Source organism: uncultured Tateyamaria sp., from assembly GCF_947503045.1.
In the GTDB taxonomy this organism is placed as follows: Bacteria; Pseudomonadota; Alphaproteobacteria; order Rhodobacterales; family Rhodobacteraceae; genus Tateyamaria.
Genome location: NZ_CANNCF010000002.1, coordinates 808,356 through 864,091, shown reverse-complemented (window position 1 = coordinate 864,091; position 55,736 = coordinate 808,356). Strand labels below are relative to the sequence as shown.

Here is a 55,736-nt window from a genome sequence, read left to right as displayed (position 1 = left end):
AGCCCTACGCGTGATCCATGCAGGAGAAATAGAATGGCCACCCTCGCCGTAACTGACGCAACATTTGACGCCGAAGTCAAAAATTCCGAAGTCCCCGTCGTGGTGGATTTCTGGGCTGAATGGTGCGGCCCCTGTAAACAGATCGGTCCCGCGCTCGAAGAGTTGTCGACCGAGATGGAAGGCAAAGTCAAAATCGTAAAGGTCGACGTGGATTCCAACCCGAATTCACCGGCTCAGATGGGTGTGCGCGGCATTCCTGCGCTGTTCATCTTCAAGGACGGTCAGGTCGTGTCGAACATGGCCGGCGCCAAACCCAAGGCCGCCCTGCAAAGCTGGATCGAAGAATCCATCTAAACCCAAACGCGGTTACAGAATTCGAAACGGCCTCCTGTTTGCAGGGGGCCGTTTTCAGTTGAGGGCAAAGGCTGTGCGCGCGAGCGCCTCGATCCTGTCCATGCGGGCCGCTTGCCGCCAACTGCGCCGCGTCTTGTTGGGCGGAATCAGGCGCCAATCGTTGAGCAGTTGGACGAATGGCAGAAATCGCACCGCCGGGTCGTCACGTTCGACAAGCCGATAGCCGTCAAAGAACGCATCGAGGGTCGCGTCGGACAGCAGCCTGCCCTCTGACACATCCTCGCCGGGTTGAAACAACTCTGCATAGTCCATCAGAAGACGCGCGATATCGAAACCAACAGGCGCGGTCGAAGCTGGCTTGAAATCAAGACCTGTTTCGCCTTCGGGGCCCAGCAGCAGGTTGCGCAGGTTGAAATCACCGTGTTTTGCGGCGGACGTGGTTTGCTGATCCATCGCGGCCGCAGCCTTGTCCGGCATTTGTTCACAACACGCGACAAACATTTTCGGCAGGGCCACGCGCAGTGTCCCGGCCCGCACCGCGTCGCGCATTCTCGCGGCATGGCGCAGCATAAATTTCGGCTGATAGGTCCGCTCTTCAAGCGGGCCGGACCCGTGAAATGCGCCCAACCATGCTCCGGCGCGGCGCAGCATCTTGTCATGGGGTTTTCCCGCGAGCAGATGATCGTTCAGCGTTTTTCCCGCCGCTTCGGCCATGACAACAATTCGGCCATCATCGGACGCAAACAGAACCTCGGGGGCGTGTGAGCTATTGCTCCCAGCCAGCCGCTCAAAAGCATCTCGTTGCGCGGCGATCGCCGCGGACAGGTCCGCATCATCCGGCGCGGCAAACACCTGTTTCAGGATCAACGGTCGCGGACCCTTCAAACGCACCACGATGTGGCTGCGCGCAGGTTCATCCTTTTGCCAGATCAGCTTGGCCCGGTAGGCCGCCGTATCCAGCCCAAGGTCGGGCGCAATCTCTGCCCATGCCGCCTGCGCCTGTTTCAGACGTGGATCCGTGCCCATCAGTTTCATGCCCGACACACAACCACATTGCCTGCACGGATTGAAGCTGTCGCAGTTAGGTCGCATATAGGCCCGAACAGGCAAGGAGACGCGACATGGCCAATTCCGAATTCCCCGGCTGGCACGGCACCACGATCATCGGCGTGAAAAAGGGTGGCGAGGTTGTGGTTGCGGGCGACGGGCAGGTGTCCCTTGGCCAGACCGTAATCAAGGGGACCGCGCGCAAGGTGCGCAGGCTCAGCCCAAGCGGGTTTGACGTTGTGGCTGGCTTTGCCGGATCGACGGCGGATGCCTTTACACTTTTGGAGCGCCTTGAAACCAAGCTCGAGGCGACGCCGGGCCAGTTGGCGCGCGCAAGTGTCGAGCTGGCCAAGGACTGGCGCACCGACAAGTACCTGCAAAAACTCGAGGCGATGCTGATCGTGACGGATGGCACCGACATGTTTGTCATCACCGGGGCGGGCGACGTGCTGGAACCCGAACATAACGTCGCGGCGATCGGGTCAGGCGGAAACTATGCGCTGGCCGCCGCACGCGGGCTGATCGACAGCGACCGCGACGCCGAAACCGTGGCACGCGATGCCATGGCGATTGCGTCTGACATCTGCGTCTACACAAACGGCAACCTGACCGTCGAGACGATCAAAGGAACACCCAAATGACTGACCTGACCCCACGCGAAATCGTCTCGGAACTGGATCGGTTCATCATCGGGCAGGCGGACGCCAAGCGGGCGGTGGCCGTGGCGCTGCGCAACCGTTGGCGGCGCAAGCAGTTGGGTGACGACCTGCGGGACGAGGTCTATCCCAAGAATATCCTGATGATCGGGCCCACCGGCGTCGGCAAGACCGAGATCAGCCGCCGTCTGGCCAAACTCGCGCGCGCGCCCTTCCTCAAGGTCGAGGCGACCAAATTCACCGAGGTCGGCTATGTCGGGCGGGATGTGGAGCAGATCATTCGCGATCTGGTCGACGCCGCGATTGCCCAGACCCGTGATCTGATGCGCGAGGATGTCGCGACCAAGGCCAAGCAAGCCGCCGAAGACCGGGTGATCACCGCCATCGCAGGCACCGATGCGCGCGACGGCACGCGCGAGATGTTTCGCAAGAAACTGCGCTCGGGCGAGCTCGACAGCACGGTCATCGAACTGGATGTCGCCGACACGTCAAACCCGTTTCCCATGATGGACATCCCCGGCCAGCCGGGCGCGGGGGCGGGCATGATGAACCTTGGCGATCTGTTTGGCAAAGCCATGGGCGGACGCACCACACGCAAGAAACTGACCGTCGCGGCCAGCTATGATGTGCTGATCGGCGAAGAGGCGGACAAGCTGCTGGATGACGAAACTGTCACTAAATCCGCGCTGGAAGCGGTGCAGGAAAACGGGATCGTTTTCCTTGACGAGATCGACAAGGTCTGTGCCCGCTCGGACGCGCGCGGCGGTGATGTGAGCCGCGAAGGTGTACAGCGCGATTTGCTGCCCCTGATCGAAGGGACAACCGTCAGCACCAAACATGGCCCCGTCAAAACCGACCATATCCTGTTCATTGCATCCGGCGCGTTCCACATCGCCAAACCGTCTGACCTGCTGCCCGAACTGCAGGGCCGCCTGCCGATCCGGGTTGAGCTGCGCCCCCTGACCGAAGACGATTTCGTGCGCATTCTCGAGGAAACCGACAACGCGCTGACCCTGCAATATTCCGCCCTGATGGCGACCGAACAGGTGACGGTGACTTTCGAACCCGAAGGCATCCGCGCCCTCGCGCGCATCGCAGCCGAGGTGAACCAGACGGTCGAAAATATCGGCGCGCGGCGGCTCTATACCGTGATGGAGCGGGTGTTCGAAGAGTTGTCCTTTACCGCGCCGGACCGGGGCGGTGAGGAAATCGTGGTCAATTCCGCCTTTGTGGAGCAGCATTTGGGCGAGCTGTCGCGCTCGACCGATCTAAGTCGCTATGTGCTGTAGTCGTGCGGCCTGATCTGGGCTAAGACCGGGTCAGGGACAGGCAGGACAAAGACCATGCGGTGGGTGACAGTTGCGTTGATGATGCTTCTTGCCGCGTGCAATGACCGCACCGCTGCGCCCGTGGTGCCCGATGCGCTGAATTTTGGTCTGAACGTGCCCGTCTTTATGGGGACGACGCGGGCGACAAACGATGCGGGTGAGTTTGGCATCGAACGCGCGACCAAATTGCGCCTACTGAAAACCACGGTCTCTATCCCGCCAAATCGTGAATTGGGCAGCGTGTCGGACGGCTATGACCGCCCCAAACCCGACCGCGATTTCGCCATCGCGGAACTGCAGCAATTTGACGAACCGGCCGGGTTCACCCGGAGCCTGCGCGCCGAGATTGACGCCAGATCGACGGACCGGCGCGAAGTCACCGTGTTTGTACACGGGTTCAACAACAGCTTTGCCGATTCCGCGTTCCGCATGGCGCAACTGGGCCATGACCTCGAAATTCCGGGTGCCCATGTCAGCTATGCCTGGCCAAGCCGCGCGAATCCTTTGGGCTATGAGTATGACCGGGACAGCGCACTGTTTGCCCGCGATGGACTGGCCGATCTGTTGCGCACTGTGCGCAGCGCAGGGCAACCGGACGTGATCGTCGTGGCGCATTCCATGGGCAGCGCACTGGTGATGGAAACGTTTCGCCAGCTTGAAATCGCGCAACCCGGATGGGTCGGCGCGAATATTCGCGGTGTGATCCTGATGTCCCCGGACATCAACGTCGATGTCTTTCGCAGCCAGTTCCGCCAGATCAGGGATGTGCCTGACCCGTTTGTCGTGATCGTGTCGCGCAAGGATGCGGTGCTGCGTCTGTCCTCGCGCTTGCGTGGTCAGAAAACCCAGCTCGGCAACATCGACAATGCCGAAGAGGTTGCCGACCTGCCAATCAATGTGGTGGACGTGACCGCGTTTTCTGACCGCAAGTCCGGCAACCATTTCGTGGCTGGCAGTTCGCCGGCCCTAATTCAACTGCTGCGCCGGTCCTCGGACCTGGATCGCGAGTTTTTGCGGGGCAGCAGCGGGGCCGTTGTCCTGTTGCCGGGCCAGCGCCGGGTCATCACCGGTCCAGTCAGCCGACCCATTGATCTTGCCGAAGAAAGCACCGGGCTGTGACGGCGCGCGCGCTGCCGACAGGTCTGCTTTCCTTTATCAGTGAAAACCGGAATTGGCTGTCCGCCGGGGCGCTGCTGTCGCTTTTGTCCTCTTTCGGGCAGACCTATTTCATCTCGCTCTTTGCCGCTGAAATTCAGGCAGATTTTGGGCTCAGCCACGGTGGGTGGGGCGGTATCTATTCGCTGGGGACAATGGCCTCGGCAGCGGTGATGATCTGGGCGGGCAGCCTGACAGACATGTTCCGCGCGCGCACTTTGGGCGTTCTTGTGCTGGGCAGTCTCGCGCTCGCATGTCTGGCAATGGCGTGGAACCCGTATGTGGCGCTGCTGCCGGTCGTGATCTTTGCACTGCGGCTGATGGGGCAGGGGATGTGCAGCCATATCGCCGTTGTATCGATGGCCCGCTGGTTCGTGGCGACGCGGGGGAGGGCGCTGTCCATCGCATCGCTTGGATTCGCTGCCGGTGAGGCGCTTTTGCCGCTGATCTTTGTGGCCCTGCTTGGCGTGTTTCACTGGCGCTCACTTTGGGTGGTCGCCGCCTGCATCGCCCTTGTGGGCATACCTATCCTCATGACGCAGCTGCGCACCGAACGCACGCCGCAATCCATGGCGGATGAAAACCAAAGCATTGGCATGGACGACGTGCACTGGTCGCGTCGCTCCGCGCTGCGCCATCCGTTGTTCTGGTTCATGGTGCCTGCCATTCTGGGGCCCTCCGCGTTCAACACCGCCTTCTTTTTTCATCAGGTGTACTTTGCCGAGCTGAAAGGCTGGACGCACCTGTCGCTGGTCACTCTGTTTCCGCTTTATACATCCGTCGCCATCGGGGCGATGGTGGTGTCAGGTATCGCGCTGGACAGGTTCGGAACCGCACGACTGATCCCACTTTATCAGTTACCCATGGTCATCGCCTTTGGCGTATTCGCCTTTGCCACCTCTCTGGGGCACGCCGCCATCGGCTTTGTCTTTCTCGCGCTGACGACAGGCGCCAATTCGACCCTACCCAACGCGTTTTGGGCCGAATTCTACGGCACGCGGTTCATCGGATCGATCAAGGCGATGGCCACAGCGGTGATGGTTTTGGGGTCTGCCATCGGGCCGGGGATCACGGGGCTCTTGATCGATCTACAGGTTGATCTGACCACGCAATATCTCGGTGTGGCCGTCTATTTCCTGTTTTCCAGCCTGTGCATGTGGATTGGCATCCGGCGCTATCGCGGTGCGCTACCGCAACTTGCGTAAGTAGACGTAATACGCTCCACCGCCACCGTGACGCAGATGGGCCTGCGTGACCTGCAATACAGCCGAAGACAGTGGCGGCATCGACAACCATTGCGGGACCTGATGGCGCAACACGCCAAAGCGCACCGGGATCGGCCCGCCATCATCGCGCTGTTTGCCCTTGCCCGTGACAACCAGAACCAGCCGTTTGCCCTGTGCCTGCGCGCTCAGGATATATCGTGTCAGGGCAGGGTGCGCGCGTTCCAGCGTCATGCCGTGCAGGTCCAGCTTGCCTTCGGGGCGCAACTTGCCCCGCTTCATTTGGTCAAAGGCCTTGCGATCCATCTGAACGGGCTGCGCCCCCACCTGTTCGGCGATGGTTGGGGACAGATGCGCGGTTGCTGTCGGACGCGCGGGCTGAATCGTCAGAGACTTTGGCACCGCCTCAAACGTCGCCTTCTTGCGCGGCTGCACAGGCGGAGTTGTCACGAAATCCTGCGGGCGCAGTGGTTTTTCCGGGTGCAGCCGTTCCGCGTTGGACACGACCTTGCGCCACAGCTCTTCCTCATCCGGGCGCAATTTGCGGCGTTTCATATGGCGCTTTCGGGCAGCAGGGCATAGGCGCGCTGGATCGGCATCAGCACCATCAGGCGGCCCGGATCGCGCAATTGCCCGGCGGCCCGCCCAGCGCGATCACCGGTGCCAAAGAAGACGTCAGCCCGCTGGGCGCCCTTGATCGCCGACCCGGTATCTTGCGCCACCATCAAACGACGCAGCGGATTGCGACCATCCTTTTCAATCCAGACCGGCGCGCCCAGGGGGACAAAGGCCGGGTCAATCGCCACGGTGCGCATGGTGGTGATCGACCGGTTCATCGCACCAAGCGGGCCAAGCTCCGCAGGCACTTCACTGACTTCGCGAAAAAACACGTAAGAGGGATTGTGAAATAGCAGTTCGGCCCCGGCGGCAGGGTTCCGTTTCACCCAGTTCTTGATCACATCGGCGCTGACCTGATGGGCGGCATAGGTACCACGCCGCACCAACTCTTTGCCGACAGACCGGTATTCATGCCCGTTTGATCCGGAATAGCCGACGCGGATGGTCCGCCCATTGTCTAGGTTGATGCGGCCCGAGCCCTGGATCTGCAGGAAAAACAATTCAACCGAGTCATCGACCCAGGCAATTTCCAGACCACGACCAGCCATGACCCCGCCCTGCAAAATCTCGCGACGTGTATGCCATGGCCGCGACACGCGGGCCTCGGGCGGCATCGCATAGACAGGAAACCGATAACGTCCACTGCGACGTTTGGAGCCATCAAGCTCGGGTTCGAAATACCCGGTGAACAGGCCGGGCGCACCGTCCTCGATCAGAACGGGGCGAAAGAAAAGTTCAAAGAAGGCCTTTGCATCCGGAATCTCAGAGGCGACTGCGCACAAGGACCGCCAGTCGGGGTCGTTCATGTCACGACACGTGCTGCGGAACACGTTCAGAGCAGCGGCGTGATCATCCTCGGCCCAGCCATCAAGGGCCGTGTAATCCAGAACGGTATATCGGATGTCTGCGGCTGCCGCACTCATCGTGAACGCAACCGCACAGAGAAATCCGACACAGTGCCGGATTACGCGTCTGTAGAGACCAACAGCCAATTTGGGTCGTCAGCCCCCATGGTTCGTGCAAAGGACCATGTGTCTTTTTGCCGTTTCACCTCGGTCGGGCTGCCTTCGACGATGTCGCCGCCTTCGTCGCGGACGGTCGATGTCAGCTCCGCCACAAAGCGGATGTTCAGTTCGGCCTCATTGGTTTCTTCGTTGAAAGTGGCGTCCATCAGTTTCAGCTCTCGCACACCGATAAACTCGGCCTCGATGGTCAGGCCCTGATCTTCGCGGGCGGCGACACCGTCGACAAAGGATTCGTAAACTTCTTCGGACAGGAAGGGCTGAATATCGGACAATTCGCCCGTCTCGTACCCCATCACGATCATCTCGTAAGCGCCGCGCGCACCTTGCAGGAAATCGGCGACGTTGAACGACGGCTCAACCCTCTTCATACCAGCGAGCGCCTTGGCTGCATCGCTGTCTTCGTCGACATGGTCGGTGATATCCAGATCGGGGCCACCTTCGATCACTTCAAGATCGGGACGCCCCAGACGATCATTCACGGGTTTCGGAACAGGGGGCTGTTCAAAGCCTTCGCGTGTTCCCAGGACGTTTTTCAGACGCAGGATCAAAAAGACGGCTATGCCGGCAAGCACAAGCAGCTGGATCAACGGAGAGTTCATTCATACCTCGTTAAGCGGGGTCGGGTGGCAACCACCACGTCTGGTCACTATGTAGGGGTCCAGTGGAGCCAAGTCCACTGCAAGGCCCCAGTGGGCTGGTGAAAGGATGTCGCAGATGTGGTTATTTATAGCATTTCTTACCGTCCCGTTGATCGAAATCGGTTTGTTCATCCAAATCGGCGGCGCAATCGGACTGTGGTGGACGCTGTTGATCGTCATCATAACTGCTGTCATCGGCACGGTTTTGGTGCGCGCGCAGGGGGTTCAGGCCCTTGGGCAGGTCAAATCCTCGTTCAATGAAATGCGCGACCCAAGCGAGGCATTGGCCCATGGCGCGATGATCCTGTTTTCCGGCGCATTGTTGCTGACCCCGGGTTTTTTCACCGATGCGGTTGGATTCGCACTGCTGGTGCCGGGCGTTCGGCTGGCTGTTTTCAAATGGGCCCGCGCCCGGATCAACGTCACCACGTTCAGCACACACCCGCAACATCCACCACAATCTGATGTCATCGAAGGCGAATATGCCGAGGTTGAGCCAGAAAGTGGTGATCAGGGCCGCCCCTCGGGCTGGACGAAGCATTGAGGCCAAGCGGCCAAGCTGCTACCAGACACGCAAATCAATTTGCCCGCGGGAGAGTACCAATGGCCGAAGAAGAAAAAGAAGCACAACCAGCCCAGCCAGTTCAGCCGCAAATGCGGGTTCTGGGCCAGTTCGTACGTGACATGTCGTTCGAGAATATCGTCGCCCAAAAGGGTGCCTCGCCCGATGTGCAGCCAGACGTTCAGGTCCAGGTGAACCTCGACGCGAAAAAGCGCTCGCAGGATCACCAGTTCGAAGTGGCAATCAAGCTCAAGATCACATCCAAGGCCAAAGAGGGCGACACCGTTCTGTTCGTGCTTGAGATTGACTATGTCGGCCTGTTCCACATCGAAAACGTGCCCGAAGACCAGATGCACCCATTCCTGCTGATCGAGTGCCCGCGCATGATCTTCCCGTTCCTGCGCCGCGTGGTCAGCGACATCACCCGCGACGGTGGCTTCCCGCCGCTGAACCTCGAAAACATCGATTTCATCTCGCTTTATCGCAATGAAATTGCGCGTCGTCAGAATCAGGCAGCGCCCGCCGACGCCTGATCGATCTGCACTCCTGAAGTCACGCCCGGCGCACCCCGCGTCGGGAGTTTCAGTTTGACCACATCGCTTTTTCGCCAAGGCCCGCGACAAAACTCGCATGGGCCTCTTTTTCCGCATCGCTCAACCGCGATGGCAGGGGCGACGGTCGGGGTGGCGGTGTCCAGTTGGTGACTCCACCCGATTTGTCGTTTTGTCCCGCGCTGGTCGACAACCCGAAATCCGGTTGCCGCCCCCCGATCAGTTCCAGATAGACCTCGGCCAGAATTTCACTGTCCAGCAACGCGCCGTGCAGCGTCCGCGCAGAATTGTCGATGCCAAAGCGGCGGCACAGCGCATCCAAAGACGCAGGCGAACCCGGGAATTTCCGACGCGCAATGTCGAGCGTGTCGACAGCCCTGTCATAGGGCAGCAACGGCAGACCCATCCATTTCAGCTCGGCATTCAGGAACTTCATGTCGAAGGCCGCGTTGTGGATCACCAGCTTGGCGTCCCCGACAAAATCCAGAAACTTTTGCCCAATCTCCGCAAATTTCGGTTTGCCGCGCAGGAAATCGTCGCCCAGTCCATGCACCTGAAACGCCTCGTCCGGCATGGTCCGTTCGGGGTCGATATATTCGTGAAAGACGTTTTCGGTCGGCATATGCCGGATCAGCTCAATCGCGCCGATCTCGACGATGCGATCTCCGCTTTCGGGGTCGAACCCTGTGGTTTCCGTGTCGAGGACGATTTCACGCATTCTCAATCCGCTTTCTGATCTGCTCGATCACATGATGAACCTGGGCTTGGGCATGTTCAACCGTATCCGTTTCGATCACGAAATCCGCGCGGGCACATTTCTCAGCGCTCGGCATCTGCTTGGCCTTGATCGCCTGAAATTGCTCTTTGGTCATCGTGCCGCGCTCCATCACGCGGGCCTCTTGTATGTCGTCCGCGACATGCACCACAGCAACCGCATCCATACCTTTGTCTCCGCCGGTTTCGAACAGCAGAGGAATATCGAATACGATGATATCCGCGCGCGCGGCATCAATGAACGCCTGCCGATCCGCAGCCACCAGCGGGTGGACAATGGCCTCGATCCGCTTCAGCGCTGTTGGGTCGGCCGAGATGATCTCGCGCAAGACGGCGCGCGACACTTTACCATCCACCACCGCATCGGGAAACGCATCTGCCATCGGACCGACCGCAGCACCGCCGGAACCATACAGCCGATGCACCGCCGCATCCGCATCCCATAGGGCGCATCCCGCCGCGACAAACATCTGGGCGGTCGTGGATTTCCCCATCCCGATGGAACCGGTCAGCCCAAGACGAAACGTCATCTGAGGGCCGCCGCGCGTGTCAGGCTGTCCACCTCGGGGCGCTGACCAAACCAACGCTCAAACGCGGGAACCGCCTGATGCAACAACATGCCCAGACCATCCACCGTAACGCAGCCCGCAGCCTCGGCAGCGGCGAGCAAGTCAGTTTTTAACGGTGTGTAGACAAGGTCCGTCACCACCGATCCGCGGCGCAAGCCATCCAGTGGCACCCGCATCGCGGCCTTGCCAATCATGCCAAGCGAGGTCGTGTTCACGACCAGTGCGGATTCCTCAAGGATATTGCCCGCTTGCACCCAGTCCACGATTGTCAGGCGCTTACCAAAATCATCTGCCAGCTTTTCCGCACGCACACGAGTGCGGTTGGTTAGCAAAATCTCGGGCACGCCTGCATCCAGCAACGAGGCGATTACCGCCCGCGCCGCACCACCCGCGCCCAACACTGCTGCGGGGCCAGAGGTCGGATTCCAATTCGGCGCGCCCGATTTCAGGTTTTCGATGAACCCGTACCCATCCGTGTTGTCAGCGTGTATCTTGCCGTCCTTACGAAAGATCAGCGTATTTGCGGCCCCGATCAGCGTGGCGCGGTCGGTCACCAGGTCGGCAATCTCCAGCACGGCTTCCTTATGGGGGATGGTGATGTTCACACCCACAAACCCGGCCTTGGGCAACGCCTGCAAAACTTGCTTGAGGTCGTGGGTCGCCACATCCATCGGGATGTAGTCACCCGGAATGCCATAGGTCTTGAGCCAGTGGCGATGCAGCTGCGGCGACTTGGAATGCGAAATAGGAGAGCCGATAACGCCGGCCAATGGAATTTTGCCCACCATCTTGGTTCCGTCCACTATCCTTCGATCACGCCGCGCAATGTGAGAAATGCCAACAGTTCCAACAGCGGCACACCAAGAACGTGGAAATAATCGCCACTGATACTGTGGAAGAGCCGAACACCCTCACCCTCAAGCTGATATGCGCCAACTGAGTGGCGAATGTCATCCCAGTTTCTGGAAATATACGCGGCAAGGTACTCATCCGACACATCCCGCATCCGCAAACGAACCTGCCCGACATGGCGCCAGATCGGTTTGCCATCGGCATAGACAACAGCGGCTGACAACAAGATGTGTTGTTGCCCACGTAAGGCACGCAGTTGTTCCGTTGCATTCTCGGGGCTGGTTGGTTTGGACAGGATGGATTTGCCAAATGCCAGCACTTGATCACACCCAATCACCATCGCACCTGGGTGCTTGTCGGCGATCTTGCGGGCTTTCATCTCGGCCAGCGTATCGGCAATATCGCGGGGCGGGGCGTCTTCGGCCAGCAGGGCATCCTTGACCGCATCCTCATCAATGCGGGCCACTTCGACAGCAAAGTCCAGCCCGGCATTGCGCAAAAGCTGGGCCCTGATCTGCGAACCGGACGCAAGGATAAGAGATGTGTCCATGTGGATAACCTTGTGTGAAATATGCGTTTAAGATCGGGACGACATGTGTGGGATTCCGCGAGATTTGGAGACCGACCAAAAGTTGAGGCTGCCCGACCCTGTTAACCTTTCATTAACCCATAGAGGACAAGGAAAACCACCTCTCTGTGGGCAACATCGCTTATACATGTTTATCCACAAAACAGCGCAGGTGATGTGATAGGTAATATGTCCATAAGATATTGAAATTTCACGAATCATTGTGTTTACTCGAATGTTCGGATGAATCTTCGCCCGAATATCTACAGTGGGCATAACTGGCACCATATCTCGTTAATCCACAGGATTCCGGATCCCTACTTCATCATCATCTTCTTTTATTCTTTCTTTATTTATTTATAGGTGGGCCCCGGAACGAAGGGACGTGACATGATCGATCTGCTTGCCAGTCTGTATCCTTGGATCAAGGCATTTCATATCATGTCTGTCATCGCCTGGATGGCCGCCTTGTTCTATCTGCCTCGCCTCTATGTCTATCACGCAGAACAGGTCGGACTAAGTGGCGACACGCACGCGCTGTTCCAGACCATGGAATACAAATTGCTCAAAGTCATCATGACACCTGCGATGATTGCCACATGGGTGCTGGGCCTGTGCCTTGCGCTGATCCCGGGTGTGGTCGAATGGAGTGCCGTCTGGCCCTGGACCAAGCTGATTGGCATTCTGGCGATGTCCGGCTTTCACGGATGGCTCAGCGCGCAGCGACGTGCCTTTGCGGCCGGGGGACCGGTCAAGACCGGGCGGCAGTACCGGATGATGAACGAAGTGCCGACATTGCTGATGGTGCTGATCGTTCTGTCGGTGGTCGTGAAATTCTGACACCGTTGACTCGCGCCGCATGTGCGCCTATGTGCTTGCCTGCACCCCATTCGGGGACCGCACCAGCTTTTACATCCCTTACGGACGCGCCACGCCTTTGATCAGGCGGGCCATGAGTATTCCCATGACATCTGAAGAAACCACTGAAGTTCTGGCACTTGCCGATCTCAAGGCTCAAAGCCCCAAGGATCTTTTGGCAATGGCCGAAGAACTGGAAATCGAAAACGCCTCGACCATGCGTAAGGGCGAGATGATGTTCCAGATTCTGCGCGAACGTGCGGATGAAGGGTGGGAAGTCTACGGCGACGGCGTGCTTGAGGTACTTCAGGACGGGTTCGGGTTTCTGCGCTCGCCCGAGGCGAACTATCTGCCTGGCCCGGATGACATCTATGTCTCGCCCGACATGATCCGCCAGTATTCGCTGCGCACCGGTGACACGATCGACGGCATGATCAAGGCCCCCGACGACACCGAGCGCTATTTCGCGCTGACCAGCGTGACCAGCATCAACTTTGAAGAGCCGGAAAAGGCCAAGCACAAGATCGCCTTTGACAACCTCACGCCGCTTTACCCGGATGAGCGTCTGACAATGGAAACGGATGAGCCTGCGACCAAGGACCGTTCGGCCCGGATCATCGATCTGGTTTCGCCCATCGGCAAGGGCCAGCGGTCGCTGATCGTCGCGCCGCCACGGACCGGTAAAACCGTGCTGCTGCAGAACATCGCCTCCAGCATCGAAAAGAACCATCCGGAATGCTACCTGATCGTCCTGCTGATCGACGAACGGCCCGAAGAGGTCACGGACATGCAGCGCTCGGTCAAGGGCGAGGTGGTAAGCTCGACCTTTGATGAACCTGCGACACGCCACGTAGCTGTGTCCGAAATGGTGATCGAAAAAGCCAAGCGTTTGGTTGAGCATAAACGAGATGTTGTGATCTTGCTGGATTCAATAACAAGACTTGGTAGGGCATTCAACACAGTGGTGCCATCCTCGGGTAAAGTCCTGACCGGTGGTGTCGACGCCAACGCCTTGCAACGTCCCAAGCGCTTCTTTGGTGCAGCACGGAACATCGAGGAAGGTGGCTCGCTCACCATCATCGCCACGGCTCTGATTGACACGGGCAGCCGGATGGACGAGGTGATCTTTGAAGAATTCAAAGGCACCGGTAACTCTGAAATCGTGCTGGATCGCAAAATCGCGGACAAGCGCGTGTTCCCGGCCATCGACATTCTCAAATCCGGCACCCGGAAAGAAGAGCTGCTGGTCGACAAGATCGATCTCGCCAAAACCTTTGTGCTGCGCCGTATCCTGAACCCGATGGGCACCACAGATGCGATCGAGTTCCTGATCTCGAAACTCAAGCAGACCAAGACCAACGAAGAATTCTTTGACTCCATGAACACCTAACGCATCTGCGGAGGGCATTTCGAATGGATACGATCTTTGCCCTGGCAACGGCGCAGGGGCGTGCTGGCGTCGCTGTGATCCGGATATCCGGGCCACAGGCGTTCGTCTGTGCGACGGCCCTCTGTGGGAGCCTGCCGAACCCCCGGCAAGCTGGCGTGCGGGCGCTGCTGGACAGTGACGGAAGCCTTTTGGACCAGGCCTTGGTTTTGGCCTTCCAGGGGCCAAACAGCTTTACTGGCGAAGACGTGGTTGAGCTCCACCTCCATGGCAGCATCGCTGTGGTGAGCGCAGTTCTGCGGCGGTTGGGCGAAGGCGATGCGCGATTGGCCGAACCGGGGGAATTCACCCGACGTGCCCTGGAAAACGACAAGATGGACCTCGCCCAAGTCGAGGGGCTGGGTGATCTAATCGCATCAGAAACCGAAGGCCAGCGACGTCAGGCGCAACGCATCTTTGAAGGTGCGCTGGGCCAAAAGATCGAGGCGTGGCGCACCAACTTGATCCGCGCGGCGTCCCTGATTGAAGTCACCATCGATTTCGCGGATGAGGACGTGCCGGTTGATGTCACTCAAGAGGTGTCAGCGCTCCTGCTCTCCGTGCGCACGGATGTCGAAAATGAGCTGAATGGCTTTGCGGCCGCAGAACGCATTCGCACCGGCTTTGAAATTGCGATTATTGGTCCGCCAAATGCCGGAAAGTCTACTCTTCTCAATGCCTTAGCCAAGAGAGACGCGGCAATTACGTCCGAAAGGGCGGGAACAACCCGTGATGTGATCGAAGTGCGCATGGATCTCGATGGATACGCCGTCACACTCCTGGATACTGCAGGCTTGAGGGATGGCGCCGACGAGATTGAGGCCACTGGTATCGAACGCGCGGTGTCGCGCGCGAACGCGTCAGATCTGAGGATTTTTCTGATGGAGCCGGACGAGATCGTGCCGGTTGCCTCGCAGGACGACGACATCTTTGTCGCGCCGAAAGCCGATGCGCGAACGGATGATGTACCGGCAGTGTCAGGAAAGACCGGGCAGGGTATTCCAGAACTGATCACGTTGGTTTCCCGCGCGCTGTCCTCCAAAACACAAAGCGCCGGCCTCGCCACGCATGCGCGCCACCGCGACGCGATGCAGATGTCATTGACCGCGTTGGATGCTGCGGTCGAGTGGATTGGCCATGGACCGGACCATTATGATATCGCTGCCGAAGAGATCCGTAGCTCGATTCGATCCCTAGAGTCCTTGGTGGGTCGCATAGGGGTCGAGAATCTGCTGGATGAGATTTTTTCGAGCTTTTGCCTCGGGAAGTGATTGGAGTGTTTCACGTGAAACAATTTGATGTGGTTGTTGTCGGTGGGGGGCACGCAGGTTGTGAGGCGGCGCATGCTGCCGCGCGCTGCGGTGCCCAAACTGCGCTCGTCACAATGAAAAAGTCGGATATTGGCATCATGTCTTGCAATCCCGCCATTGGTGGGCTGGGCAAAGGGCACCTTGTCCGTGAAATCGACGCACTTGATGGCGTTATGGCAAAAGTTGCCGACGCGTCCGGGATTCAGTTCCGCCTGCTGAACCGTCGAAAGGGGCCAGCCGTACAAGGCCCGCGTGCACAATCGGATCGGCGCGTGTACCAGCGCGAAATGCTGCGCGTGATGGAAACCGCAGAAAGCCTGTCGATTGTCGAAGGTGAGGTGGTGGACTTCATCATGAACGGACAGGCGGCTTCGGGTGTCGTTCTGGCGGATGGGTCAGAAGTACGCTCGAAGACTGTCGTTCTGACGTCCGGCACATTCCTGAGGGGCCTCATTCACATCGGCGACGTGTCCTATGCTGGTGGACGGATGGGCGACAAGGAATCCTCGCTGCTCGCCAAGCGCATCGAGAGCTTCGATTTACCGCTCGGACGTTTAAAAACGGGGACACCGCCACGCCTTGACGGCCGCACTATAGCATGGGATCGACTGGAGCGACAGGATGGGGACGACGACCCAACGCTGTTTTCGTTTCTGTCCAAGTCACCACCGCTGAGGCAAGTTGCGTGCGGAATCACCCACACGAATTCGCAAACGCATGATATTATTCGCGAAAACCTTGAAAAGTCAGCGATGTACGGCGGTCACATTGATGGCACAGGCCCGCGCTACTGCCCCTCGATCGAAGACAAGATTGTACGGTTCGGGGACAAGGACTCGCATCAGATATTTCTCGAGCCAGAAGGTCTGGATGTCGACACGGTCTATCCGAACGGGGTGTCCACCTCTCTGCCTGAGGACGTTCAGGTCGCATACATACGGTCCATTGTGGGATTGGAAGACGCGGTGATCCTGCAGCCAGGCTATGCCATCGAATATGACTTTGTCGATCCGTGTGTTTTGGACGCAGGTTTGTCCCTGCGGTCCGTGCTCGGGCTATTTCTGGCAGGGCAGATCAACGGCACGACGGGATATGAAGAGGCCGCGGCGCAAGGGCTGGTTGCTGGGCTCAATGCAGCACGGGCAGCCAAGGGCGCGTCGCCGGTGCATTTCAGACGTGATCAAAGCTATATCAGCGTCATGATCGACGATCTGACGACCCGTGGGGTGACGGAGCCCTACAGGATGTTTACGTCGCGCGCAGAGTATCGCCTGTCTTTGCGTGCGGACAATGCAGATCAACGCCTGACACCCTTGGGGCTTGAGGTGGGGTGTGTTGGTGCGGACCGGACAAAGCATTTCCTAGACAAGATGGAAAAACTGGATGCCGGGCGTACCTTGATGAAGGCCGAGAGCTTTACGCCCAAGCAAATTTCGTCCGCCGGTATCAAGATCAACCAGGATGGGACCAAACGCACGCCGTTTCAGTTGCTTGCGTTCCCGGATGTGGCGCTTGAGGACGTCGTGCGCCTTGCGCCAGGGCTGGCTGAGTTGGACTCCGAGGTTGGTTTGCAGATTTCGCGGGAAGCACTCTATGCCAACTACATTGAGCGGCAAAAGCAGGACGTGGAAAGGCTCCGCAAAGACGAATCCTATGGGATTCCAGCGGATTTTTCCTATTCTGACGTCTCGGGGCTTTCGGCTGAGCTTACAGCGAAGCTGGAGCGTGTACGACCAGCTGACCTCGCGCAAGCTGCGCGGATTGATGGGATGACCCCAGCGGCTCTGGCGTTGTTGCTGGGGCGCATCCGCTATCTGGAAAAGAAACAAGCGTGATGCGCGTTCCCGAGTGGTACAGCCGCGATGTTTCACGTGAAACATTGGAAAAGCTGGACGGATATGCCGCGCTGCTGCGCAAATGGACGTCCAAAATCAATCTGATTTCAAAGGCTTCAGTCGACGACCTCGAAAATCGCCATATCTGGGATTCAGCGCAAGTATACATTGAAACGACGGAAAGCTGGCTGGATCTGGGTAGCGGAGGAGGGTTGCCGGGCGTTGTGGTTGCCATTCTGGCACAAGGTGACGGACATGATTTGCCCATGACCATGGTTGAAAGTGATCAGCGCAAGTCCACGTTTCTGAGGGCATGCACGCGAGAATTGGATGTTCCGTTCACCGTGATTGCCGAAAGAATCGAAAAATTGACGCCGCAATCCGCGAGTGTTGTCTCGGCGCGGGCCTTGGCCAACCTTGATACGCTTTTGGGATTGGCCAAGCCACATCTCAGCACAGAAGGACAGTGCGTTTTCATGAAAGGTGCGGCGTGGGCAGACGAACTTGTCGAGGCAGAGCGAAACTGGCGGTTTTCTTGTGAGGCCACACCCAGTAGAACAAATCCAGAGGCAGCAATTTTGCGGATAAAGGGAATCGAGCGTGTCTGAACTGTTTCAAGGAGCACGGCCGAAGATTATTTCTGTTGCCAACCAGAAAGGCGGCGTTGGCAAGACGACAACCACGATCAACCTTGCTGCGGCGCTGGTGGAGTTGAAATATCGTGTTCTGGTGATCGACCTCGACCCACAGGGTAACGCGTCCACCGGCCTGGGGATCGAGTTGGAAGATCGGGAGTTCACGACCTACGAGTTGCTGCTCGAAGATGTCGACCTCGACGAGGTCATTCTTGCGACGGATATTGAAAACCTGATGGTGGTGCCCGCAACCGTAGACCTCAGCTCGGCGGATATTGAGCTGATTTCCAATGAAAAGCGGAGTTTTTTGCTGCATGACGCCCTGCGCCAGCCGCAGATGGAGCGGTTTCAATTCGACTATATCCTGATCGACTGCCCGCCGTCGCTGAACCTGCTGACGGTGAATGCCATGATCGCGTCGCACTCGGTTCTTGTGCCGCTGCAAAGCGAGTTCTTTGCCCTTGAGGGATTGTCGCAACTTATGCTGACCATTCGCGAGGTGCGGCACACGGGAAACCCCGATCTTCGCATCGAGGGGGTGGTGATGACGATGCATGATGCGCGCAACAACCTGTCGCAACAGGTCGAGCAGGACGCGCGCGACAATCTGGGTGATCTGGTGTTCAAGACGCGCATTCCGCGCAATGTGCGGGTCAGCGAGGCGCCGTCTTTCGCCATGCCCGTTTTGTCATATGATACGACGTCAAAAGGGGCGATTGCATATCGCGACCTGGCGAAAGAGCTGGTCGGACATAATATGAAGGTGGGGGCGTAAGGCATGGTGGGTGAGAAAAAACGAGGGCTTGGGCGCGGATTGTCAGCCTTGATGGCGGACGTATCGGAGGCGGTGGATGACGATGCCGGTCAAGGGCGCGGTGATCAGCAAATCCCGATTGAGCAAATCCATCCGAACCCAAATCAGCCACGTAAGCAGTTTGACTCCGCGCCGCTCGACGATCTGGTTGCGTCGATCAAGGAAAAGGGTGTGCTACAGCCCTTGATCGTGCGCCCCTCTGGCGATGGGTACGAAATCGTTGCGGGCGAGCGACGTTGGCGCGCGGCGCAGCAGGCGCAACTGCATAGTCTGCCGGTGCTTGTCCGCGACTTTGACGATAGCGAAGTGCTTGAAGTCGCGATCATTGAAAATATCCAGCGCGCCGATCTGAACCCGATTGAAGAGGCGGCGGGCTATCGCCAATTGATGGAGCGGTTTGGCCATACGCAAGAAAAGATGGCCGAGGCCCTGGGCAAAAGCCGCAGTCACATCGCGAACCTGTTACGTTTGTTGAACCTGCCCGAGACGATTCAGAAATACATCTCGGATGGGTCACTGACGGCGGGTCACGCGCGCGCATTGATCACGGCGCGGGATCCTGAAGCGTTGGCGAAGAAGGTGATTGCCGGGGATTTGTCCGTGCGTGCGACTGAGGCGCTGGTCAAGAAGGCCAACGCACCTGTCGCTGTCTATCCGGAGTCGTTTGGCAAGAAGCCCGGTGCAGGGGAAAAGGACGCAGATACGCGCGCGCTTGAGGCGGACCTGTCTGCTGCCACGGGCGTCAAAGTAACGTTGACGCACAAGCCGGACGGAGAATCCGGTCAATTAACGTTGCAATATGACACGCTGGAGCAGTTGGATGACCTGTGCCGCAAACTGAGCGGCGGTTAATCTTCGAGCAGCTTTCGCAGCACGCCGTTTAGCAGGCTAAATCCTTGATTTGAAACGATTAAACTGTCATTTGACGCCTCAAGTAGGCCCATATTCACCAATTCGGTGATACGGGCGGGCTGCAAGGCCTTTCCTGACAGGTTTTCATAACGCGCCGGGTCGATACCCTCGCTGAGGCGCAGGCCCATCATCAGGAATTCCACGGCTTGATCGGTGCCTGACAGGCTCTCTTCCTTCTGGCGGTTTGTACCGTCCAACCACGCTGCCGGCATCCGCGCCTGTTCGGTCGCGATGCGGTTGCCGTCGATTGTGATGCGCCCATGCGCACCGGGGCCGATGCCGACATAATCGCCATAGCGCCAATAGATCTTGTTGTGCCGCGATTCGGAGCCGTATGTCGCGTGGTTGGATACTTCGTACCGCAGCATATTGTGATCTGCGCAGATATCCTGGGTAAGGGCGTACATGTCGGCGGACAGATCATCATCCGGCAGGCCATTCAGCTTGCCCAGCTTGTAGAGGTCGCCGAACACGGTCCCAACCTCAATGGTCAGCTGATAAAGCGAGATGTGGTCGAGCCCCAATTTCAGCGCTTGGGTCAACTCCGCCTCCCATGCGCTGAGAGATTGATCTTGCCGGCCGTACATCAGATCGAAACTGACCCTGTCGAAAGTGTTTCGGGCGATATCGAAGGCCGCCAAACCCTCGGCCGCGCTGTGCATCCGCCCGAGCTTGCGCAGGTCAGGGTCGTTCAGCGCCTGAATACCCATGGATACACGATTGACCCCGGCGGCGCGGAAATCGGCGAATTTGCCTGCCTCAACAGAAGTGGGGTTCGCCTCTAGCGTCACTTCGAGATCATTGGCCACGGGCCAGGTGCGATGGACCGTTTCCATGATGGCGCCGACGGTTGCGGGCTCCATCAAGCTGGGCGTGCCCCCGCCGAAAAAGACAGAGTGCAACACGCGGCCCGGGGTCCGCTGACCTGCGCGTTCGATTTCGGACACGAAGGCGCGTCGCCATGCGTCATGATCGACCGAGGCTGTGACGTGGCTGTTGAAATCGCAATAGGGGCATTTGGCAGCGCAGAATGGCCAGTGGAGGTACAGGCCGAATCCGCCTGCCTCCCAATCGTCAGCCAAAACAACCTGCGATCAGTTTGGCGAAACTGTCGGCGCGGTGGCTGATGGCGTTTTTCTCATCCGCTGGCATTTCCGCAAAGGTGCGGCTGTGCCCAACAGGCTGGAACATCGGATCATAGCCGTGGCCGAGCGCGCCGCGCACCGGCCAGACGAGAGTGCCATCGACGGTGCCAGCGAAAACTTCGTCATGCCCATCGGGCCAGGCAAGCACGAGGGTCGAGCAGAACCGCGCTGTCCAAGGTTGGGGCGCGTTGCGTTTGACCAGTTCGGACTGGGTGCGCGTCATGGCCATCATGAAATCGCGCCCGTTCGGAGTTTCCGCCCAATCGGCCGTATAGACACCGGGTTCGCCATCAAGGCCGTCGACTTCAATCCCGGAATCGTCCGCCAGCGCAGGCAGGCCGGTCGCCTTGACCGCGGCATGTGCTTTGATCCGGGCGTTGCCAACAAAAGTGTTTTCGGTTTCTTCGGGTTCCGGCAGGTCGAGCGCCGCAGCGCCCACCACCTCGACGCCAAACGGGGCAAAGAGCCGTTCCATCTCTTCGAGCTTGCCCGCGTTGTGGGTCGCGATCAGAATGCGCTTGCCGTCAAAGCCTCGTGTCATGCGACGGCGGCCAGTTGTGCGGCGGCCAATTCGCCCACACCCTTTTCGGCGAGATCCATCAGGTTGTTCATCTGGTCGCGCGAGAATGTGGAGCCTTCGGCGCTCATCTGGATTTCGATCAGTTGACCGTCGCCCATCATGATGAAGTTGCCGTCCACGCCAGCCTCGCTGTCTTCAGGGTAATCGAGGTCGAGCACGGGCTGGCCTGCATAGATGCCGCAGCTGACCGCGGCGACCGGAGAGATCAGCGGATTGCTGATCACATCGCCCGCCTTCATCAGCTTGTCCACGGCCAGACGCAGCGCGACCCAGCCGCCGGTGATCGAGGCGCAGCGGGTGCCGCCATCAGCCTGCAACACGTCGCAGTCGATGGTGATCTGGCGCTCACCCAGCGCAACCCGGTCCACACCGGCGCGCAGGGCCCGGCCAATCAGGCGCTGGATTTCAACAGTGCGCCCACCTTGTTTTCCACTTGCCGCTTCGCGTCGCATGCGGGTGTTGGTGGCGCGGGGCAGCATCCCGTATTCCGCTGTCACCCAGCCAAGCCCCGACCCTTTGATAAACGGCGGCACGCGCTCTTCGATCGTGGCGGTGCACAAGACATGCGTGTCCCCCATCTTGATGAGGGCGGACCCCTCGGCGTGTTTGGTGAAGCCCGTTTCGATTGAAACGGCACGCATTTCACTTAACTCTCGTCCAGAGGGGCGCATGGGATGTCCTTTTCGTTGCTGATCGGGGATAACGCTAGCCCCGGTGCAGTGGCAACCCCGATTGACCTTTGAATTGAGTGGACCTTAATAACAGTCGATGACAGAGACCCAGAAAATCCTTGATGACATGAATGATCGCTCGCGCGAGGTGTTCCGTCGCGTGGTCGAGGGGTATCTGGAATCCGGTGGTCCCGTCGGGTCGCGCACGCTGACCCGCGATTTCAGCGAAAAGGTCAGTGCAGCGACCATTCGCAACGTGATGCAGGACCTCGAGTTCATGGGTTTGCTGGGCAGTCCGCATATCAGCGCAGGCCGTGTGCCGACTCAGCAGGGGTTGCGGATGTTCGTGGATGGGCTGCTTGAGGTCGGGCTGCCGGACGAATCCGATCGCGAGAAAATTGATGCGACGCTGGGCACGAACGAAAAGGACGTGGCGAGCCTATTGGACCGTGTAGGCTCTGCTTTGTCAGGTGTGACCCATGGGGCGTCGCTGGTTCTGACCCCCAAGCGCGAGGCACCGATTAAGCATCTCGATTTTGTGCCGCTGGGCCCTGAACAGGCACTGGTTGTCATCGTGTTTGCCGATGGTCACGTGGAAAACCGCCTGTTTCAACCGCCACCCGGTCAAACGCAGTCGTCAATGCGCGAGGCGGCCAATTTCCTCAACGCGATGATCGAAGGGCATACGCTGAGCGAAGTGAAAAGCATCGTCACGCGCGAGATTGAAACGCGCAGACAAGAGATCGATGCGCTGTCTCAGGCGCTGGTTCAAAGCGGACTTGCCTCGTGGGAGGGTGCTGGCGATTCTCCGGAACGGCTGATCGTGCGGGGCCGGGCGAATCTGCTGGATGAAACGGCCGAGGCGGGGGATCTGGATCGCATCCGCAGCCTGTTTGACGACCTCGAACGCAAGCGCGATATCGCAGAGTTTCTTGACCTTACGCAGACCGGCGATGGTGTGCGCATTTTTATCGGCTCAGAGAACAAACTTTTCTCACTTTCGGGTTCCTCTTTGGTGGTTTCCCCATATATGAACGCGGATCGAAAGATTATCGGAGCGGTTGGGGTCATCGGGCCCACACGGCTGAACTATGGCCGGATCGTTCCGATTGTGGATTACACAGCCCAGCTGGTCGGGCGGATGCTGTCGGACCGCAGTGAAAGGTGACAAATGGCTGAGCCAAAGAACGATGATTTTCTGGACGATATCGAAGAGGCAGAAGAGGAAACCTTTGCCGACGAGATGTTGGAGATTGATGATGAAGCGCTGGAGCTGGACCAGTTGCGGGCCGAGCGCGATCAGCTGAAGGACCGGTTTATGCGGGCGCTGGCGGATGCCGAAAACGCGCGCAAACGGTCGGAAAAAGATCGCCGCGAGGCCGAGAACTATGGCGGGTCCAAGCTGGCCCGCGACATGCTGCCGGTTTACGACAACATGAAGCGTGCGCTTGAGGCAGTCACGGATGAACAACGTGAAGTGTCCGGCCCGGTGCTGGAAGGTGTCGAGCTGACGATGCGCGAGTTGCTGAACGTGTTCAAGAAACACGGGATCGAGGTGATCGCGCCCGAGGTCGGCGACGTGTTCGACCCGCAGCACCATCAGGCGATGTTCGAGGCCCCTGTGCCCGGCACCAAGGCGGGCGAGATTATTCAGGTCGCCGCCGAAGGATTCATGCTGCATGACCGGTTGCTGCGTCCCGCGCAGGTTGGCGTGTCATCGATGCCTGCCAGCTGACAGATTTGCATATTTGAAGAACAATGAAGACGCGGTCAGTCCCTGGCCGCGTCTTTCAGTTTATAGATCAGATCGAGTGCGTCGCGTGGGCTGAGATCGTCGGGATGAACGGCTTCGAGCAAGTCCAGCGCAGGTGATCGTTTGGGTTTTGCCGGGGGCGGCGCGGGTGTAGCTGCGAATAGCGGCAGGTCGTCGATCAGTGTTTTCTGGGTCGCGCCGCCTTCGCGTTCTCCGCTTTCCAGAGCGTCGAGCACAACGCGTGCACGGGCGATGACCGCGCTGGGCAATCCGGCAAGTTGCGCCACCTGCACACCGTAGGATCGATCCGCCGCGCCGCGCCGGACTTCGTGCAGGAAGACAACTTCGCCCTCCCATTCCTTGACTGCGACAGTGGCATTTTCCACGCCGTCGAGCTTGGACGCCAGCGCGGTCATCTCGTGGTAATGCGTTGCGAACAATGCGCGCGATCGGTTCACATCATGCAGGTGTTCCAGCGTTGCCCAAGCGATGGACAATCCGTCATAAGTCGCCGTACCCCGCCCGATCTCATCCAGAATGACCAGCGCGCGGTCATCTGCCTGATTGAGGATCGCGGCGGTTTCGACCATCTCGACCATGAAGGTCGACCGTCCGCGTGCCAGATCGTCTGATGCGCCCACGCGGCTGAAAATCTGGCTGACCAGTCCAATGTGGGCGCTTTGCGCAGGGACGAAGCTGCCCGATTGCGCGAGGATCGCGATCAGGGCGTTCTGGCGTAGAAAGGTTGATTTACCGGCCATGTTTGGCCCGGTGAGCAGCCAGATGGCAGCGTGATCCTCGGCATTCAGCGTGCAGTCGTTTGCGATGAACGGATCGCCCCCTTGCTGGCGCAGCGCGCGTTCGACAACGGGGTGCCGTCCGCCTGTGATCTCGAAAGCACGTGAGGTATCGAGGGTTGGCTTGCACCAGTCTTCGGTCACGGCCAGATGGGCGAAACCGGTGTTCAGATCGATTTCGGCCAATGCGCGGGCGGTCTGGCTGATTTGGGGCGCGGCGTCCAGAATGAGGGACTTTAGCCTTTCATAGTGACGCTTTTCGATCTCGATGGCTTGGGAGCCGGCGTTGAGAATGCGGGTCTCGAGACTGGAAAGATCGACTGTGGTAAAGCGGACCTGATTGGCGGTGGTCTGACGGTGGATGAACGTCTCGTTTAATGGGGCGGACATCATCTTGTCTGCGTGGGTGGCGGTGACTTCGATGAAGTAGCCGAGCACGTTGTTGTGCTTGATCTTGAGAGACTGGACTTGGGCGGCCCCTGCATAGTCTTTCTGCAATTGCGCGATGATGGATCGGCCCTGGTCGCGCAGTTTGCGTGCCTCGTCGAGTTCGGGGTCGCAGCCAGAGGCGATGAACCCGCCGTCGCGGGCCAAAAGCGGGGGCTCAGCGATCAGGTCTGCATCGAGTTGGTCGATCAGGTTCGCATGCCCGGTGAGGTCGGCAAAGGCGCGAGACAGAAGGGGTGGAAAATCTGTTTGCGAGAGTTTGGTGATGTCCTGCGCATGAGTGAGGCCAGCGCGCAGCGCGGCAAGGTCGCGCGGGCCGCCCCGGTCAAGCGACAGGCGGGACAGGGCGCGATCCATGTCGGGCACGCCGCGCAATTCAGTGCGCAGTGATTGGCACAGGCCTTGATCCGAAACGAGGAAATCCACGGCCTCTGTGCGTTCCGAAACGGTCTCTAAAATGCGAGAGGGGGACCCGATGCGCCGTTCCAGTAGGCGTGCGCCGGCAGCGGTGACCGTCTTGTCGACTGCTTCGAGCAGTGATCCGGCGCGACCCCCGGACAGACCAGCGGTCAGTTCCAGATTGCGCCGTGTCGCGGCGTCGATCTGGACGGTTTTGGACTGTGCTTCTTGCTGGGGAGGGCGCAGCAGTGGCAGATTGCCCTTTTGCGTGATCTCGAGATATTCGACCAGCGCACCCATCGCCCCGACCTCGGCCCGCGAGAAGGTGCCAAACGCATCCAGCGTCGCGACCTTGAACAACTCGGTGAGGCGGGCAAGGCCAGCGGCGCTGTCAAAGGCGGCAGGGCCAAGGGTGGTGATCGAAATCCCGAAATCTTCACCGATGGGGCGCAGGTCCTGTTCGCGTGTGTCGGCGACAACCAGTTCAGACGGGGCAAGGCGGGCCAATTCAGGCCCTAACAAGGTCGTATCGAGCGCCATGACGTGAAACGCACCGGTCGAGATATCGACCCATGCCAGTGCAGAACTGCCGCGCACATCGGCAAAGGCGGCCAGGAAATTGTGTCGCCGCGTTTCCAGCAGAGACTCCTCGATCAGGGTGCCGGGCGTGACCAACCGAACCACGTCGCGTTTGACGACAGACTTTGATCCACGCTTTTTCGCCTCTGCCGGGCTTTCCATCTGTTCACAGACCGCAACCCGGAACCCTTTGCGGATGAGCGTCAACAGGTACCCTTCGGCTGAATGCACCGGCACACCGCACATCGGGATATCGTCGCCGTCATGTTTGCCGCGTTTGGTCAGCGCAATGTCGAGCGCGGCGGCGGCGTTGACCGCGTCCTCAAAGAACATCTCGTAAAAATCGCCCATTCGATAAAAAAGCAGCGCACCGGGGTGAGCCGCTTTGATCTCGAGATATTGCGCCATCATTGGCGTTGTCGACATGAACGTGGCCCCCCAAAGGCAAGTGTCGCGCGACCTTACAAACAGCCGCGCCCAAGCGAAACCCAAAGTCGATTGAGGCATGGCTCGCGCTGGGCTAGACCTGTCGGGTCAGGGGAGGACGCAACACATGACAAGTAACAAGGTGACCGCGGAAGAGGCGCTCGCGTTTCATATGGAGCCCACGCCGGGCAAGTTCGAGGTGAGCGCAACGGTGCCGATGACGACTCAGCGCGATCTGAGCCTTGCCTATTCGCCCGGGGTTGCTGTGCCTTGCGAGGCGATCGCGGAAAATCCTGAACTTGCATATGATTACACGAACAAGGGCAATCTGGTTGCTGTGATTTCAAACGGGACGGCGGTGCTGGGTCTGGGCAATCTTGGCGCGCTCGGATCAAAGCCGGTGATGGAGGGCAAGGCGGTTCTGTTCAAGCGTTTTGCCGACGTCAATTCCATCGATATCGAGCTGGACACAGAGGATCCGGATGAATTCTGCAACGCCGTGCGGCTGATGGGCCCGACCTTTGGCGGCATCAACCTCGAAGATATCAAGGCGCCTGAATGCTTCATCATCGAGCAGCGCCTGAAAGAAGAGATGGACATCCCTGTTTTTCATGACGACCAGCATGGCACGGCGGTGATCTGTGCGGCCGGTTTGATCAACGCGCTGCACATCTCGGGCAAGAAGATTGAGGATGTGAAGATTGTTCTGAATGGCGCGGGTGCGGCCGGGATTGCCTGTATCGAATTGCTCAAGGCCATGGGTGCGCGCCATGAAAACTGCATTGTCTGTGACACCAAGGGCGTCATTTATCAGGGCCGTACCGAGGGTATGAACCAGTGGAAGTCAGCTCATGCTGTCAAGACCGACCTGCGCAGCCTTGAGGATGCGATGAAGGATTCGGACGTTTTTCTGGGCGTCTCTGTCAAAGGGGCCGTGACGCCCGAGATGGTTGAAAGCATGGCCGATAATCCGGTGATTTTCGCCATGGCCAATCCCGATCCCGAGATCACGCCCGAAGAGGCGCACGAGGTGCGTATGGACGCGATCGTGGCCACGGGGCGCAGCGATTATCCCAACCAAGTCAATAACGTACTGGGTTTCCCCTATCTGTTCCGCGGCGCGCTCGATATTCATGCGCGTGCGATCAACGACGAGATGAAAATCGCATGTGCCCATGCTTTGGCCAATCTTGCGCGCGAGGATGTGCCGGACGAGGTGGCGCTGGCCTATGGCAAATCGCTGTCCTTTGGGCGCGATTACATCATCCCCACGCCCTTTGATCCACGCCTGATCCACCGCATTCCGACAGCCGTGGCCAAGGCGGGCATGGACACCGGTGTGGCCCGTCGCCCCATCATCGACATGGAGGCTTATGAGCTGAGCCTCAAATCGCGAATGGACCCGACGGCCAGCATTCTGACCGGTATCAACGCGCGGGCGCGCGCGGCACAGGCCCGTATGATTTTTGCCGAAGGCGACGATCCGCGCGTGTTGCGGGCGGCGGTGATGTATCAGCGCTCTGGCTTTGGCAAAGCGCTGGTTGTGGGTCGGATCGACGACGTGAAGGCCAAGCTGACCGAGACAGGTCTTGGCGATGCGGTCCGTGAATTGGAAGTGGTCAACGCGGCCAACACAACGCATTTGGAGCAGTACAAAACCCACCTGTATGACCGGCTCAAACGGCGCGGGTTTGACAGACAGGACATTCACCGCCTTGCTGCGCGCGACCGTCATGTGTTTTCGGCGCTGATGCTGGCCCATGGCCATGGTGAGGGGATTGTCACCGGCGCGACTCGCAAATCCGCGCACATTCTGGATCGGATCAACCACGTGTTTGATGCGGATGTGAACAGCAAGGCGGCGGGCATCACGGCGCTTATTCACAAGGGTCGGATCATTTTTATTGCCGATACGCTGGTCCATGAATGGCCGGATGAAGAGGACCTTGCGGACATCGCCACCCAGGCTGCCACCGTTGCGCGAAATATGGGGCTCGAGCCGCGTGTGGCCTTTGTCAGTTTTTCGACCTTTGGCTATCCGGTGTCCGAACGTGCGGAAAAGATGCATCAGGCACCGCGGGTGCTGGACGCCCGTGGCGTTGATTTTGAATATGAGGGCGAGATGACCGTGGATGTGGCGCTGAATGCGCAGGCGCAGGCAGCGTATCCGTTCTCGCGCCTGACCGGTCCGGCGAACATCCTCGTGGTTCCGGCGCGCCATTCGGCCAGCATTTCGGTCAAACTGATGCAGGAAATGGGCGGGGCGACGGTGATTGGCCCGATTCTGGCCGGAGTCGATGGGTCGATCCAGATCTGTTCGTCCGGGTCGACGGCGAATGACATCCTCAACATGGCGGTGCTTGCAGCCTGCAAGGTGGGCTGATGGCGGTCTGGAACCTGGGCTCGATCAATATCGACAACGTTTATCGCCTGTCGCATCTGCCCGCGCCGGGGGAGACGCTGAGTGCGCTGGGTTACACGCAAGGTCTGGGCGGAAAAGGCGCAAACATGTCCGTGGCGATGGCTCGTGCGGCGGCCCGTGTGACACATATCGGTGCTGTGGGTCAGGAAGGCGCGTGGACGGTTGAGCGGTTGCTGGAATATGGCGTGGACACGAGCCGGATCGCGACCCTGCCTGACCAGCCGACGGGTCATGCGAATATCTCGGTTGATGAGGACGGAGAAAACCAGATCGTCGTGTTTCCCGGTGCCAATCGCGCCATCACGGAGGACATGATCGGGGCGGCGCTGTCGGATGCGGCGGCGGGCGATTATCTGGTCATACAAAACGAAACAAACGGCCAAAAATATGCAGCCCAAATTGCGAAACAACTGGGCTTGCATGTGGTTTATGCCGCCGCCCCGTTTGATGCGCAGGCCGTGGCCGAGGTGCTGCCCTTTACCGACCTTTTGGTGCTGAATGCGGTAGAGGCACAGCAGCTATCGATGGCGATGAAATCCGAACTGACGGATCTCGGTGTTGCCTCCATCGTTGTGACGCTGGGGGCTGACGGGTGCCGCTGGCTCGACGTTTTGGCGGGATCAGAGACACATATGCCTGCGATTCCGGTCACGCCCGTGGATACAACCGGGGCCGGGGATACCTTTACCGGTTATCTCGTGGCGGGTCTGGATCGGGGCATGCCGATGCTGCAGGCGCTCAGCCTTGCGACGCAGGCTGGCGCGCTGATGGTGACGCGCAAGGGAACGGCGGATGTGATCCCCGACCTAAAGGATATCGAGGATGCGCGGTTGGCTTAACCGCCGACAAACGGCGCGTCCGACCCCCACAAGACCTTGACCCGTGCATCACGCCCGCAGGCGTCACGGTAGGCTTTGTAGGCCTTGGCTTTGGACTTGGGACCGAAGCGGGTCAGGATGACCTTGCTGTCCTTGTAGAAGTCCTGATGGTAGCTGTCGGCCGGGTAAAACTCGCCAGCAGACAAGACGGGCGTGACCACGGATTGACCCAGTTCGGCCTGAGCGGCCGCCTTGGCCGCCTGTGCCGCACTTGTCTGGGATGGTTTGGCAAATATCGCGGTGCGATAGCTGTCGCCCCGGTCACAGAACTGTCCGCCTGCATCCGTCGGATCGATGGAGCGGAAAAACAGCGACAACAGCGTGTCGACCTGCACCTGCGCAGGGTCGAATGTGATCTGAACCGCCTCGTAATGGCCGGTATTGCCGCCGGTCACCTGTTTGTAGGTCGGATTAGAGACTGTTCCCCCTGCAAATCCCGACACGGCCTCTTTCACGCCTTTGACTTTTTCGAAATCCGCCTCGACGCACCAGAAACAGCCGCCTGCGACAGTCAGCGTCTCGAGGTCTTGCGCCTGGCTGGATTTGGCCTGCGCGATGAGGCCCACGGCGATGGAGAAGGCCAAGGATACGGTTTTGAAAGTACGGCGTGCGGTCATGTCACTACTCCTTTTGTCGGAGTCTGGGCCAAACCGGGCTGTCATACAATTCACAGGCGAGCGAGGTCGCAGTCCTGTGATTGGTCGTTTACCGCGACGATCCACCGCCTTAGCCTGATTTGCATGACAAAACGTATTGCCATGTGGTCCGGGCCGCGCAATCTGTCGACGGCGATGATGTACAGCTTTGCCGCGCGGGGGGATTGCCGCGTTGTGGATGAACCGTTTTATGCCGCCTTTCTGGCGCAGACCGGGGCGGATCATCCGATGCGCGGCGCTGTTCTGGCCAGTCAACCCAATGACCCTGGCGAGGTCGCCAAATCGTTGATTTCGCCTGTGTCAGAGCCTTTTTTTTACCAAAAACATATGGCGCACCACATGTCGCCCGATTGGCCGGAGGACTGGATGGCGGGCATGTGTCATGTGCTGCTGATCCGCCACCCTGCGCGGGTGATCTCAAGCTATGCCAAAAAGCGCGAAGCGCCGACGTTGGACGATTTGGGTTTTGCGCAGCAGGCCGCATTGCTTGTGCGGACCAACGATCCGATTGTTATCGATTCAAGTGACATACGAGCCGACCCGGAGGCGGCCTTGCAGGCGCTTTGTCGCCGGATCGGCATTCCCTGGACGTCGAACATGTTGCACTGGCCCAAGGGCGGGCATCCGCAGGATGGCGTCTGGGCGGCACACTGGTATGGCGCGGTGCATGATTCGACCGGGTTTGACTCGGGCGAAGGGCCGTTGCCGAAGCTGGAAGGTGATTATGCCCGGTTGGCAGACGCGGCGATGCCTCATTACGAGGCGCTCGCCGCGCGCAAGATCAGGATTTGAGGCGGCGGTCGCGTGCGGCCAGCAGTTTCAGACGCAACGCGTTCAACTGGATGAACCCTGCGGCGTCTTTCTGATCGTAGGCACCCGCGTCATCCTCAAAGGTCACATGCGCCTCGGAATAGAGGCTGTGATCAGACCAGCGGCCCACAGTGCGCGCCAGACCCTTGTAGAGTTTCAGGCGAACGGTGCCGGTCACATGTTCCTGACTTTTGTCGATCAGGGCCTGCAACATTTCGCGCTCGGGCGAGAACCAGAAGCCGTTATAGATCAGCTCGGCATAGCGCGGCATCATCTCGTCCTTGAGGTGCGCGGCCCCGCGATCAAGCGTGATCTGTTCGATCCCGCGATGTGCTTCGAGCAGAACAGTACCACCGGGGGTTTCGTAGATACCGCGCGACTTCATCCCGACAAACCGACCCTCGACCAGATCGAGCCGGCCAATGCCGTGCTTGCCGCCCAGCCGGTTCAGCTCGGTCAGGATCGTCGCCGGAGACATCGATTCGCCGTTGATAGAGACCGCATCACCCTTCTCGAAGCCCACTTCGATATATTCGGGCTCGTTCGGTGCATCCTCGGGTGCGACCGTGCGCTGGTAGACGTAATCGGGTGCATCCACGGCCGGATCTTCGAGCACTTTGCCTTCAGACGAGGTGTGCAGCAGGTTGGCATCGACGGAAAACGGGGCCTCGCCACGCTTGTCCTTGGCGATGGGAATCTGGTTCTTTTCTGCAAAGTCGATCAGTTTGGTCCGGCTGGACAGATCCCACTCGCGCCACGGGGCGATGACCTTGATATCCGGGTTCAGCGCGTAGGCGGCCAGTTCGAAACGGACCTGATCGTTGCCCTTGCCTGTCGCCCCGTGCGCGACGGCATCTGCCCCTTCGATGGCGGCAATTTCGACCAGACGTTTGGAAATCAGCGGTCGCGCGATGGAGGTGCCCAGCAGGTAGAGACCCTCGTATAGCGCGTTGGCGCGGAACATCGGAAAGACGAAATCGCGCACGAATTCTTCGCGGACATCCTCGATATAGATGCTCGACGCACCCATCATCTCGGCCTTGGCGCGCGCGGGTTCGAGTTCTTCACCCTGTCCGAGATCGGCGGTGAAGGTGACAACCTCGCAGCCATATTCGGTCTGCAACCATTTCAGGATGATCGACGTGTCCAGGCCGCCGGAATAGGCCAGCACAACTTTCTTTGGGGCGCTCATTTCTTTCGTTCCTCATGAGGTTTGGCAGGCGATACCGTTTTTGCACTATGGGGGCAAGATTGACCCGCGGGGGCGGGGGCGTGTAGGTCGGAATGATTGCGAAAAGGGACCCATTCATGAGTTTTCAGGACAGTGCGCGCGCCGCCGAAGCCGCGATGCGAGAGGTGTTTCCGCCGACACCCCTGTTGCGCAATGATCTGCTGTCAGCGCGGTATGGCGCCGAGATCTGGCTGAAACGCGAAGATTTGAGCCCGGTGCGATCCTACAAACTGCGTGGTGCGTTCAATGCGATGCGCAAGGTCATGCGCAAGGACGCGGTGTTTGTGTGCGCCAGCGCGGGCAATCACGCGCAGGGCGTTGCCTATATGTGTCGCCATTTCGGGGTGCACGGTGTGGTCTTTATGCCGGTGACGACGCCGCAGCAGAAAATCCAGAAAACCCGTATGTTCGGCGGTGATCATGTCGAGGTGCGGCTGACGGGCGATTATTTCGACGAAACGCTGGCCTCTGCGCAGGCGTTTTGTACCGACTCAGGTGGGCATTTTCTGTCGCCCTTTGACGATGAGGACGTGATTGAGGGCCAAGCCTCGGTCGCGGTTGAGATCGAGGCGCAATTGAGTCGTGTGCCAGATCGCATCATCCTGCCTGTCGGTGGTGGCGGCCTGTCAGCGGGCACGCGCAGCTATTTTGTCGACCGGGTTGCCTATACTTTTGTCGAACCGCATGGGGCCATGTCACTGGCCGAAGCGTTGAAGGCTGGCGCGCCGGTGGATGTGTCTCCCATCAACAGCTTTGTGGATGGCGCTGCGGTTGCCAAGATCGGGCAGCGGACCTTTGCGCGTTTGGCGGATGTTGATTCTGCCGACGTGATGAACATTCCCGAGGACCGCATTTGCACCACGATCATCGAGATGCTGAACGTCGAGGGACTTGTGCTGGAACCAGCGGGCGCCCTAGCCGTGGATGCGTTGAAAGACATTCGCGACAGGATTGCGGGCGAGACCGTTGTCTGCGTCACCTCTGGCGGCAATTTCGATTTCGAACGTCTGCCGGAAGTGAAAGAACGGGCCCAGCGCTATTCCGGCGTCAAAAAGTACTTCATCCTGCGCATGCCGCAGCGTCCCGGCGCGCTCAAGGATTTCCTGAGCATTCTTGGCCCGGAAGATGACATTGCGCGGTTCGAATACCTGAAGAAATCCGCGCGCAACTTCGGCTCTGTCCTGATTGGTATCGAAACGCGCGCGCCAGAGAATTTTGACCGTTTGCGCGCCGCGCTCGATGCTGGTGGGTTCACCTATACCGACATTACCAACGACGAAATGCTGGCGCAGTTTGTGATCTAGGCGGCGATTCCGTCCTGTAGCCCTGACAGGAACGCGTTCTTCGACACCTCGAAACAATCGAGAATTGCGGTGACGTCGACCGTTGCCGCCTTGCCCTTGGCAGACAGCGATTCGCCCGCGTGACACAGGTCTGAAAACTCGGAAAAGCCGAGGTTCAGCGCGCTGCCTTTGAGGCAATGCAAATCCCCTTCCAACCGATCTAAATCCACCCCGGCGCGCAGCCGGTTCGTGATTTCCGATACTTCCTCGATAAAGAGCGGAACGACCTCATCAAAGTCTTCGTCGCCGATCTCGTCCTTGAGGTTTATTACGCGCTGCCAGTCAATCATTGTCCGTCTCCGAGCCCCGAAAGCATGTCAGCACAGATCAAATTAAGAACGGGTTACCTTTAAAGGTTTAGATACTCGGCGGTGCAATTTCATCCGCCATTAAGTGCTTTGGAGTAGGCAAAACCGAGACAGATTGGATAACAGGGTGAGATGAATACCAAGGCCAGGCATATACACGTGGAACAGGTGCCTGTGTCCCCGCCGACGGATGCGGCCGCACCGCAAAAGGTGCTGGTGGTCGATGACAGCAAGCTGCAGCGCAAGATTCTGTGCAGTTCGGTCAAACGCTGGGGGTTTGAGGTGTTCGAGGCGGCATCCGGCGAGGAGGCATTGCAGATCGCGGCGGAGGTTCAGCCTGATCTGGTGCTCAGCGACTGGATGATGCCGGGCATGAACGGTCTGGAATTCTGCAACGCGTTTCGCCAGCTTTCGGGGGATCGCTATGGCTATTTCATCCTTCTGACCTCCAAGAGCGAAAAGAACGAAATTGCCATGGGCCTTGAGGCCGGTGCCGACGATTTTGTCACCAAGCCCGTCGATGCAAACGAGTTGCGCGCCCGGATCAAAGCGGGTGAGCGCATCCTGCTGATGCAGCGCGAACTGACCCGCAAGAATGACCTCATTTCCGAGACACTGGATGAATTGCAGCGGGTCTATAACTCACTCGACAGTGACCTGCTTGAGGCGAAAAAGCTGCAGCAATCGCTGATCCGCGAACGCAACAAATCATTTGAAACGGGTGACGTGTCGCTGATGCTGCGGTCAAGCGGGCATGTGGGCGGCGATCTTGTCGGCTTTTTCCCGGCAGGCGCTGGCCATCTGGGGCTGTTTTCCATCGACGTGTCTGGTCACGGGATCAGTTCGGCCCTGATGACCGCCCGTCTGGCCGGGTATCTGTCTGCGGCTGCGCCGGACCAAAACGTTGCCCTGCAGCGGCTGGATGATGGCAGTTATGCGTTCCTGCCGCCTGAAATCGTAATCGAAACGCTCAACGATCTCGTTCTCGATGAGATGGAGACGGAGCATTATTTTACTCTGCTGCTTGCCGACGTGGATCTGGTCACGGGCCATGTGCGCATGGCGCAGGCTGGCCATCCGCACCCGGCAATCCAGCGCAAGGACGGTACAATCGAACAGGAAGGTCCGGGGGGTTTTCCGGTGGGGCTGATGTCGGGCATTTCGTTCACCCAGTTCGAGACGAAACTGAATCCCGGTGATCGGCTGCTGCTGTTGTCGGACGGCGTGACCGAATGCCCGAATCCGCAGGGCGAAATGCTCGAAGAAGAAGGGGTCGAGGAAATGATGCGTGATCTCAGGGACGTGTCTGGGCCCGCATTCTTTGAGGCGATGTTATGGAAACTCGAAGAGTTTGCCGTGATCCAGACCTTTCCCGATGATGTGTCAGGCATTCTGTTCGAATATCACGGGACCGAGCGGGAAAAGTAACGGCTCAAAAAATGCTGGTCGCCTTCATTTCCCAGCTGGAGCGCAGCGTCCTGCGGGCTCATCCAGACGGCCAGGTGATTGTCTTCGGTTGGCGCGCTGATCTGCAGGGTGGGCCAGGCCACATAGACATGGCACAGTTTTTCCGCCCACATCGTATATTCCGGCATATAGACAAATCGGCGGAACGCACCCAGCCTGCGCGGACGCGCGATGTGCCAGCCGGTTTCCTCGAACACTTCACGGTGCAGGGCCTGCAACGGGCTTTCCCCGGGATCGATACCGCCGCCGGGCAATTGAAAATCCGGATCAGGATCGCTTTGGCAGGTCAGCAAAACCGCCCCATCACGTGGCAGGATCGCATAGGCGCCCTGTCGCACGATATAGCGCCGACCGGCCTCGGGGGGCTGTCCCATCCGGCGGTTCATCGGCACCCTCTTTCAGTTTTGACACACAATCCTATATAGGGCTTCGATATGCCAATACGTGGCGCCAAAGGAAACCCCATGACTCTTGGTTCGCAACTCGTGTGGGACGACACCGTCCTGCCATTCCAACTTGATGCCGCTGACATCCGCGGACGCGTCGCGCGTCTGGACGGGGTGCTGGGTGGTATCCTCAAGCAGCACAATTATCCCCCCCAGGTCGAGGCGTTGGTGGCGGAAATGGCATTGCTGACCGCGCTGATCGGCCAGACGATCAAGCTGCGCTGGAAGCTGCAATTGCAGGTGCAGTCCAAGGGTGCGGTGCGCATGATCTCTACGGATTACTATGGCCCCGAGAAAGAGGGGGACCCGGCGCGCATTCGTGCCTATGCCAGCTATGATGCGGATCGGCTGACCGATGCCGCCCCCTTTGATCAGGTGGGCGAGGGATACTTTGCCATCATGATCGATCAGGGCAAGGGCATGACCCCGTACCAGGGCATCACCCCGCTTGAAGGTGGGTCGCTGGCCGCTTGTGCCGAGGCCTATTTTGCCCAGTCCGAGCAGTTGCCGACCCGCTTTCAGCTCAGCTTTGGCAAGTCGTCCGAACCGGGTGTCGCCGAGCATTGGCGCGCCGGGGGCGTGATGCTCCAGCACATGCCGAAGGCGTCTCCGTTGATGGCCAAGGGTGAGGGAACGGGCGAGTTGCTGGCCGCAACCGATCTGCTTGACGGCGATGCGTCCGAGAACTGGAACCGTGTGAACATCTTGCTCGACACAGTCGAAGAGATGGAGCTGATCGGCCCGCAGGTCCCACCCAATGACCTGTTGCTGCGTCTGTTTCATGAGGAAACGCCGCGCGTGTTTGACACGCAACCGGTGCGCTTTGGCTGTACCTGTTCCGAAGATCGCGTGCGTCAAAGCCTGTCGATCTATTCAGCCCGTGACATCGAAAAGATGACTACGGACGATGGGCGTGTGACTGCCGATTGCCAGTTCTGCGGGGCGCATTACGACCTTGATCCGGCCTCGGTCGGGTTCGAGGCCGACGCCCAGACCGGTGAGTGATCTCATCTCCCGCACCTGCGCCGCGCTGGCGCGGGGCGGTGATGCCTCGTCTGATTTTGATCTGAACCCGGATGTGAGCCTGGTGGCGGGGCGTCGCCTACGTCCGGCCGCTGTGCTTGCACCCATCATTGCGGGGCGCGACGGATATGATCTGATCCTGACCAAGCGGTCTTCGGCTCTGAAACACCATCCGGGTCAGATCGCCTTTCCCGGCGGCAAACAGGACGAAGGCGATGAAAACCTGATCGCCACCGCGCTGCGCGAGGCGCATGAGGAAATCGGCCTGCCGCTGGACCATGCCGAGGTGCTTGGCACATTCGCGCCCCATGAAACCGTCACGGCGTTCACTGTGACGCCGGTCATCGCACTGATTACGCAGGAGTTTCAGGCCGTGCCGGAGGCGGGCGAAGTTGCCGAAGTGTTCCGCGTACCCCTGGCCCATGTCCTCGATCCTTCCAACTATGTCGTGGAATCGCGGCGCTGGCGCGGCCATCGTCGGTCTTATTACGCGGTGCCTTACGGGCCCTATTACATCTGGGGCGCGACCGCGCGTATATTGCGGGGATGGACCGACGCATTGCCCAAGATCTAGACCCGAAGACGCCGTTTCTGACCGATCCGGCGGCGCAAAAACTGTGCCAAGTCCTCGAAGACGCAGGTCATGTTGCTCTGTTCGTCGGGGGCTGTGTGCGCAATGCACTGCTGGGATTGGCGGCGAGCGACATTGATATTTCCACGGATGCCACGCCTGATCAGGTAATGCGGATCGTGAAGGCCGCTGGCTTCCGCGCCATTCCCACCGGTGTCGATCACGGCACGGTTACGGTGGTGGCGAGGGGAGACGCCTTTGAGGTCACCACGTTCCGGCGCGATGTGGCGACGGATGGTCGCCGCGCGGTTGTCGCCTTTTCAACGCATATCGAGGATGATGCCCGCCGCCGCGATTTCACGATGAACGCCATCTATGCGGATCGCAGGGGCACAGTCGTTGATCCGCTGCACGGTCTGCCGGACCTGCAGGTGGGACGCATCCGGTTTATCGAAGATGCCGGGCAGCGCATTCGCGAGGATTACCTGCGCACGCTGCGGTTCTTTCGCTTTCATGCGTGGTATGCGGCCCCCGATCAGGGTTGGGATGCCGAGGCGCTGGACGGCATTGCCACAAATCTTGACGAGTTAGAGACGTTATCTGCCGAACGTGTGGGTGCCGAGATGGTCAAACTGCTGTCTGCGCCTGATCCCGCGCCAGCGCTGGCCGTAATGGCGCAGACCGGAGTGTTGAGTGCAATCCTGCCGGGGGCTGACCCAACACTGGTGGCCCCACTTGTCCATCTGGAACAGGGTGTCGGGGCCGCTGCAGATCCCGTGACCCGGCTTGCTGCGCTGGGCGGGGAGGATGTGGCGGACCGGCTGCGTTTGTCGCGGGCAGATCAAAAGCGTCTGGCGTCGATCCGGGATCACAGCACAAGCGCGCTGGGGGCAAAAGCCATCGGGCATATGGCAGGAAAAGGGGCAGGGTTCGGCGCGATCTTGCTGCGTGCGGTGATGGCCAATACCGTTCTGGATGTGTCAGAAATCAGCGAAGTTGCCGAAGGGGCACAGGCCGAATTTCCGATCAAAGCCAGTGACTTGCCTGACCTCCAAGGCAAGGCGCTGGGCGACAGGCTGGCGGCACTCAAGTCGGAGTGGTTGGCCTCAAATCTCGAAAAGTCGAAAAACGCGCTTTTGGGCGCGTGACTTTTTGAGCGACCAGCGCTAAGAGTATCGCGAACACGGAGGATACCACATGGTTCGCGGGATCTGGAACGACACCTGATATTGTCGCCGATCGTCTGATGTGACGAAACGGGCTTTGGCCTGCGTCACACCCATGTTGCACCACCAATCTCCGAGATTTCCCCATGTTCAAATACTTTGAATCGCTTGTCGATCCGTATGTCAGCTATACTGAAACCGACACGCCCCCCACAAAAATCTGGCCATTTCTGCGCGGGTATTCCGAACCGTTCAAAGGCGTCTTTGTGCTGGCCGCCATCATGTCACTTGTCGTGGCCTCGATCGAGGTTGGCCTGATCTACTATATGGGCCGCGTCGTCGATCTGCTTGGCACATCACCGGACGCGTTCTGGGATACCTACGGAACCGAGGTGATTCTGGTCGCCGTGTTCGTGCTGGTGGCCCGGCCCTTGTTGCAGATGCTGGATGTGCTGTTGCTCAACAACACGATTTTGCCGAACTTTGGCAGTTTGATCCGCTGGCGGGCGCATAAACACGTGTTGCGTCAATCCGTTGGCTGGTTCGAGAACGACTTTGCCGGGCGCATTGCCAACCGCCTCATGCAGACCCCGCGGTCGGCAGGCGAGGTGATTTTTCAGGTCTTTGACGCGATTTCGTTTTCGCTGGCCTACCTGCTTGGTGCGGCGGTGTTGCTGATGGTGGCCGATATGAGACTGCTGCTGCCACTGTTGGTGTGGTTTGTGCTTTATGCTGCGCTGGTGGTGTGGACGGTCAAACGCATCGGCCCTGCGTCCAAGGCGGCATCAGACGCGCGCTCGCAACTGACTGGCAAGCTGGTTGACGCCTATACCAACATCCATTCGGTCAAGATGTTCGCCCACCACGAACGCGAGCTGGACTATGCCAAGTCCGCCATCGAAAACACGCGCACCACTTTCATGCGCGAGATGCGCCTGTTCACCATCATGGATGTCGTACTGATGGTGTTGAACGGGTTGCTGATCGTGGGTGTGGTCGGCTGGGCCATTGCCTTGTGGACTCAAGGTGCGGCCAGCGTGGGTGTGGTTGCTGCGGCCACGGCGCTGACATTGCGTCTGAACGCCATGACGGGCTGGATCATGTGGGCGCTGACCTCATTCTTTCAGGAACTGGGTGTGGTGGCCGAGGGTATGGAGACCATTGCCCAACCGATCACGCTGGTCGATGCCGCCAATGCCAAGCCGCTTCTCATGCAGCGCGGCCAGATCGAGGTGAAGAACCTGACGCACCATTACGGGCGCGGCAGTGGCGGTTTGTCCTCTGTCAGCTTTACCATCCGCGCCGGCGAAAAGGTCGGTGTGGTTGGCCGCTCGGGTGCGGGCAAGTCGACCTTGGTCAAGCTGCTTTTGCGCTTTTACGACCCTGAATCCGGTCAGATCCTGATCGACGGTCAGGACATCACGCAGGTGACCCAAGACAGTCTGCGTCTGAACATCGGCATGGTCCAACAGGACAGTTCGCTGCTGCACCGTTCAGTGCGTGAGAACATCTTTTATGGCCGTCCCGACGCGAGCGAGGAAGAGATGATCGAGGCGGCAAGGCAGGCGCAAGCCCATGATTTCATTCTTGATCTGTCCGATCCTGAGGGACGTCCCGGTTACGAGGCGCAAGTTGGGGAACGCGGCGTGAAATTGTCCGGCGGACAGCGTCAGCGTGTGACTCTTGCCCGTGTCATCCTGAAAAACGCGCCGATCCTTGTGCTGGACGAGGCAACAAGCGCGCTCGACAGTGAGGTTGAGGCGGCGATTCAGGACACGCTTTACAAGATGATGGAGGGCAAGACGGTGATCGCAATTGCGCACCGCCTGTCCACCATTGCCGAAATGGATCGCATCCTTGTGCTTGATGACGGCAATATTGTCGAAGACGGCCCCCATGACGCGCTTTTGAAAAAAGGTGGCCTATATTCAGAGTTCTGGGCGCGCCAGTCGGGCGGGTTCATCGCAACCGAGGCAGCCGAGTGAAGATTTCGAACTGGATCGATTCGTTTCGCCGTGCCGAAGGGCCACCACCGCAAGAGCTGTGGCCCTTCATGCGCTGGTGTCTGTCGGGTGCCTGGCCTGCGCTGTGGCTGGCCGGGTTTTGTTCGGCGGCGGCGGGCGCGCTTGAGGCGGGCACCGCGCTGATCCTTGGCTGGGTGATTGATGCCACGGTCACGCTGGGCCCAGACGGGTTCTTTGACGTCAGCAACCTTGGGCTGGTCATCGGTTCGCTGGTGTTCTTTCTGATCGCGCGCCCGGTGCTGTTCGGGCTGAGCGCGGCGACCAACGCCATCATCGTGCAACCCAATGTGAACCCGCTGGTGCTGTCGCGTCTGCATCGCTGGACTTTGGGCCAGTCGGTCGGGTTCTTTGACGACGATTTCGCCGGTCGCATTGCACAAAAGCAGATGCAGGCGGCGCGTGCCGTCACGGATGTCGTGTCGGAATTCATCAACGTGGTGGCCTTTGCGCTGGCCTCATTGGTTGGTTCTGTTCTGCTGCTTTTGGCCATTGATTGGCGCGTCGCGTTGGGTTTTGGCGTCTGGTTGATCTTCTATTTCGCACTGATCCGCTGGTACCTGCCGCGCATCCGCAAACGCTCGGCCGCGCGGGCTGCGTCCCGTGCAATGGTGTCGGGGCAGGTGGTCGACACGATTACCAATATCAAGACGGTCAAGCTGTTTGCCCATGATGATCATGAAGATCAGGCCGCCCTTGGCGCGATGGCGACCTTCCGTGCCAATTCTGTGCAGTTCGGCATTCTAGCCGCCGGATTCCGCCTTGCCCTGATGACACTGGCGGGGTTGCTGCCTGTGCTGTTGCTGGGCGGCACCATCCTGATGTGGCAGCGCGGGCTGGCCTCGCCCGGGGATATCGTCGCCTCGGGCGCCGTTGCCATCCGCATTGCGCAGATGACCGGCTGGGTCAGTTTCACCCTGATGGCGATCTATTCGAACGTGGGCGAGGTCGAGGACGGGATGCGCACCCTGACCCCCCGGTCCCGCGTCGATGATGCGCCGGGTGCTGCGCGTCTGGACGTGTCGAAAGGAGAGATCACTTTTGACAGTCTTGGCTTTGCCTATGGGCGGGATACGGGCGGCATTCAGGATGTGTCGCTGACGATCAAACCGGGGGAAAAAGTGGGTCTTGTGGGCGCGTCTGGTGCGGGGAAATCCACGCTCGTATCGCTGTTGTTGCGCCTTTATGAGCCGGAACAGGGTCACATTCTGATCGACGGGCAGGACACCCGCGCCGTGACGCAGGAAAGCCTGCGCCGCAATATCGGGATGGTCACGCAGGAAACCGCGATGTTCAATCGCGCTGCAAGTGACAATATCCTCTATGGCAATCCCGATGCGGATGAGGCGGCGATGATCGAGGCGGCGGGCAAGGCCGAAGCCCATGATTTCATCCTGGATCTACAGGATCACAAGGGACGCCGCGGCTATGACGCGCATTTGGGCGAACGGGGCGTAAAGCTGTCCGGCGGGCAACGTCAGCGCATCGCGCTGGCCCGTGCCATCCTCAAGGACGCGCCGATTCTGGTGCTGGACGAGGCGACAAGCGCGCTCGACAGCGAGGTCGAGGCCGCGATCCAATCGGCCCTCACCCGCGTGATGGAGGGCAAGACCGTGCTGGCCATCGCCCACCGTCTGTCCACCCTGACCGAGATGGATCGCATTCTGGTGATGGATGATGGGCGCATCGTCGAGGAGGGCACCCATGATGCGCTGCTGGCAAAAGGTGGCCTTTACGCCCGCTATTGGCAACGCCAGTCCGGTGGATTCATCCGCACGCAGGCGGCCGAATAGGGCTTTTGCCGGACGCGTTCGCCCGGTAGGCCTTGGGCCCATGACAACAGTGACCATTGATCGATTGGGCCAGCAAGGCGACGGCGTCGCGCGTGGCCCGCTATTTGTGCCCCTGGCCCTGCCGGGTGAAGTGGTGAGCGGGACGGTTGATGGCGATGCCCTGACCGACGTGACCATCGACACGCCTTCGCCTGAACGGGTATCTGCGCCTTGTCCGCATTTCCGATCTTGCGGTGGGTGCCAACTGCAACATGCCAGCGATGATCTGGTGGCCAGCTGGAAGCGTGAACTGGTGGTCACAGCCCTTTCTGTTCACGGGTTAGAGACGGACGTGCGCCCGACACTGACGTCTCCTGACCGCTCCCGCAGGCGGGCCACCTTCGCCGCACGCCGCACGAAAAAGGGCGCGATGGTCGGATTCCATGCCCGCAAATCCGACGCCATCATTCCGGTGCCGAACTGCATTCTGGTCACACCTACGCTGTCGAGTATTGGCCCGTTGGCCGAGGCGTTGGCCATGGCCGGGGCCAGCCGCAAAGGTGCGCTGGCTGTCACCGCAACGGACAGCCGCGAAGGGCTGGATATCTCGGTCACCGGGGGCAAGCCGCTGGATGGGCCGCTGCGCATTGTGCTGGCCGCTTTGTGTGAAACCCACCGACTGGCGCGCCTCACCTGGGAGGATGAACTGATCGGGATGCGCGTGCCTCCGGCACAAAGCATCGGTGCCGCCCGCGTTGTGCCGCCGCCGGGTGCGTTTCTGCAAGCGACAGAGCATGGTCAGGACACCCTGACACGATTGGTGCAAGAGATCGTGGGCAAGGCGAAATCGGTTGTCGATCTGTTTGCGGGCTGCGGCACATTTGCCTTGCCACTGGCACAGCGGGCCGAAGTGCTGGCTGTCGAAGGTGCGCCCGAGATGGTGGCCGCGCTTGATGCGGGATGGCGGCAGGCACAGGGGCTTAAGCGGATCGAAAGCGTGGCCCGTGATCTGTTTCGCAGACCCTTGTTGCCGGATGAATTGGCACCATACGAGGCCGCCGTCATTGACCCGCCTCGCGCTGGTGCAGCCGCGCAGATTGCCGAGCTTGCGGCGGCACAGACGCCGATCATCGCTCATGTGTCCTGCAATCCGCAGACATTTGCGCGGGATGCGGCGACCCTGATCAGTGCCGGTTATGTGCTCGAATGGGTGCAGCCTGTGGATCAGTTTCGCTGGGCAGCGCACGTAGAACTTGTCGGAGCGTTCCGTCTGTCGCATACGCGATAGGACGAAGGAGACGCCGTATGTTTGATCGCGCACGCTTGGCCGCATTTCTCGAAGGGCCCAAATTCAGTAACTTTATCATGGGCGTGATCATCGTGAACGCGATCACGTTGGGCCTGGAAACATCGGAGACGGCCGTTTCGATAGGCGGTGGGCTGATCAATCTGATCGACAACATCTGCCTTGCGATCTTTGTCATCGAACTTTTGGCCAAGCTATTTGCGTTCCGGTTCAAATTCTTCCGCAGCGGCTGGAACATCTTTGACTTTATCATTGTCGGCATCGCGCTGGCCCCGGGCACCGAAGGCCTGTCGGTCTTGCGTGCATTGCGCATCCTGCGGGTGCTGCGGGTGATTTCCGTTGCCCCCAGTCTGCGCCGTGTGGTCGAAGGCTTTGTCACCGCTCTGCCCGGTATGGGCAGCGTGTTTGTCCTGATGGCGATGATCTTTTACATCGGGGCCGTGATGGCGACCAAACTGTTTGGCCCGACCTTTCCCGAATGGTTCGGCACCTTGGGCTTAAGCGGCTATTCCCTGTTCCAGATCATGACCCTTGAATCCTGGTCCATGGGCATCGTGCGCCCGGTGATGAAGGAATTTCCCTATGCATGGGCGTTCTTTGTCCCGTTCATCATGGTCACCACATTTGCCGTCGTGAACCTGCTGGTGGGTCTGATCGTGAACTCGATGCAGGATGCCCATTCCGAAGAGTCCAATGCGGCGACGGATGAGTATCGTGATCTGGTGATGAAGCGCCTTGATGACATCGAAGCCAAGCTGGACAAACGCGATACTTGAGGGCTGATCACGGGCTGGTGATCGACGCATTTTCAATTTCGACTATGCGAATTGTGTGGAAAAGTGGTATTTGCCGGGAAATAAAAGAAAAACCGAATTGGGACAGGATTTCGATGAAGCGCAGACATCTGATGATGGGGGGTGCAGCGGCCTTGGGCCTCGGAGCATGCACCCAAAGCAAGTTCAAAACCTATAGCGGGCCCGAGGTGACCTATATCGTGGTCAACAAGGAAGCCCGTCGTATGTACCTGTTTAACAACAACAAGGTGCTCAAGGACTACGACATCGATCTGGGCTTTGAGCCGATTGGTGACAAGTTTTTCGAAGGCGATGGCCGCACGCCGGAAGGCACGTACCTGATCGACCGGCGTAACCCGAACAGCCGGTTCCACCTGTCTCTGGGCATCTCTTATCCTAACGCCAAGGATCGCGCCGAGGCTGCCGCGCTGGGCAAACCACCGGGCGGCGACATCTTTATCCACGGCAATTCAAAGCCGTTCCGCAAAGGCACGGATGATTGGACGTGGGGCTGTATCGCTGTGACAGATCGCGAGATGGAAGATGTCTACGCGATGGTGCGCAACGGGACGCCGATCCAGATCAACGCCTGACGATCAGGTCGCCGGGGTCGATGTGATCACCACGGTGTCCGCGTCCGTTTCGTCGATTGCACTGGCATCAGGATTGTCCACAGCATCCGGGACAAGCCGGGTTGCTGATGGGTTGGCCCGCGGGATCAGCGGCGCATTGTTCGGATTGCCCATCACCATGGTCCACCAGATCTTGCCATTGGGTTCCTGAAACCACGCAAAGCCCATTTCGCGCGCTTGCGGCGACAAGATGGTGCGACGGGTGTCGTTCTGCTCCATCCATGCGGCGAGAGTTTCCAACTCGGTTTCGTAGGATTCGGAGATGTTCTCGCCCACAAGGCTGCCCTGATAGCCAACGCGGGCCAGCCGGTCGATGGGCGACGAGCCGTCTGAACCAAAGTGCCAGGGGCGGTTTTGCAGGGACATATCCTTGGCATGGGTCGCTGCGGCGGCGTTCAGTTGCGGGTTCAGCTCAACATTTGGAGCACCCCGGGCCGAGCGTAGAGCGTTGACCGAATCGAGCATGCGGAACTGCAATTTCGCAGTGTCTCCGGCGCGAATCTTGTAGAGCTTGGGCAAGGGCCGGCCATCTGCCCCGACAGCGGGCGCAGACGGGGGGACCGCACATGCAGCGAGCGTAAGAAGAGCAACCAGAACGAAAGAGAGTGTACGCATTGATCCTGCACATCATTTATTGTGTTCAGGAACTTCGATAGCGGCTCGCGCGTTGCATTACAAACGCACATCGGCGTGATCCTGCGAGATGACAGTCCTTTGATTTGCGACTGCGACATTCCCGCAATATGTTGCGCCCAAATTGGCAAGACCATCCTTAGGAGAGGCATTCCATGTCTAAACCAACATTCAATTCGACCAGCCGCCGGGCTTTTCTGGCTGGCTCGGCCGCCTTTTTGGGCGCCCCTGCCATCGCGCAAACTGCCGCCGGTCAGGCCGAGCGCGACCCGACCCAGTCCGTACGTCGCAACATTTCAAGCTTCCGCACGCTGGACTGGCAGCCATATTTCGACAACCTGCGCAAAGGCGCCATTCTGGTCGATATCGACAGCCGCGCGGTCCATTACTGGAACGAAGATCAGACTATCTACAAGTTGTATCCGTCCAGCGTTCCGCTGACCGATGACCTGACCCGACGTGGGCGTACCCAAGTTATTCTGAAAGATCCCGAGCCAGATTGGCGTCCGACACCATCGATGAAGAAGCGCAATCCGGAGTGGCCTGACTATATCGGTCCCGGTCCGCAGAACCCGCTGGGCACGCGTTCACTGCACCTCAGCTGGACGTATTATCGCATCCACGGCACGCACGATACGCGCAAGATTGGCCGCAAATCTTCCAATGGATGCATCGGGTTGTACAACGAACACATCGAAGAACTGTACGCGATGGCCAATGTAGGCACACAAGTGTTGCTTATTTGACGACATCAGGGCTGATCGGCGGGTCGGCTTTTGAATCAGACTTTGCATTCGCCTCACATTGCTGTTTACACAGAATTACGAGGTAAGTCTTGGGCGCGTTGCGGCAATTGCTGCACGTGCGTAACTGGAGGTTATAATATGAAAAAACTCGTTCTCGCTGCTGCTCTGACTGCTGCTGCTTCGACCGCATTTGCCGGCGCACCTGCCGATCCGATCATCGAAGCACCTGTCATCGTCGAAGAAACAAACAGCTCGTCCGGCGGCATCATTCTGCCCCTGCTGCTGTTGATCGTCGTTGCTGCGGCTGTTTCGGACTAATATCCGGTACTACGAAACAAAAAAGGCGGTGCTTTTGCACCGCCTTTTTTTTGTCCGCCGTGGCGTTTGAATTCAGTCGAGCCAGCCGTGCAGGTTTTCCTCGATCACGGTGCTGAGCGCGTCGATATGGGCCGCATCATCGTTCAGGCAAGGGATATAAGTGAAGTGTTCGCCACCCGCCTCTTCAAAGCTTTCCTTGATCTCTTCGTTGATCTCTTCGAGCGTCTCGATGCAATCTGCTGAAAAAGCAGGCGCACATACGGCGATGTTCTTTTTGCCCGCTTCTGCCAGCCGGGCGACCTCTTCGACCGTGTAGGGTTGCAGCCATTCTTCGGGGCCGAATTTCGACTGGAAGGTCGTCTTGATCTCGGTATCTGCCCAGCCCAGCCGTTCCTTCAGCAAGCGCGTAGTTTTCTGGCATTGGCAGTGATAGGGGTCGCCCTCCATCAGGTACCGGATCGGCACACCGTGATAGCTGCACACCAGAATGTCGGGTCTGGTGTCCATGGCCCCGTAGGCCCGTTCAATGGATTGCGCGAGGGCCTCGATGTATTTGGGGTGTTCGAAATAGGGCTCAATCGTGCGCGTAGTTGGTTGCCATTTTTCCTCCATCATGGCCCGGAAAAACTGGTCATTGGCGGTGGCAGAGGTGGCCCCGGCATAGTGCGGATATAGCGGGAAAAACAGGATCTTCTGGCAGCCCGCATCGCGCATCTCGCGCACCTTGGATTTCGTCGACGGATTGCCGTAACGCATGCAGAAATCGACCATGACCTGATCGCCGTAACGGTCATGCATTGCCGCTTTTATCTTGGTCGTCTGGTCTTTGGTGATCGTCATCAGGGGGCTTTCGCCCGCCTCGTGATTCCAGATGGATTTATAGGCGGCACCGGATGAAAACGGGCGTTTTGTCAGGATGATAAGCTGCAGCAGGGGCTGCCAGATCCACGGGCTGTAATCGATCACCCGCCGGTCGGACAGAAATTCGTTCAGATAGCGCCGCATCGACCAATAGTCGTAATTGTCGGGCGTCCCAAGATTGGCCAGCAGAATGCCGACGCGCGCAGGCTTGATCGCGGGGTGATCATCAGCGGCGTGTTGTGGGCGTGCTGCGGCTTTGCTGGTGTCGAGCATTTCGGGTGCATTCCTATCCATGTTCCGCCTCAGATAAACGGATTTGCCATCAGGTCAATCTGACAGCGGCGTTTCGTCCGTGCGCAGGGCATCGGCAAGTCGGGCTTGCGCCGACCCGGGGCGCAGCGGTTTGGGCTGACTTTCGTCCGGTGCCCAGCCGGTCAGGACGATCATTTCAAAGGTCGCCGCGATCCCTCCGTCGGGATGCGAAAACGCTTCGGCATAAAGATCGGCCGCCCGATTCAACACGGCCCGCCGCGTCGGATGGCGCAGGCGCGCATCCAGCGCATTGCCTTCGCCCATATGGCGCAGATCGCGCATCAGGTGCCACATGCTGCGGTATCGTGCAGTCAGCATAACAGAATCGGCCACAGGCAGCGCCAGACCGGCGCGTTGCAGCAGTGCACCCAGATCGCGCACTTCGCCCATCGGAGCCACGCGCGGGGACAGCCCGCCTTGCACCGCCACTTCGGCCTCGGCCAGTACACTGCGCAATTCATGCAATGTTTGCCCACCCAAAGACACGGCCAGCAACATGCCATCAGGCTTGAGCGCCCGCCTGCACTGAATCAGCTGACCGACCGGGTCGTTTGCCCAGTGAAGCCCCATGCTGTGGATCACAAGATCGTGCGCGGCGGCGGCCAGAGGCAGCACCTCGGCCTCGCCCATCACCGTCGAATCCGGGATGCGGTCCTGCCACAGCTCCGGAAAGGCGGCGATGATTCCCGCGCTGTGAAAGGGTTTGTTAACCAGTTCCAGACGATCCTCGATCTCGTCCCGCGCCGCTTTCTGCAGGAACAGTGCATCACTGCGCGCCCGGGCGCGATTGCGCGTCAGTGCGGCAGTGTCAGTCAGACGGTTTGGCGCGGGGCGGTTGGACATGGTCGCATAGGTAAGGGATGTCATGGGCCTAATACAAACAACACTTGCTGCGATCTATCCGCCGCGTTGTCTGGGGTGTGGCGAAACCGTGGACAGCGACTTTGGTCTGTGCGGCGGATGCTGGGCCAAGGCCGAATTCATCGGCGGTACGTCTTGTGACAGTTGTGGAACGCCCTTGATCGGCGAAACGACCGGAGACGCGGTGACGTGCGATACTTGTATGCGGTCCCCGCAACCCTGGGCCCATGGCCGCGCGGCGCTGGCCTATCGCGGCATGGGGCGCAAACTGGTGCTGGGGCTGAAACATGGGGACAGACAGGAAATTGCGCGCCCCGCGGCCATATGGATGCGAATGTCGGCGCAGCGTTTGATCACAGAAAAGACCCTGATTGTTCCGGTTCCGCTGCATTGGCTGCGGTTGGCCAAGCGCCGCTATAACCAGTCGGCCCTGATCGCCAAGAACCTGTCCGAGTTGACGGGGTGCGATTGGTGCGCCGACCTGCTGGAACGCCCGGTCAGGACTGTGTCGCTGGACGGGAAATCGCGACAAGAACGTGCGGAAATCCTGCATGGCGCGATCCGCATCAACCCGCGCCGCAAGCACCGTATCGTCGGGCGGTCCATTCTTTTGGTGGATGATGTGATGACGACAGGGGCGACGCTGGCCGCCTGCGCCGCAGCATGCACTGCCGCCAGGGCTGATCAGGTATCCGTGAGCGTACTGGCGCGGGCGATCAAAGACACCTAAGTCTGTGTCCAACTGATTTTGTGTCAAAAGGACGTGACCAATGAAACCCGTGGAAATCTACACCTCGCCCCTGTGTGGCTACTGTCATGCCGCCAAGCGGTTGCTCAAGGAAAAGGGTATCGCCTTTTCCGAAGTTGACGTGTTGCGCCATTCCGACCGCAAGGGCGAAATGATCAAGCGCGCCAATGGCGGCCGCACTGTGCCCCAGATCTTTGTCGGCGATGTCCATGTCGGTGGCTGTGATGAGCTTTATGCGCTGGAACGCGCGGGCAAGCTGGACGGCCTGCTGGCGGCCTGAATGAAAACAGCGCTGCTGCAACTGAATGTGTCTGACGATCCCGTGGCAAACCTGCCCGGAACCGTTCAGATGGTGCGGCAGGCTGTGGATCAGGGGGCAGAATTCGTTCTGACCCCCGAAGTCACCAATTGTCTCAGCACCAGTCGCGCCCATCAGGCGCAGGTGTTGCGTCGCGAACCCGAGGATGAAACCCTCGCCGCGCTGCGCGATGTTACGGCAGAGTGCGGCGTGCATCTGTTGATCGGGTCGCTTGCGCTGAAAACCGATGACCCCGAGGGCCGATTTGCCAACCGTTCATTTCTGATCGGGCCGGATGGCGGGATTCTGGGGCGGTACGACAAGATCCACATGTTCGATGTGGCGATCTCTGACACCGAAACCTACCGAGAATCCTCGGGCTATCGTCCCGGCACTCAGGCGGTGCTGGCGGATACGGCATTTGCGCCGTTGGGCATGGCGATCTGTTACGACATGCGTTTTCCCAAATTGTCAGATGCTTTGGTTGGTGCAGGTGCACATATTCTGACCTACCCATCTGCGTTCTCTCCCGTCACGGGTGCGGCGCATTGGCACAGCCTGCTGCGTGCCCGCGCGATCGAGGCAGGGGCCTGGGTGCTGGCCCCGGCGCAGACAGGCACGCATCCGGGGCGTTCGGACAAGCAGCGCCGCACCTATGGCCACAGTCTGGCGGTTGATCCCTGGGGCGAGGTGGTGCTTGACGCAGGCACGACACCGGGCGTTTATGTGTTTGATATGGAATTAGATAAAGTGGCCGAGGCGCGTCGCCGGATTCCTGCGCGGGACAATGCACGCCCTTTTGACGGCCCCTAGGGTGCATGAGTACAGAAAAGAACGCATTGGCAATTTCGCTGTTCAGCGAAGTGCTGGCCGCGGACCAGATGGTTCGCTACCGGCTGAGCCGTGTGTTGCCCAAAGGCATGGAGATTTCGCACTTTTCCGTGCTGAACCATCTTGTCTGGCTTGATCAGGAACGCAGCCCAGCGCAATTGGCCGAAACGTTCAACATCACGCGCGGCGCGATGACCAACACGCTGAACCGTCTGGAATGGGCTGGATATGTGCATATCCGTCCCGATTGGGACGATGCGCGCCGTAAGATGGTGGCGATCAGCCCTGCAGGGCGTCGCGCCCGCGAACAGGCCCTCAGCGCGATTGCCCCCATGATCACCGAAGTGATCGACAGTCTGGGCGAGGACCGGGTCAAGGAAACCCTGCCGATCCTGCGGCAGTTGCGCATCCGCATGTCCGACAAGGGCAAGTCCGACTAGGCGCGTGGCTTCAGGCTCGCTGTGACGTAGTTCACGCTCAGATCCCGATCCGATAGTTTCCACGACCATGTGAGCGGGTTGAAAACGAATCCCTGCCGGTCCACCGGATCGAGGCCCGCATTGCGCAAAAGGTCGAACAATTCGTCCGGCGTGATGAATTTGGACCACTCATGGGTGCCCTTGGGCAGCCAACGCATCACATGTTCGGCACCGATGATCGCCATCATGAAGGATTTTGGATTGCGGTTCAGCGTCGAACAGACATGCAGCCCCCCCGGCTTCAGCAGGTCATGGCAGGCGGTCAGGTAACCAAGCGGGTCGGCCACATGCTCGACCACCTCCATGTTCAACACGACGTCGAATTGTTCGCCCGCCGCGGCCATGTCCTCGGCCGTGGTGTGACGGTAATCGATGGTCAGCCCGGATTGTTCCGCGTGGACCTGCGCCACTGGTATATTGCGTTCCGCCGCATCCGCGCCCACCACATCTGCCCCAAGGCGCGCCATGGGTTCGGCAAGCAGCCCGCCGCCGCAGCCGATATCCAGAATCCGTAGCCCGGCAAAGGGTTTGGCCCCCGTCAGGTCACGATCGAATTCGGCAGCAATCTGACGTGTGATATAGTCCAGCCGACAGGGATTCAGCATGTGCAGCGGCTTGAATTTTCCGTTCGGATCCCACCATTCTGCGGCCATCGCCTCAAATTTAGCGATTTCGGACGGGTCAACGGTGGTTTGATGCGTTTGCATTTTCGTCTCCGTATGCTCATGTGCGTTTGACGCTCTATGTAGGTCAGTAATGGACAAACACAGTGACCAAAAGCGCGCGGTACAATATCTGTATCCGCCGACCGACCCTTACGACCAACGTATGTTGGACGTAGGGCAGGGTCACCGCGTCTATATGGAGCAGTGCGGCAATCCGTCCGGCATCCCGGTTGTGGTTCTGCATGGCGGCCCTGGTGGCGGGTGCAGCCCGGCGATGCGCCGCTATTTCGACCCCGAACGCTATCGGATCATCCTGTTTGACCAACGTGGCTGTGGCCGGTCGCGCCCGCATGCGTCCGTGACCCACAACACCACATGGCATTTGGTCGACGATATCGAATTGATCCGCCGCACGCTCGAGATCGACGCGTGGATCGTCTTTGGCGGCAGTTGGGGTGCGACCCTTGCCCTCATTTATGCCCAAGCCCACCCCGCCCGCGTGCGCAATATCGTGTTGCGTGGTGTCTTCCTGATGACCCAGCGCGAGCTTGACTGGTTTTATGGCGGTGGCGCGGGCCGGTTCTGGCCCGAGGTCTGGGGTCGATTCGAATCGCTGATCCCGGAGGATGAGCGCGGCGATCTGATCAGCGCCTATCACCGGCGTCTGTTTTCCGGCGACATGGCGATGGAAACGCGATTCGCCCGTGCGTGGTCGTCCTGGGAAAATGCGCTGGCCTCGATCCACTCGACCGGGTCGGGCGGCGAGGCCCCCGGGGATTACGCCCGTGCCTTTGCGCGGCTCGAGAATCACTATTTCACCAATGCCGGGTTCCTTGAGTTTGATGGCCAGATCCTCGCCCATGCAGGCCGGATCAAGCACATTCCCGGCACCATCGTGCAGGGCCGTTATGACATGATCTGCCCGCCCGAAAGCGCCTATGCGTTGTCCAAGGCGTGGCCCAATGCCGACCTCAAACTGATCCGCAATGCCGGTCACGCCTTGTCCGAGCCGGGAATTTCGGCTGAACTGGTGCGCACCATGGACAGGATTGCAGGGAAATGACCCGCATCGACCGCCGCGCCCTATTTGCTTCTGGTGCCGCCGCAGCCTTGCTGGCGGCCACGGGTGTCTCTGCGTCGCCGCAGCGTGGTGGGCGTTTGCGGGCGGCATTGTCCTCTCCGCTGTTTGATCAGGCTGTTGCAGCGACCGTGTACGACAACCTGACCGAGATCGCTGCAGACGGTACTTTGCGCGGCGAATTGGCGACCGACTGGTCGTCGGATGCAAGCGCACGCCGCTGGCGGTTCACATTGCGCGAGGGCGTATCGTTTCACGATGGCACCCTGTTTGAGGCGAGCCACGTGCAGGCGCTGCCGATGACGGTCGAGGTCATAGATGCGCGCACCGTCGATATCGTGCTGGAAACCGCAAATCCGAACCTGCCTTACCTGCTGGCCCATCCGGGCTATGAGATTCGTTCCGAGTCGGGCGCGGGTACAGGGCTGTACACGGTCCAAAAACTGGATCAAGGCCGTCATTTCATCGGCACCCGGGTTGCGGATCACTGGAAAGAACAGGCGGGCTGGTTCGACAGTGCCGAGTTTGTACATTTCAGCGCCGACGCCGTCCGGGCCGAAGCGCTGCGGGACGGGCTGGTGGATGTGGCTGATATCACTGCCCTCGATCCGCTTGCCAATCCACGCGATTTTCAAACGCTTCCGGGTGGTCAGGTGCCGACGCATATCGCGGCCAACACCGTGGCCGTCCCGATGTCCGTCGGCAAATCCTGGCCGCTCGATAACCTGCGCATGGCCGAGAGGTGGTGGATGGGCTGAGAGGCCTTGCATCATGGGGGCGAGGTGCGTATATCCCCTTCAACAGCGGCGCGCTGGGGTCCACACCCAACGCTCCACCGAGAAACATCAACGGGCCGCGCGCCCGTTTTTTTGTGCCTGAAAGACCCATGTCAAACGACCTGATCGCCAAATCCGCCATCGACCGTCGCCTGGCCGAGATCATCACCCCGGTGATCGAGGATCTGGGCTATGAGCTGGTGCGTGTGCGCCTGATGAGCGGCAAGGAATCGACGCTGCAGATCATGGCCGACAAGCCCGAAGGCGGGATCGAGGTTGATGACTGTGCCGCGATTTCTACGGCTGTCAGCGCTACACTGGATGTGGAGGATCCGATTCTGGATGCCTACACGCTCGAAGTGTCGAGCCCCGGCATTGACCGCCCACTGACCCGGCTCAAGGATTTCGACATGTTCGAGGGCTATGACGCAAAGCTGGAAACCGACGAGCTGATCGACGGGCGCCGCCGTTTCAAAGGTGTGCTGGCGGGTGTCGAGGATGACGAAGTGCTGATCAACGTGGCCGAGGGCACGATTGGTCTGAAATTTGACTGGTTGACCGAGGCCAAGCTGGTGCTGACCGACGAGTTGATCAAGGAAATGTTGCGCCAACGCAAAGCCGCGGGTGTGATCAAGGAAACCGAATTCGATGAAATACAGACCGAAGGGTCTGAGGAGGACAACTGATGGCCATTACATCCGCAAACCAGCTTGAGCTGCTGCAGACCGCCGAGGCTGTGGCCCGCGAAAAGATGATCGACCCTGCGCTGGTCATCGAAGCAATGGAAGAATCGCTCGCCCGTGCCGCCAAGTCCCGCTACGGCGCGGAAATGGACATCCGCGTCGCAATCGACCGCAAGACGGGCCGCGCGACCTTTACCCGCGTGCGTACGGTGGTCGAGGACGAGCTGCTGGAAAACTATCAGGCCGAGTTCACCGTCGAGCAGGCCAAGCAGTACATGGAGAACCCTGAGGTCGGCCAGCAGCTGATCGAAGAGGTCCCGCCCGTCGAAATGGGACGAATCGCGGCCCAGTCCGCCAAGCAGGTCATCCTGCAAAAGGTGCGCGAAGCCGAGCGGGACCGTCAGTTCGAAGAGTTCAAGGACCGCGCGGGTACCATCATCAACGCTCTCGTCAAGCGCGAGGAATACGGCAACGTCATCGTCGATGTGGGTGCGGGCGAAGCGATCCTGCGCCGCAACGAAAAGATCGGTCGCGAAAGCTATCGCCCCAATGACCGCATCCGCTGCTACATCAAGGATGTGCGCCGCGAACAGCGCGGGCCACAGATTTTCCTGAGCCGCACCGCGCCCGAATTCATGGCTGAGCTGTTCAAGATGGAAGTGCCCGAAATCTATGACGGCATCATCGAGATCAAGGCTGTCGCCCGCGACCCCGGGTCGCGCGCCAAGATCGCCGTGATTTCCTATGACGGTTCTATCGATCCTGTCGGCGCCTGCGTCGGTATGCGTGGTTCGCGCGTGCAGGCCGTTGTGAACGAGCTGCAGGGCGAAAAGATCGACATCATTCCGTGGAATGAAGACCAGCCGACCTTCCTTGTGAACGCGCTGCAGCCTGCCGAGGTTAGCAAAGTGGTTCTGGACGAAGAGGCCGGCAAAATCGAAGTGGTCGTGCCCGAGGAACAACTGTCCCTCGCCATTGGCCGTCGCGGTCAAAACGTGCGTCTGGCGAGCCAACTGACAGGCCTCGACATCGACATCATGACCGAGGCCGACGAATCGGCCCGCCGTCAAGCCGAGTTCGAGACGCGTACCAAG

Annotated in this window: 59 protein-coding genes (1 of these 59 only partly in view); 39 read left to right on the top strand and 20 right to left on the bottom strand. The window is 59.4% G+C overall.

Features of this window, described 5'->3' with window-relative positions:
• Positions 1–33 precede the first annotated feature (33 nt).
• Positions 34–354, top strand: a complete 321-nt coding sequence (gene trxA / locus Q1A89_RS12645; protein ID WP_299728442.1) for a thioredoxin — start codon at positions 34–36, stop codon at positions 352–354.
• Positions 355–408: 54 nt separating this feature from the next.
• Here trxA and Q1A89_RS12640 read toward each other — a convergent pair whose 3' ends face one another.
• Positions 409–1,389 carry an aminoglycoside phosphotransferase family protein gene (locus tag Q1A89_RS12640; RefSeq protein WP_299728439.1) on the bottom strand — a complete coding sequence of 327 codons (981 nt, stop codon included), beginning with the start codon at positions 1,387–1,389 and terminating at the stop codon, positions 409–411.
• Positions 1,390–1,475: 86 nt separating this feature from the next.
• On the opposite strand from Q1A89_RS12640, the gene hslV reads away from it, so the two are divergent.
• The 4 genes from hslV to Q1A89_RS12620 are packed head-to-tail and all read left to right on the top strand — an operon-like array spanning position 1,476 to position 5,745.
• The gene (gene hslV / locus Q1A89_RS12635; RefSeq protein ID WP_299728436.1) at positions 1,476–2,042 is read left to right on the top strand and encodes an ATP-dependent protease subunit HslV; all 567 of its coding nucleotides are present in this window, start codon (positions 1,476–1,478) and stop codon (positions 2,040–2,042) included.
• Complete coding sequence (gene hslU, locus Q1A89_RS12630; RefSeq protein WP_299728433.1) at positions 2,039–3,346, top strand: ATP-dependent protease ATPase subunit HslU; 1,308 nt, start codon at positions 2,039–2,041, stop codon at positions 3,344–3,346. Before hslV ends, hslU begins: the two co-directional genes overlap by 4 nt.
• 54 nt (positions 3,347–3,400) lie before the next feature.
• The gene (locus tag Q1A89_RS12625) at positions 3,401–4,504 is read left to right on the top strand and encodes an alpha/beta fold hydrolase (protein WP_299728430.1); all 1,104 of its coding nucleotides are present in this window, start codon (positions 3,401–3,403) and stop codon (positions 4,502–4,504) included.
• Positions 4,501–5,745, top strand: coding sequence for an MFS transporter (locus Q1A89_RS12620; protein ID WP_299728427.1), 1,245 nt, complete (start codon positions 4,501–4,503; stop codon positions 5,743–5,745). The genes Q1A89_RS12625 and Q1A89_RS12620 overlap by 4 nt, the downstream gene beginning before the upstream one ends.
• Here the strand turns inward: Q1A89_RS12620 and Q1A89_RS12615 are convergent.
• From Q1A89_RS12615 to Q1A89_RS12605, 3 genes are read right to left on the bottom strand one after another with little or no spacing between them, the layout of a single operon-like run.
• The gene (locus tag Q1A89_RS12615; RefSeq protein WP_299728424.1) at positions 5,728–6,318 is read right to left on the bottom strand and encodes a Smr/MutS family protein; all 591 of its coding nucleotides are present in this window, start codon (positions 6,316–6,318) and stop codon (positions 5,728–5,730) included. The two genes, Q1A89_RS12620 and Q1A89_RS12615, sit on opposite strands and share 18 nt — an antisense overlap.
• Entirely contained in the window at positions 6,315–7,304 is a 990-nt protein-coding gene (locus Q1A89_RS12610) for a murein transglycosylase A (RefSeq protein WP_299728421.1), read from the bottom strand. Before Q1A89_RS12610 ends, Q1A89_RS12615 begins: the two co-directional genes overlap by 4 nt.
• A 41-nt stretch (positions 7,305–7,345) precedes the next feature.
• A complete protein-coding gene (locus Q1A89_RS12605) occupies positions 7,346–8,005 on the bottom strand; it encodes a Tim44/TimA family putative adaptor protein (RefSeq protein WP_299728418.1) in 660 nt (219 codons plus the stop codon).
• A 115-nt stretch (positions 8,006–8,120) separates the two neighbouring features.
• Between Q1A89_RS12605 and Q1A89_RS12600 the strand changes: the two genes are divergently transcribed.
• Complete coding sequence (locus Q1A89_RS12600) at positions 8,121–8,588, top strand: FxsA family protein (protein ID WP_299728415.1); 468 nt, start codon at positions 8,121–8,123, stop codon at positions 8,586–8,588.
• 59 nt (positions 8,589–8,647) lie between these two features.
• Positions 8,648–9,139 (top strand): protein-export chaperone SecB, encoded by a 492-nt coding sequence (secB, locus tag Q1A89_RS12595; RefSeq protein ID WP_299728412.1) that lies wholly within the window; start codon positions 8,648–8,650, stop codon positions 9,137–9,139.
• Between the two features lie 49 nt (positions 9,140–9,188).
• Here secB and dnaQ read toward each other — a convergent pair whose 3' ends face one another.
• Genes dnaQ through Q1A89_RS12575 form a run of 4 tightly spaced genes read right to left on the bottom strand, consistent with a single transcriptional unit; the run spans position 9,189 to position 11,902 of the window.
• The gene (gene dnaQ / locus Q1A89_RS12590; RefSeq protein WP_299728409.1) at positions 9,189–9,875 is read right to left on the bottom strand and encodes a DNA polymerase III subunit epsilon; all 687 of its coding nucleotides are present in this window, start codon (positions 9,873–9,875) and stop codon (positions 9,189–9,191) included.
• Positions 9,868–10,461, bottom strand: coding sequence for a dephospho-CoA kinase (gene coaE / locus Q1A89_RS12585; protein WP_299728406.1), 594 nt, complete (start codon positions 10,459–10,461; stop codon positions 9,868–9,870). The genes dnaQ and coaE overlap by 8 nt, the downstream gene beginning before the upstream one ends.
• Entirely contained in the window at positions 10,458–11,288 is an 831-nt protein-coding gene (locus Q1A89_RS12580; RefSeq protein ID WP_299728403.1) for a shikimate dehydrogenase, read from the bottom strand. The genes coaE and Q1A89_RS12580 overlap by 4 nt, the downstream gene beginning before the upstream one ends.
• Before the next feature lie 14 nt (positions 11,289–11,302).
• Positions 11,303–11,902 (bottom strand): Maf family nucleotide pyrophosphatase, encoded by a 600-nt coding sequence (locus tag Q1A89_RS12575; protein WP_299728400.1) that lies wholly within the window; start codon positions 11,900–11,902, stop codon positions 11,303–11,305.
• Between the two features lie 408 nt (positions 11,903–12,310).
• Here Q1A89_RS12575 and Q1A89_RS12570 point away from each other — a divergent pair, with 408 nt between their 5' ends.
• From Q1A89_RS12570 to Q1A89_RS12540, 7 genes are all read left to right on the top strand, one after another.
• Positions 12,311–12,760: a CopD family protein gene (locus tag Q1A89_RS12570; RefSeq protein ID WP_299728397.1), complete on the top strand. Its 450-nt coding sequence runs from the start codon at positions 12,311–12,313 to the stop codon at positions 12,758–12,760.
• 124 nt (positions 12,761–12,884) lie between these two features.
• Positions 12,885–14,168: a transcription termination factor Rho gene (gene rho, locus Q1A89_RS12565; protein WP_299728394.1), complete on the top strand. Its 1,284-nt coding sequence runs from the start codon at positions 12,885–12,887 to the stop codon at positions 14,166–14,168.
• A gap of 23 nt (positions 14,169–14,191) precedes the next feature.
• Entirely contained in the window at positions 14,192–15,475 is a 1,284-nt protein-coding gene (gene mnmE, locus Q1A89_RS12560) for a tRNA uridine-5-carboxymethylaminomethyl(34) synthesis GTPase MnmE (protein ID WP_299728391.1), read from the top strand.
• A 5-nt stretch (positions 15,476–15,480) separates the two neighbouring features.
• On the top strand, positions 15,481–17,349 hold the full coding sequence (gene mnmG, locus Q1A89_RS12555; protein ID WP_299728388.1) for a tRNA uridine-5-carboxymethylaminomethyl(34) synthesis enzyme MnmG: 1,869 nt from the start codon (positions 15,481–15,483) through the stop codon (positions 17,347–17,349).
• Positions 17,349–17,957, top strand: a complete 609-nt coding sequence (gene rsmG, locus Q1A89_RS12550) for a 16S rRNA (guanine(527)-N(7))-methyltransferase RsmG (RefSeq protein WP_299729161.1) — start codon at positions 17,349–17,351, stop codon at positions 17,955–17,957. Before mnmG ends, rsmG begins: the two co-directional genes overlap by 1 nt.
• Positions 17,950–18,759: an AAA family ATPase gene (locus Q1A89_RS12545; RefSeq protein ID WP_299728385.1), complete on the top strand. Its 810-nt coding sequence runs from the start codon at positions 17,950–17,952 to the stop codon at positions 18,757–18,759. Before rsmG ends, Q1A89_RS12545 begins: the two co-directional genes overlap by 8 nt.
• A gap of 3 nt (positions 18,760–18,762) precedes the next feature.
• Positions 18,763–19,650: a ParB/RepB/Spo0J family partition protein gene (locus tag Q1A89_RS12540; RefSeq protein WP_299728382.1), complete on the top strand. Its 888-nt coding sequence runs from the start codon at positions 18,763–18,765 to the stop codon at positions 19,648–19,650.
• Here the strand turns inward: Q1A89_RS12540 and hemW are convergent.
• From hemW to rph, 3 genes are read right to left on the bottom strand one after another with little or no spacing between them, the layout of a single operon-like run.
• Complete coding sequence (hemW, locus tag Q1A89_RS12535; protein ID WP_299728379.1) at positions 19,647–20,792, bottom strand: radical SAM family heme chaperone HemW; 1,146 nt, start codon at positions 20,790–20,792, stop codon at positions 19,647–19,649. The genes Q1A89_RS12540 and hemW overlap by 4 nt on opposite strands.
• Positions 20,785–21,396 (bottom strand): non-canonical purine NTP pyrophosphatase, encoded by a 612-nt coding sequence (locus tag Q1A89_RS12530; RefSeq protein WP_299728376.1) that lies wholly within the window; start codon positions 21,394–21,396, stop codon positions 20,785–20,787. The genes hemW and Q1A89_RS12530 overlap by 8 nt, the downstream gene beginning before the upstream one ends.
• A complete protein-coding gene (rph, locus tag Q1A89_RS12525; protein ID WP_299728373.1) occupies positions 21,393–22,106 on the bottom strand; it encodes a ribonuclease PH in 714 nt (237 codons plus the stop codon). The genes Q1A89_RS12530 and rph overlap by 4 nt, the downstream gene beginning before the upstream one ends.
• A 97-nt stretch (positions 22,107–22,203) precedes the next feature.
• Here rph and hrcA point away from each other — a divergent pair, with 97 nt between their 5' ends.
• On the top strand, positions 22,204–23,274 hold the full coding sequence (gene hrcA, locus Q1A89_RS12520) for a heat-inducible transcriptional repressor HrcA (protein ID WP_299728370.1): 1,071 nt from the start codon (positions 22,204–22,206) through the stop codon (positions 23,272–23,274).
• A 3-nt stretch (positions 23,275–23,277) separates the two neighbouring features.
• Positions 23,278–23,841: a nucleotide exchange factor GrpE gene (locus Q1A89_RS12515; protein ID WP_299728368.1), complete on the top strand. Its 564-nt coding sequence runs from the start codon at positions 23,278–23,280 to the stop codon at positions 23,839–23,841.
• Between the two features lie 35 nt (positions 23,842–23,876).
• On the opposite strand, the gene mutS is transcribed toward Q1A89_RS12515, so the two are convergent.
• Positions 23,877–26,507, bottom strand: a complete 2,631-nt coding sequence (gene mutS, locus Q1A89_RS12510; RefSeq protein WP_299728366.1) for a DNA mismatch repair protein MutS — start codon at positions 26,505–26,507, stop codon at positions 23,877–23,879.
• 127 nt (positions 26,508–26,634) lie between these two features.
• Between mutS and Q1A89_RS12505 the strand changes: the two genes are divergently transcribed.
• Both Q1A89_RS12505 and Q1A89_RS12500 read left to right on the top strand, forming a co-directional pair.
• Positions 26,635–28,890, top strand: coding sequence for an NADP-dependent malic enzyme (locus Q1A89_RS12505; protein WP_299728364.1), 2,256 nt, complete (start codon positions 26,635–26,637; stop codon positions 28,888–28,890).
• Positions 28,890–29,768: a ribokinase gene (locus tag Q1A89_RS12500; protein ID WP_299728362.1), complete on the top strand. Its 879-nt coding sequence runs from the start codon at positions 28,890–28,892 to the stop codon at positions 29,766–29,768. Before Q1A89_RS12505 ends, Q1A89_RS12500 begins: the two co-directional genes overlap by 1 nt.
• Here the strand turns inward: Q1A89_RS12500 and msrA are convergent.
• Complete coding sequence (gene msrA / locus Q1A89_RS12495) at positions 29,765–30,424, bottom strand: peptide-methionine (S)-S-oxide reductase MsrA (protein ID WP_299728360.1); 660 nt, start codon at positions 30,422–30,424, stop codon at positions 29,765–29,767. The genes Q1A89_RS12500 and msrA overlap by 4 nt on opposite strands.
• A 123-nt stretch (positions 30,425–30,547) precedes the next feature.
• Here msrA and Q1A89_RS12490 point away from each other — a divergent pair, with 123 nt between their 5' ends.
• Entirely contained in the window at positions 30,548–31,255 is a 708-nt protein-coding gene (locus Q1A89_RS12490) for an HAD family hydrolase (RefSeq protein ID WP_299728358.1), read from the top strand.
• Here the strand turns inward: Q1A89_RS12490 and Q1A89_RS12485 are convergent.
• A complete protein-coding gene (locus tag Q1A89_RS12485; RefSeq protein WP_299728355.1) occupies positions 31,245–32,465 on the bottom strand; it encodes an argininosuccinate synthase in 1,221 nt (406 codons plus the stop codon). The two genes, Q1A89_RS12490 and Q1A89_RS12485, sit on opposite strands and share 11 nt — an antisense overlap.
• A gap of 116 nt (positions 32,466–32,581) precedes the next feature.
• Here Q1A89_RS12485 and ilvA point away from each other — a divergent pair, with 116 nt between their 5' ends.
• Positions 32,582–33,808 (top strand): threonine ammonia-lyase IlvA, encoded by a 1,227-nt coding sequence (ilvA, locus tag Q1A89_RS12480; protein ID WP_299728352.1) that lies wholly within the window; start codon positions 32,582–32,584, stop codon positions 33,806–33,808.
• Here ilvA and Q1A89_RS12475 read toward each other — a convergent pair.
• Complete coding sequence (locus Q1A89_RS12475) at positions 33,805–34,137, bottom strand: Hpt domain-containing protein (protein ID WP_299728349.1); 333 nt, start codon at positions 34,135–34,137, stop codon at positions 33,805–33,807. The two genes, ilvA and Q1A89_RS12475, sit on opposite strands and share 4 nt — an antisense overlap.
• A 150-nt stretch (positions 34,138–34,287) precedes the next feature.
• Here Q1A89_RS12475 and Q1A89_RS12470 point away from each other — a divergent pair, with 150 nt between their 5' ends.
• Complete coding sequence (locus Q1A89_RS12470; RefSeq protein ID WP_299728344.1) at positions 34,288–35,583, top strand: SpoIIE family protein phosphatase; 1,296 nt, start codon at positions 34,288–34,290, stop codon at positions 35,581–35,583.
• Here Q1A89_RS12470 and Q1A89_RS12465 read toward each other — a convergent pair.
• Positions 35,559–36,008 carry an NUDIX hydrolase gene (locus tag Q1A89_RS12465; protein WP_299728341.1) on the bottom strand — a complete coding sequence of 150 codons (450 nt, stop codon included), beginning with the start codon at positions 36,006–36,008 and terminating at the stop codon, positions 35,559–35,561. The two genes, Q1A89_RS12470 and Q1A89_RS12465, sit on opposite strands and share 25 nt — an antisense overlap.
• Before the next feature lie 78 nt (positions 36,009–36,086).
• On the opposite strand from Q1A89_RS12465, the gene Q1A89_RS12460 reads away from it, so the two are divergent.
• From Q1A89_RS12460 to Q1A89_RS12425, 8 genes are all read left to right on the top strand, one after another.
• Positions 36,087–37,073 (top strand): Hsp33 family molecular chaperone HslO, encoded by a 987-nt coding sequence (locus Q1A89_RS12460; RefSeq protein ID WP_299728338.1) that lies wholly within the window; start codon positions 36,087–36,089, stop codon positions 37,071–37,073.
• On the top strand, positions 37,066–37,665 hold the full coding sequence (locus Q1A89_RS12455) for a CoA pyrophosphatase (protein WP_299728335.1): 600 nt from the start codon (positions 37,066–37,068) through the stop codon (positions 37,663–37,665). The genes Q1A89_RS12460 and Q1A89_RS12455 overlap by 8 nt, the downstream gene beginning before the upstream one ends.
• Positions 37,638–38,810, top strand: a complete 1,173-nt coding sequence (locus Q1A89_RS12450; RefSeq protein WP_299728333.1) for a CCA tRNA nucleotidyltransferase — start codon at positions 37,638–37,640, stop codon at positions 38,808–38,810. Before Q1A89_RS12455 ends, Q1A89_RS12450 begins: the two co-directional genes overlap by 28 nt.
• Before the next feature lie 164 nt (positions 38,811–38,974).
• The gene (locus Q1A89_RS12445) at positions 38,975–40,813 is read left to right on the top strand and encodes an ABC transporter ATP-binding protein (protein ID WP_299728330.1); all 1,839 of its coding nucleotides are present in this window, start codon (positions 38,975–38,977) and stop codon (positions 40,811–40,813) included.
• Positions 40,810–42,642: an ABC transporter ATP-binding protein gene (locus Q1A89_RS12440; protein ID WP_299728327.1), complete on the top strand. Its 1,833-nt coding sequence runs from the start codon at positions 40,810–40,812 to the stop codon at positions 42,640–42,642. The genes Q1A89_RS12445 and Q1A89_RS12440 overlap by 4 nt, the downstream gene beginning before the upstream one ends.
• A gap of 40 nt (positions 42,643–42,682) precedes the next feature.
• Positions 42,683–43,909, top strand: a complete 1,227-nt coding sequence (locus Q1A89_RS12435) for a class I SAM-dependent RNA methyltransferase (RefSeq protein WP_299728324.1) — start codon at positions 42,683–42,685, stop codon at positions 43,907–43,909.
• 17 nt (positions 43,910–43,926) lie between these two features.
• Positions 43,927–44,703, top strand: a complete 777-nt coding sequence (locus Q1A89_RS12430) for an ion transporter (protein ID WP_299728321.1) — start codon at positions 43,927–43,929, stop codon at positions 44,701–44,703.
• 113 nt (positions 44,704–44,816) lie between these two features.
• Positions 44,817–45,314, top strand: a complete 498-nt coding sequence (locus Q1A89_RS12425) for a L,D-transpeptidase family protein (protein ID WP_299728318.1) — start codon at positions 44,817–44,819, stop codon at positions 45,312–45,314.
• Positions 45,315–45,317: 3 nt separating this feature from the next.
• On the opposite strand, the gene Q1A89_RS12420 is transcribed toward Q1A89_RS12425, so the two are convergent.
• Complete coding sequence (locus tag Q1A89_RS12420; protein WP_366524484.1) at positions 45,318–45,872, bottom strand: CAP domain-containing protein; 555 nt, start codon at positions 45,870–45,872, stop codon at positions 45,318–45,320.
• A 269-nt stretch (positions 45,873–46,141) separates the two neighbouring features.
• On the opposite strand from Q1A89_RS12420, the gene Q1A89_RS12415 reads away from it, so the two are divergent.
• Together Q1A89_RS12415 and Q1A89_RS12410 are read left to right on the top strand one after the other, a co-directional pair.
• Positions 46,142–46,732 carry a L,D-transpeptidase gene (locus Q1A89_RS12415; RefSeq protein WP_299728311.1) on the top strand — a complete coding sequence of 197 codons (591 nt, stop codon included), beginning with the start codon at positions 46,142–46,144 and terminating at the stop codon, positions 46,730–46,732.
• Between the two features lie 138 nt (positions 46,733–46,870).
• The gene (locus Q1A89_RS12410) at positions 46,871–47,050 is read left to right on the top strand and encodes a hypothetical protein (RefSeq protein ID WP_299728308.1); all 180 of its coding nucleotides are present in this window, start codon (positions 46,871–46,873) and stop codon (positions 47,048–47,050) included.
• A 72-nt stretch (positions 47,051–47,122) separates the two neighbouring features.
• On the opposite strand, the gene hemH is transcribed toward Q1A89_RS12410, so the two are convergent.
• Both hemH and Q1A89_RS12400 read right to left on the bottom strand, forming a co-directional pair.
• On the bottom strand, positions 47,123–48,184 hold the full coding sequence (hemH, locus tag Q1A89_RS12405; protein ID WP_299729158.1) for a ferrochelatase: 1,062 nt from the start codon (positions 48,182–48,184) through the stop codon (positions 47,123–47,125).
• Between the two features lie 54 nt (positions 48,185–48,238).
• On the bottom strand, positions 48,239–49,090 hold the full coding sequence (locus Q1A89_RS12400; protein ID WP_299728305.1) for a methyltransferase domain-containing protein: 852 nt from the start codon (positions 49,088–49,090) through the stop codon (positions 48,239–48,241).
• On the opposite strand from Q1A89_RS12400, the gene Q1A89_RS12395 reads away from it, so the two are divergent.
• From Q1A89_RS12395 to Q1A89_RS12380, 4 genes are read left to right on the top strand one after another with little or no spacing between them, the layout of a single operon-like run.
• Complete coding sequence (locus tag Q1A89_RS12395; RefSeq protein WP_299728302.1) at positions 49,089–49,814, top strand: ComF family protein; 726 nt, start codon at positions 49,089–49,091, stop codon at positions 49,812–49,814. The genes Q1A89_RS12400 and Q1A89_RS12395 overlap by 2 nt on opposite strands.
• A gap of 40 nt (positions 49,815–49,854) precedes the next feature.
• A complete protein-coding gene (gene grxC, locus Q1A89_RS12390) occupies positions 49,855–50,112 on the top strand; it encodes a glutaredoxin 3 (RefSeq protein WP_299728299.1) in 258 nt (85 codons plus the stop codon).
• Positions 50,113–50,943: a carbon-nitrogen hydrolase family protein gene (locus Q1A89_RS12385; RefSeq protein ID WP_299728296.1), complete on the top strand. Its 831-nt coding sequence runs from the start codon at positions 50,113–50,115 to the stop codon at positions 50,941–50,943. It abuts the gene before it with no gap.
• A gap of 5 nt (positions 50,944–50,948) precedes the next feature.
• Positions 50,949–51,401 carry a MarR family transcriptional regulator gene (locus tag Q1A89_RS12380; RefSeq protein ID WP_299728293.1) on the top strand — a complete coding sequence of 151 codons (453 nt, stop codon included), beginning with the start codon at positions 50,949–50,951 and terminating at the stop codon, positions 51,399–51,401.
• On the opposite strand, the gene ubiG is transcribed toward Q1A89_RS12380, so the two are convergent.
• Positions 51,398–52,147 carry a bifunctional 2-polyprenyl-6-hydroxyphenol methylase/3-demethylubiquinol 3-O-methyltransferase UbiG gene (gene ubiG / locus Q1A89_RS12375; RefSeq protein ID WP_299728290.1) on the bottom strand — a complete coding sequence of 250 codons (750 nt, stop codon included), beginning with the start codon at positions 52,145–52,147 and terminating at the stop codon, positions 51,398–51,400. The two genes, Q1A89_RS12380 and ubiG, sit on opposite strands and share 4 nt — an antisense overlap.
• 49 nt (positions 52,148–52,196) lie before the next feature.
• Between ubiG and pip the strand changes: the two genes are divergently transcribed.
• From pip to nusA, 4 genes are all read left to right on the top strand, one after another.
• On the top strand, positions 52,197–53,168 hold the full coding sequence (pip, locus tag Q1A89_RS12370; protein ID WP_299728288.1) for a prolyl aminopeptidase: 972 nt from the start codon (positions 52,197–52,199) through the stop codon (positions 53,166–53,168).
• Entirely contained in the window at positions 53,165–53,941 is a 777-nt protein-coding gene (locus tag Q1A89_RS12365; protein ID WP_299728285.1) for an ABC transporter substrate-binding protein, read from the top strand. Before pip ends, Q1A89_RS12365 begins: the two co-directional genes overlap by 4 nt.
• A gap of 128 nt (positions 53,942–54,069) precedes the next feature.
• Positions 54,070–54,645, top strand: a complete 576-nt coding sequence (gene rimP, locus Q1A89_RS12360) for a ribosome maturation factor RimP (RefSeq protein ID WP_299728282.1) — start codon at positions 54,070–54,072, stop codon at positions 54,643–54,645.
• A protein-coding gene (gene nusA, locus Q1A89_RS12355) for a transcription termination factor NusA (protein WP_299728279.1) crosses the window boundary here: on the top strand, positions 54,645–55,736 show its 5' portion. Its footprint extends 525 nt past the window's final position; 1,092 of the gene's 1,617 nt are visible here — the first part of the coding sequence; its start codon is at positions 54,645–54,647; the stop codon falls past the right edge of the window. The genes rimP and nusA overlap by 1 nt, the downstream gene beginning before the upstream one ends.

Coding starts and splice junctions, on each gene's coding strand:
- trxA (WP_299728442.1), top strand. CDS start 34: ATGGCCACCCTCGCCGTAACTGACGCAACATTTGACGCCGAAGTCAAA.
- Q1A89_RS12640 (WP_299728439.1), bottom strand. CDS start 1,389: ATGAAACTGATGGGCACGGATCCACGTCTGAAACAGGCGCAGGCGGCA.
- hslV (WP_299728436.1), top strand. CDS start 1,476: ATGGCCAATTCCGAATTCCCCGGCTGGCACGGCACCACGATCATCGGC.
- hslU (WP_299728433.1), top strand. CDS start 2,039: ATGACTGACCTGACCCCACGCGAAATCGTCTCGGAACTGGATCGGTTC.
- Q1A89_RS12625 (WP_299728430.1), top strand. CDS start 3,401: ATGCGGTGGGTGACAGTTGCGTTGATGATGCTTCTTGCCGCGTGCAAT.
- Q1A89_RS12615 (WP_299728424.1), bottom strand. CDS start 6,318: ATGAAACGCCGCAAATTGCGCCCGGATGAGGAAGAGCTGTGGCGCAAG.
- Q1A89_RS12610 (WP_299728421.1), bottom strand. CDS start 7,304: ATGAGTGCGGCAGCCGCAGACATCCGATATACCGTTCTGGATTACACG.
- Q1A89_RS12605 (WP_299728418.1), bottom strand. CDS start 8,005: ATGAACTCTCCGTTGATCCAGCTGCTTGTGCTTGCCGGCATAGCCGTC.
- Q1A89_RS12600 (WP_299728415.1), top strand. CDS start 8,121: ATGTGGTTATTTATAGCATTTCTTACCGTCCCGTTGATCGAAATCGGT.
- secB (WP_299728412.1), top strand. CDS start 8,648: ATGGCCGAAGAAGAAAAAGAAGCACAACCAGCCCAGCCAGTTCAGCCG.
- dnaQ (WP_299728409.1), bottom strand. CDS start 9,875: ATGCGTGAAATCGTCCTCGACACGGAAACCACAGGGTTCGACCCCGAA.
- coaE (WP_299728406.1), bottom strand. CDS start 10,461: ATGACGTTTCGTCTTGGGCTGACCGGTTCCATCGGGATGGGGAAATCC.
- Q1A89_RS12580 (WP_299728403.1), bottom strand. CDS start 11,288: ATGGTGGGCAAAATTCCATTGGCCGGCGTTATCGGCTCTCCTATTTCG.
- Q1A89_RS12575 (WP_299728400.1), bottom strand. CDS start 11,902: ATGGACACATCTCTTATCCTTGCGTCCGGTTCGCAGATCAGGGCCCAG.
- Q1A89_RS12570 (WP_299728397.1), top strand. CDS start 12,311: ATGATCGATCTGCTTGCCAGTCTGTATCCTTGGATCAAGGCATTTCAT.
- rho (WP_299728394.1), top strand. CDS start 12,885: ATGACATCTGAAGAAACCACTGAAGTTCTGGCACTTGCCGATCTCAAG.
- mnmE (WP_299728391.1), top strand. CDS start 14,192: ATGGATACGATCTTTGCCCTGGCAACGGCGCAGGGGCGTGCTGGCGTC.
- rsmG (WP_299729161.1), top strand. CDS start 17,349: ATGCGCGTTCCCGAGTGGTACAGCCGCGATGTTTCACGTGAAACATTG.
- Q1A89_RS12540 (WP_299728382.1), top strand. CDS start 18,763: ATGGTGGGTGAGAAAAAACGAGGGCTTGGGCGCGGATTGTCAGCCTTG.
- Q1A89_RS12530 (WP_299728376.1), bottom strand. CDS start 21,396: ATGACACGAGGCTTTGACGGCAAGCGCATTCTGATCGCGACCCACAAC.
- rph (WP_299728373.1), bottom strand. CDS start 22,106: ATGCGCCCCTCTGGACGAGAGTTAAGTGAAATGCGTGCCGTTTCAATC.
- hrcA (WP_299728370.1), top strand. CDS start 22,204: ATGACAGAGACCCAGAAAATCCTTGATGACATGAATGATCGCTCGCGC.
- Q1A89_RS12515 (WP_299728368.1), top strand. CDS start 23,278: ATGGCTGAGCCAAAGAACGATGATTTTCTGGACGATATCGAAGAGGCA.
- mutS (WP_299728366.1), bottom strand. CDS start 26,507: ATGTCGACAACGCCAATGATGGCGCAATATCTCGAGATCAAAGCGGCT.
- Q1A89_RS12505 (WP_299728364.1), top strand. CDS start 26,635: ATGACAAGTAACAAGGTGACCGCGGAAGAGGCGCTCGCGTTTCATATG.
- Q1A89_RS12500 (WP_299728362.1), top strand. CDS start 28,890: ATGGCGGTCTGGAACCTGGGCTCGATCAATATCGACAACGTTTATCGC.
- msrA (WP_299728360.1), bottom strand. CDS start 30,424: ATGACCGCACGCCGTACTTTCAAAACCGTATCCTTGGCCTTCTCCATC.
- Q1A89_RS12490 (WP_299728358.1), top strand. CDS start 30,548: ATGACAAAACGTATTGCCATGTGGTCCGGGCCGCGCAATCTGTCGACG.
- Q1A89_RS12485 (WP_299728355.1), bottom strand. CDS start 32,465: ATGAGCGCCCCAAAGAAAGTTGTGCTGGCCTATTCCGGCGGCCTGGAC.
- ilvA (WP_299728352.1), top strand. CDS start 32,582: ATGAGTTTTCAGGACAGTGCGCGCGCCGCCGAAGCCGCGATGCGAGAG.
- Q1A89_RS12475 (WP_299728349.1), bottom strand. CDS start 34,137: ATGATTGACTGGCAGCGCGTAATAAACCTCAAGGACGAGATCGGCGAC.
- Q1A89_RS12470 (WP_299728344.1), top strand. CDS start 34,288: ATGAATACCAAGGCCAGGCATATACACGTGGAACAGGTGCCTGTGTCC.
- Q1A89_RS12465 (WP_299728341.1), bottom strand. CDS start 36,008: ATGAACCGCCGGATGGGACAGCCCCCCGAGGCCGGTCGGCGCTATATC.
- Q1A89_RS12460 (WP_299728338.1), top strand. CDS start 36,087: ATGACTCTTGGTTCGCAACTCGTGTGGGACGACACCGTCCTGCCATTC.
- Q1A89_RS12450 (WP_299728333.1), top strand. CDS start 37,638: ATGGACCGACGCATTGCCCAAGATCTAGACCCGAAGACGCCGTTTCTG.
- Q1A89_RS12445 (WP_299728330.1), top strand. CDS start 38,975: ATGTTCAAATACTTTGAATCGCTTGTCGATCCGTATGTCAGCTATACT.
- Q1A89_RS12435 (WP_299728324.1), top strand. CDS start 42,683: ATGACAACAGTGACCATTGATCGATTGGGCCAGCAAGGCGACGGCGTC.
- Q1A89_RS12430 (WP_299728321.1), top strand. CDS start 43,927: ATGTTTGATCGCGCACGCTTGGCCGCATTTCTCGAAGGGCCCAAATTC.
- Q1A89_RS12425 (WP_299728318.1), top strand. CDS start 44,817: ATGAAGCGCAGACATCTGATGATGGGGGGTGCAGCGGCCTTGGGCCTC.
- Q1A89_RS12415 (WP_299728311.1), top strand. CDS start 46,142: ATGTCTAAACCAACATTCAATTCGACCAGCCGCCGGGCTTTTCTGGCT.
- Q1A89_RS12410 (WP_299728308.1), top strand. CDS start 46,871: ATGAAAAAACTCGTTCTCGCTGCTGCTCTGACTGCTGCTGCTTCGACC.
- hemH (WP_299729158.1), bottom strand. CDS start 48,184: ATGCTCGACACCAGCAAAGCCGCAGCACGCCCACAACACGCCGCTGAT.
- Q1A89_RS12395 (WP_299728302.1), top strand. CDS start 49,089: ATGGGCCTAATACAAACAACACTTGCTGCGATCTATCCGCCGCGTTGT.
- Q1A89_RS12400 (WP_299728305.1), bottom strand. CDS start 49,090: ATGACATCCCTTACCTATGCGACCATGTCCAACCGCCCCGCGCCAAAC.
- grxC (WP_299728299.1), top strand. CDS start 49,855: ATGAAACCCGTGGAAATCTACACCTCGCCCCTGTGTGGCTACTGTCAT.
- Q1A89_RS12385 (WP_299728296.1), top strand. CDS start 50,113: ATGAAAACAGCGCTGCTGCAACTGAATGTGTCTGACGATCCCGTGGCA.
- Q1A89_RS12380 (WP_299728293.1), top strand. CDS start 50,949: ATGAGTACAGAAAAGAACGCATTGGCAATTTCGCTGTTCAGCGAAGTG.
- ubiG (WP_299728290.1), bottom strand. CDS start 52,147: ATGCAAACGCATCAAACCACCGTTGACCCGTCCGAAATCGCTAAATTT.
- pip (WP_299728288.1), top strand. CDS start 52,197: ATGGACAAACACAGTGACCAAAAGCGCGCGGTACAATATCTGTATCCG.
- Q1A89_RS12365 (WP_299728285.1), top strand. CDS start 53,165: ATGACCCGCATCGACCGCCGCGCCCTATTTGCTTCTGGTGCCGCCGCA.
- rimP (WP_299728282.1), top strand. CDS start 54,070: ATGTCAAACGACCTGATCGCCAAATCCGCCATCGACCGTCGCCTGGCC.